This is a genomic window from Spirosoma sp. KCTC 42546 (assembly GCF_006965485.1).
Taxonomy (GTDB): Bacteria; Bacteroidota; Bacteroidia; order Cytophagales; family Spirosomataceae; genus Spirosoma.
Genome location: NZ_CP041360.1, coordinates 3,055,876 through 3,113,546 on the forward strand (window position 1 = coordinate 3,055,876; position 57,671 = coordinate 3,113,546).

Sequence of the window (57,671 nt, forward strand, 5' to 3'; positions counted from 1 at the left end):
CGATAATAATGAATTTCGGACGCGGGTACCCGTACCCTATAGCCGCAAACCGGGGGTGATCGAATATGTGGGGACCAACTACAACGACCTGCAGAACATCTATCGTGAAACGAACTACCTGGCAACAAACCTCTATGCCGAATATGAGCCTCGGTTCAGCCCTAATCATTACGTAAAAGTATTGGCCGGGTATAACTACGAGCAGTCGACATTTAAGCGGCTCGAAGTGGTTCGAAATGGTTTGATCTATGAAAATGCAACGGATTTAAACCTGGCCCTGGGGCAGTCGATCACAACCAGTGGTGGCTCCGAAAAATGGGCGATTGTTGGCGGGTTTTATCGGCTTAACTACTCGTTCAAAGATCGTTATCTGCTTGAGCTGAATGGCCGCTACGACGGTTCATCAAAATTCCCGACCGATCAACGCTATGCCTTCTTTCCCTCGGTTTCGGCGGGTTGGCGCGTATCGAACGAGTCGTTCTGGAAAGTATCGCCAAAAGCCATTACGGATCTAAAAATCAGAGGTTCCTATGGCTCGTTGGGGAATGGTAGTATTGGCTCGTATGCGTTTCAGGAGCAATTCTCTATTTCGCAGTCGGCTCGGGTGCTCAATGGGGTTAAACCACAGAAAACCGGTCAGCCAACGGTTATTCCCGATGGCCTGACCTGGGAAACGTCCACCACGTCTGACCTTGGTGTTGATCTGGGTATGCTGAACAATCGCTTAACCTTCACGGGCGATGCGTACATCCGTAAAACAACCGGCATGTTTACCGCAGGGATGACCCTACCTGCCGTTTTCGGAACCAGTGTACCCAAAGGTAACTATGCTGACTTAACCACAAAGGGCTGGGAAGCGGTGTTGACCTGGCGGGATAAATTTCAGGTGTCCAGCAAGCCATTTAACTATGAGGTACGCCTGACAATGTCTGATTATCAGGCAACAATTGATAACTATAACAACCCAACCAAGCGCCTGACTACCGACAATTCGACCTATTATGTTGGGCAAAAACTGGGCGAGATCTGGGGCTATGAAACCGCGGGCTATTTCACCTCTACCGATGATGTGGCTAACTCACCCAAACAAAATCTGTATAAGGCGTCTAACACGGGCCAATGGCTACCGGGCGATATTAAGTTTAGAGATATAAACGGCGATGGCGTCATCAATTACGGCGATAACACGGTTGGTAACCCCGGCGACCGTCGCATCATTGGTAACTCGACACCCCGTTATACCTACGGTATTATGCTGGGTGCCGATTATAATAACTTTTTCTTCTCAGCTTTCTTTCAGGGCGTTGCCAAACAGGACTGGTGGCCAGGTTCCGAAGCGGGGATTTTCTGGGGGCAGTATAACCGGCCCTATAACAAAATACCGGAGTGGCAATTAGGCAACATCTGGTCGGCCGATAATCCAAATGCGTACCTGCCTCGTTACCGTGGCTATGTGGCGCAGAACTCTGCGGGTGAGTTAGCACAGGCACAGACGAAATACCTTCAGAATGCGGCTTACCTGCGGATGAAAAATATTCAGGTGGGCTACAATCTACCTCGAAAACTGATCCAGAAAGTAGGTATGAACAGCGCTCGTGTGTTTGTATCAGGCGAAAATCTACTGTCATGGTCACCCCTGTACAAGATCACCCGGGACCTGGATATTGAAAATATTGGCCGGTCCGACACGGTCTTAAACCCTTCGTCAAGTAGTAGCGATCCTAATAATGGCAGCAGTGGAAACGGGAATAACTACCCAATTCTGAAGAGCTTCACCATGGGTTTATCCGCTACCTTCTAACCTAATAACAACGATTATGAACACAAGATATAACTGGGTTTTTCTGATTGCCCTTTTTCTGGTTGGCTGTAGCGAACTGGAACAGGTACCCCAATCAACAGCGTCTAAAGGCGCCGTTTTCAGCAGCACGGGTGGCCTGGATTTATACGTAAACTCATTCTACGATAATTTGCCTTCGGGTGCCGACATCATCCGAAGTGATGAAATGGCCGATTATTCGGTCAGAACGCAGATTCCCGATTTTTTACGAGCGGGTGCGTATGGCCCTCAGCAAAGTACGGGTTGGGATTGGACGCCCCTGCGTAACATTAACTACTTCATTGCCAACTGTAACAGCCCCAGTGTTCCGGCCGATACACGTCGGCACTATATTGGTCTGGCTCGCTTTTTCAGAGCCTATTTCTACTATGAGAAAGTGAAGCGCTTTGGCGATGTTCCCTGGATCGGTAAGGCCATGAATGTGGATGATCCGGATCTATACAAAGGTCGGGACCCTCGGGCTATGGTAATGGATTCGGTACTGGCCGATCTGAACTTTGCCTGCGACAATATTAGAACCACCGGCGATAATACGCGGAGCCTGATTACCAAGTACGTAGCCTATGGCTTAAAATCAAGAGTTTGTTTATTCGAGGGGACTTTCCGCAAATACCACACTAGTTACAATCTGGGCAGCACTGCCGAAAAATGGCTTACCGAAGCCGTCAATGCATCGGACAAAGTCATGAAGGAGGGCGGGTTTAGCCTCAATGAAAGCGGTGGGACCGAAAAATCCTATCGGCAACTGTTTACCAACAACGCGCCCGTTACCAATGAAATCATGCTGGCGGCTGTGGCCGATGCCACGCTGAGCGTGTACAATGATGCTAACTGGTGGTGGACCAGTGCCACCTATGGTGCTCGGGTAAGTTTGAACAGAACCTTCGTCAATACGTACCTGAACATCGACGGGACACCCTTTACCGACAAAGCAGGCTACCAGACACTGACCTTTATGGACGAAGTGAAAGGGCGTGATAAGCGCCTGCAACAGACGATCCGGATGGGCAATTATACTCGTACAAACGCAGGTGCTGTTGAACCCGCTCCGCCCGTTTTTTCCTACACCTATACAGGTTATATGCCCATTAAGTGGTCATTGGATGATACCTATTACGATGGGGGCACGCGTAACATCAACTCCATCTCTATGATGCGGTATGCCGAGATTCTGTTGAACTACGCCGAAGCCAAAACCGAACTGGGTACACTAACCAATGATGACTGGACCAAAACGATTGGCGCGTTACGGAAACGGGCAGGAATTACGACTGGCTTAACTACGAAACCAACCGTTGCGGATTCGTATCTGAAGGCCAACTATTTTCCGGATATTTCAGACCCAGTTCTATTGGAGGTTCGTCGGGAGCGGGGTATCGAGTTGGTGCTGGAAGGCTTCCGGTTTCCCGATATTATCCGCTGGAACCGTGGGCCTTTGATGGAACAGGAGTGGAACGGGTTTTATGTGCCCGCTTTGGATAAGCCCCTGGATTTGAATGAGGATGGTAAGAATGATGTCGTTTTTTATAAAGTGAAACCAGCCACGCAATTACCAGGCGTAACCTATGTTAGTGTAGCGGAAACGGTAAACGGAGTTGTGAATCCACAGCGACTGAAAAACGATACCTATGGGGAGTTAACCTGGCTTAGTAATATTCCCCGAAAATGGGATGAGAAGTTCTATCTCTATCCCATTCCATCCAACGATTTGCAGATCAATCCGAAGATCGGTCAAAACCCAGGTTGGTAGAATTCGATTCGTTTGTGGTTTTGTACTAGCAATTGCCTGCCAAGACCTATTCCAAAACCACAAACAATAACCTTTTAAACTCAAGTTAAATGCGTGTATTGATTTTTATTCTGTTCAGTAGTTTGTTTATCAGCGAATCTTCGTTTGCCCAAAAAGATACCCCGATTACGGTGGCTACTTACAACCTTCGCTACGATAACAAAGGCGATGGGATCAATGCCTGGCCTAATCGGAAAGAGAATGTGAAAGCCCTGGTGAAGTTTCACGAATTTGATCTGTTTGGAACCCAGGAAGCCCTGCGTAATCAGTTAAACGACGTTGCCGAACTCAACGAGTTCGCCTTTTTAGGTGCTGGTCGCGATGATGGCAAAGAAGCGGGAGAACACTCGGCGATATTTTATAAAAAAGATCGGTTTAAACCCCTGCAATCGGGTAATTTCTGGCTGAGCGAAACCCCCGACAAACCCGGCAAAGGCTGGGATGCTACCTGCTGCAACCGCATCTGTTCCTGGGCAAAATTCAACGACCTGAAGACGAAAAAAGAGTTCTACTTTTTCAGCGTTCACTTCGATCACCAGGGCGTTGAAGCGCGTCGGCAATCGGGAAAGCTGATGGTTGAGAAGATTAAGGAAATCGCGAAAAATGTACCCGTAATCCTCGTCGGCGATTTTAACTCAACGCCCGAAACGGAACAGATTAAAATGATACAGACGCTCCTGAGCGATGCGCATAACGTAACGGCTACACCACCGTATGGACCAGAAGGTACCTTTAATAGCTTCAAATTTGATGCGCCGATGCAGAATCGGATTGACTACATTTTTGTCAGTAAGCAATTCGATGTACTGAAATATGGCGTCCTGACTGACGCAAAAGAACAGCGATATCCGTCTGACCATCAGCCTGTTATGGTGAAAGTAATTTTGAAATAAAAGTCTGCTATAGGTTGGTTAACGCAAAAAAGCGGAGTATGTACACTCCGCTTTTTTCTGTTTATGATTGCACTGCCAGGCTGGCTTATTTTTCTACCAAACTCGGAACCCCAATCCAGCGCTGGGCTACGTTCAGCGTATACTCCACAAAAGCCCGTGCGGTTCGTTCGTAGACTTCGTGGCCGTTGAAATGACCATGTTCATCCAGATTTTTATCCGTTTCGTGCGATTCGTAGAGCTTAGGTGAAACGATGGAGTAGCTACTGGTGAAACTGATAATCTTGTTCACCACGGTTGTCATATCCAGAGCCGGTTGCCGACCTCCACGGCCGTTCGAGATTCCCACCATAGCAAACACCTTGTTATCGAAGAGATGTTTAAAGGCGGGCCCACCCAGTTGGTGAATGGCGTTCGTAGCCTGTGGGGGAGCTGTCCAGTTGTACTCCGGCATGGCAAAAATGACGAGATCAGCCGCTTCCCAGGCGCTAATAAGTTCGTCCTGGAAAGGAGTAAGCGAATCTTTTTTGACCGATCCCTGACCGACTAATGGAATATCGTAGTGCTCAAAATTTACAATCGAAACCTCATGCTGACCCTCTTCGGCCAGAATATGCCGGAGGTAGCTGACAAAGCGAAGCGAGTTGCTATTTTTGCGTGATGAGGTGGAAATTAGGGTGATTTTCATTGTGATAGGTCATCAATTCAAGTTAGTTATCAAACCCCAGCCTTACTGCTTTAGTTTCGTAACCGAATGCAACGCTTCCGGACTATATTGGGTCTATTCACCATTGTACTGTCAACCACTACACCTATGAAGCTCTTCCTGTTGCTTATCGTCCTATCTGGTGCTGTATACGCACAGGTTCCCAGCACAGTAGTGCGCCGGGATTCGTTGCCCGACGTTTTCCCGCCAGACCTGATGCCGAATGCACGACCCAACAATTCATTTTATCGAAACCCCACGGATGCCAAAAACGTGATGCGGGCAACGCTGGATAATATGCCGATTAAAGTGCCGGACTCATCTACGAATTATACCATGATGCGCTCATTCCAGCCCTACAGACAACCCCAGGGACCACCGCAGTTTATAAAACCTATGCCGCAGGTCGTGCCGAAGAAGTTTAGATAAGGTTAAGCTAGTTAGCTATTACGCCAAAGCCTGCGCCAAATCAGCAATTAAATCGTCGGCGTATTCCAGACCAACTGACATGCGGAGCAGGTTTTTGGGCGTTATGCTAGTGGGGCCTTCTGCGCTGGCCCGATGTTCAATCAGGCTTTCAACGCCCCCCAGACTCGTAGCTCTGGTAAACAGGTTTAGCTTGCCAATAAATCGGATTGCCTCTTCGGGACCGCCTTTTACCTGAACTGACAGCATAGCTCCGGGACCATTCATTTGCTGCTGAACCAGCGCATGGCTAGCGTGACTGGCCAGTCCTGGATAGTGCACCTTTTCTACTGCTGGGTGACTTTCCAGAAATTCGGCGATAGACTGTGCCGTGAGGCTTTGCGCCCGTACACGAACGCCCAGCGTTTTAATCCCCCGGCTAATCAGCCAGCAATCAAAAGGCGACGGTACTGCTCCCGACAGCCCCTGTAACTGTCGAATCCGTTGCGCAAACTCATTGTCTTCTTTAAAAATCAGGGCACCGCCCAATACGTCACTGTGCCCACTCAGGTATTTGGTGGTCGAGTGCATAACTACATCGCAGTTGAAGTCGAATGGGCGTTGCAGTACGGGCGTAGCCCAGGTATTATCGCACACACAAATGGCCCCCATCTCATGCGCTAATTGGCTGACGGATAGCAAATCAGTGATGTCGAGCATCGGGTTTGATGGCGTTTCGCACCAGACGACACGGGTGTTTTCGTGAATAGAGGCTTTTACTGCATCAAGATCGCTCATGTCTACCCGCGTGTACGTCAGACCCCAGGGATGAAATACCTGTTCGAGCAGGGCAGGGGTGCCGTAATAGGCATCCGTTGACAACAGCACATGATCACCAGGACGTAAAGCCTGAAATAGGGTCATTGTGGCTGCCTGTCCTGACCCGAAGGCCATACCTACAGCTCCCCCTTCGAGGGTCGCGAGTGCCTTCTCCAGCGCTTCCCGGGTTGGGTTGTTCGGGCGGGTGTAGAGGTAGTGGGCCGGCAACTCGTTGGCTTCGTTGCGGGCATAGGTTGTTGACAAATAAATGGGAGGCACTACAACTCCCGTGACTGGGTCGGGCTGGTGCGTAGCGCGGAGGGCGAGCGTATCGAAGTGCATAAGCGGACAGAACCGTAAAACGGCTCATTTTTTGTATGCCGAAGTTCTCGGTTTCCGTTGGTAATTCCGCATCAGCGGGCCCAAATAGTTCTCAACGTTTTTCCCACCTTATTTTTCATTGGAATGAACTGGACAAAATGGTCTCTCTGGATCCATATACAACACTGCTGACGACTAAAACGGCTGCGCACTTACTCCGGCGAGCTACCTTTGGCCCAACGCAAGCCGAAATCGCCAATTTCACGGGTTTAACGGCAGCACAGGCCGTTCAACAACTCATCACGAATGCCAATTATTCGCCAGCGCCACCTGTTGACCTGGACCATGATCAGCCAACCGCCGGGCAGACCTATTTAAATAAGCCATTTAACCATGCCCGAAACTTCGATTTTGGGCATTACCTGCGCTGCTGGTGGCTGGGGCTGATGACCTCGCAGGCAGCTCCTCCCAGCTTACTTGATAAACTGACACTATTCTGGCAAAATCATTTCGTGACAACCCGCGAAACGGTTGGTGATTACCGGTTCCTGAATCAGTATCTGTTACTATTGCGGAATAATTCGCTGGGCAGTTTCCGAACGCTGGTTACCCAAATCACTAAAGAGCCTGCCATGCTTCGCTACCTGAACGGGAATGAAAATGTGGTAGGGCATCCGAATGAGAACTATGCCCGCGAACTACAGGAACTATTTACCGTAGGGGCGTTTGATTTTACGGGGAATAAGAATTACACCGAAGATGACGTGAAAGCGGCTGCTCAGGTGCTGACGGGCTGGGAGTATACCAACCACGAACTTGACGGCTCAACAAGTTTTGCCACTACGTTCACGGATGCAAAGCATGATAGTACGGATAAAACGTTTTCTGCTCATTATAACAATACGGTCATAACTGGGCGTGCTACCTCGTTACCAGGCACAACGTCAGCGGGAGATGCTGAACTGGATGATCTGGTAACCATGCTGTTAAGTCATCCGCATACGTCCCGGTTCATCTGCCGGAAACTGTACCGTTGGTACGTAAATCCAAATGTTACTCAGACCATTGAAGATACCATCATTGGCCCGTTGGCGCAGGTTTTTCAGGAAGGCAACTTCGCTATCCAACCCGTCATAGTCAAGCTATTAACGAGTCAGGTCTTTTTCGATGAGACTACGATCGGTGCCATTGTTAAGTCGCCCGCTGAGCTGGCCATTGGAGCTATGCGGTTTTTTAATCAGCCAGTGCCCGACATCACCACCGAATACGCAGCGTTTAAAACGTACTTCGACTTTGTGTATTACCGTATGCAGGACATGCAATTGGCTGTTTTAGACCAATCTTCGGTATTTGGCTATGAAGCGTATTATCAAACCGGCTACTCGAAAATCTGGATAAATTCAACCACAATCGGCTTTCGATATGACTATACCGACGCCTACGTTCTCCGATATCTACAAGTCAAACCGGATTATCTGATGGGCATTGATGTGCTGACGAAAGCTACCGCTCTCCAGCCCAATTTTTCAGATGTAGCTGGAACACCTGCCATCTCCAGCGTGGATATCCTGAATGGCTTCACTACGAATCTATTTGTTTACGATCTGCTGCCCTCTCAACGGGATTTTCTGATTGATACCATTCTAATGCAGAACCTACCGCGCACGTCCTGGATTTTTCAATGGAATGCGTACCGGACTGATCCAACAGATGGAGGAGCCCGATATGAAGTACGGTCACGCCTGGAGAATTTGATGAAATACATGCTTCGTATGGCCGAATACCATATTTTCTGATCTGTAGCGATACGGGATAGTGTTGTCTAAATTTAATTCTGTGGTTCTAATGATAATCAGATACGATAGAATCAACAGAACCAAGAAAACTGACGATTAACCCCTTCATTAATTAGCTGGTATGCTTTTTGTTTAGCGGATAAAGGAACTTTATATGTAACACTATATATCATATTTAATGCCTTATCTGTCTCCGTATACGCCTTTATTGACAAATAAGACAGCTGCCCATTTACTTCGCCGAGCCACCTTTGGGCCTACGCAGAGCGAAATTGCCAACTTCACGGGCCTAACGGCTACCCAGGCTGTACAACAATTAATTAATAATGCCAATTATTCACCCCCGGCGCCAGTCGATATTGATGGGACGCAGCCGACTGTTGGGCAGACTTACTTCGACCAGCCCTATAACAATGACCGGAACTCTGATTTCAGCCATTATCTGCGCTATTGGTGGCTGGGATTGATGACTTCCCAAACGTCTCCGCCAAGCTTACTGGATAAACTGACGCTGTTCTGGCACAATCACTTTGTAATAACCCGCGAAATTGTTGAAGACTGTCGCTTTATAAACCGGTATTTACTGCTACTCCGCAACAACGCCCTGGGTAACTTCCGTACACTGGTCACCCAGATCACAAAAGACCCCGCCATGCTCCGGTTTCTGAACGGCAATGAAAATGAAGCAGGTAAGCCCAACGAAAATTACGCCCGTGAGCTTCAGGAACTGTTTACAGTAGGTGCCGTGGATTTTGCGGGGAACAAGAATTACACCGAGGATGACGTAAAAGCCGCAGCCAGAGTGCTTACCGGCTGGCAGTATACCAATTATGAGGAGTATGGTACAATAAGTTTTGACACGACCTTCACGCTTTCCAGACATGATTCAACGAACAAAGTGTTCTCGGAGAAATATAACAACACCGTTATCACGGGCCGATCAGTCAATCCATCGGCTATGGTTACGGCAGGGGATGCCGAGCTGGACGATCTGGTAACAATGCTGCTGAATCATCCCCAAACAGCTCGGTTCATTTGCCGAAAACTCTACCGCTGGTATGTGAATCCAAACGTAACCCAAGCCATTGAGGATAACGTAATTGTACCATTGGCTCAATTTTTGTCGAGCCCGAGTAATAACTATGCTATTCAGCCCGTGATCGTTACGTTACTGACGAGTGATATTTTTTTCGATGATTCGAATCGGGGGTCTATGGTTAAGTCACCGGCTGATCTGGCCGTTGGAACAATGCGCTTATTTAATCAACCCGTGCCGGATATGGCAGGCGAATATGCAGCTTTCAAGACGTATTTCGACTTCATGTTCTGGCGCATGCGCGATATGCAAATGACGCTACTGGACCCGCCTTCCGTACTGGGGTATGAACCTTATTATCAAACAGGCTATTCGAAAACCTGGATTAATGTGACTACCCTTGCCATACGAAGCGAGTTTACCGATGCGTTTATATGGGGAGGCTTTCATGTAAGCCCGGTTTATATTCTGGGTATTAATTTGTTAGCCTGGGCCACGTCTCTACAACCCAACTTTGATGATCTGGCTGGCACGCCCGCCATCACTTGCCTGGATGTGCAGAAGGCTTTTTCAACGAATATGTTTGCCACCGACTTGCTTCCGTCGCAGGTTGATTTTCTGATTGATACCATCATGATGCAGGAGCTTCCGCGCACATCCTGGACGTTCGAGTGGAACGCCTACCGGGCGTTGCCCAATGATGTGGGGAAACGAACGGCCGTGTTCTCCCGATTGCAGAACCTGATGAAATACATGCTTCGCATGGCTGAATACCAGCTTTTTTGAACCCCTAACCCGTTAGCTAAAAGGCATTTTTGACATTTAAACTGATTTTAAACCATGATCTTCGCAGCGCTCGTTCTCTGTATATTGTTTATGATTATATTGATGTATAAACTTATTTTTAATTAATACTGGGAGTGGTCAGTAATACTTAGTCTTTATAGCTATTTTGTTGACTAAGCGGTATGCTTTAGTGTAGACAACAATTAGACGCATGGCTGTATTACTAACCTTATCCTTGAATGCCTTATCTGGATCAATACACAGCTTTACTAACGGCTAAGACAGCCGCCCATTTACTTCGCCGAGCCACCTTTGGGCCTACGCAGAGCGAAATTGCCAACTTCACGGGCCTAACGGCTACCCAGGCTGTACAGCAATTAATCAGTAACGCGAATTATTCTCCCTCGCCACCGGTAGACCTGGACAGTACCAAATCAACGGCTGGGCAGACCTACCTTGATAAGCCGTTTAGTGGTGACCGTAATTTCGATTTTGGCCATTATCTACGCTACTGGTGGCTTGGGCTGATGACCTCCCAAACGACCCCGCCAAGCTTACTCGATAAACTGACGCTGTTCTGGCAAAATCACTTTGTGACAACTCGCGAATTAGTGGATGATTACCGATTTGTGAATCAGTATTTGTTGCTGTTGCGCACTAATGCACTGGGCAATTTTCGAACGCTGGTCACCAAAATCAGTAAGGAGCCTGCTATGCTTCGTTACCTGAACGGGAATGAAAATGAAGTTGGGAAGCCCAACGAAAATTACGCCCGTGAGCTTCAGGAGCTGTTTACAGTAGGTGCCGTGGATTTTGCGGGGAACAAGAATTACACCGAGGATGACGTGAAAGTCGCGGCCAGAGTGCTTACTGGCTGGAAATACACAAATTATTGGGTGGTTGGCTCAACGAGTTTTGCCACGACGTTTACACTCTCTAAACACGACAAGGCTGATAAGACATTTTCGGCAAAGTATGGCAGTACCGTCATTCCGGGTCGATCGGCCAATCCATCGGCTACGGTTACGGCAGGGGATGCCGAGCTGGATGATCTGGTGACGATGTTGTTGAATCACTCCCAAACGCCCAGGTTTATTTGTCGGAAACTGTATCGCTGGTATGTGAATCCAAACGTAACTCAGGTTATTGAGGATAATGTAATTATACCTCTGGCCCAATTTTTGTCAAGCCCTGGTAATAACTATGCTATTCAGCCGGTCATTGTCAAACTGCTAACGAGTCAGCTATTTTTCGATGATTCGAATCGGGGAGCTATGGTTAAATCACCGGCTGATCTGGCCGTGGGAGCGATGCGATTTTTTAATCAGCCCGTACCCGACATGACGACTGATTACGCAGCCTTCAAGACGTATTTCGACTTCATGTTCTGGCGTATGCGCGACATGCAAATGGCGCTTGTTGATCAACCGTCGGTATTTGGGTACGACCCTTATTATCAGACGGGGTATTCGAAAATCTGGATGAATACAACCACCATAGCCCTCCGTAGTGATTACACGGATGCCTATATCTGGCGTTGGCTTCAGGTGAAACCGAATTATAAAATGGGGATCGATTTGCTGGCCTGGGCCACTACCCTCCAGCCGAATTTCTCTGATGTAGCGGGAACCGCAGCTATTAGTTGTGTGGATGTGCAGACAGCCTTTTCAAAAAAACCTGTTTGCCAGTGATCTGTTTCCGTCGCAAGTCGATTTTCTGATTGATACCATTATGATGCAGGGCATTCCGCGCTCATCCTGGACCTTTGAGTGGAACGCTTATCGAACCGCTCCAACGAATACGAGTAAAAAGAATGCGGTTTTGTATCGATTGCAGAACCTGATGAAATACATGCTTCGCATGGCTGAGTATCACATTTTTTAGCCTGGTGTGGTGAAGAGGTGGAGTGGGTGTAGTAGGTGGAGTGAGTGGAGTGAGTGCAGTAAGTGGAGTCAGTCAAAAAGTAAAATTGTACTAGACGGACTCCACTCACTCCACTCACTCCACCAATTTTACTCACTCCACTACTACCACCTACTTCACCTACACCACCACTACGCGATGAAACGGAGAGATTTTTTGACGGCGGCTTCGGTGAGTTTGCTGCCTGTTATGCTGGATGGTTTTGGACTAAAGGCCATGTCGCGCCAATCGGCATTGGTGCAGGCATTGTTGGGAACAAGTGCATTAGCCAGCGACAGGGTACTGGTTATTGTTTACCTGAATGGGGGCAACGATGGGCTCAATACCGTGATTCCCCTGGACCAGTATTCCTTGTACAATGGCCTGCGATCTAACATTGCCATTCCGCAAAACGCGGTGCTTCCGTTAGAGGGGAATCTGGCTACGGGTCTGCATCCGGCCATGACGGGTATGCGTAACCTGTATAACGATGGCAAACTCTCGATTGTCCATTCCGTTTCGTATCCCAATCCAGATCAATCTCACTATCGGGCAACGGATATCTGGATGACGGCTGTTGACTCCAGCCAAACCTCCGATTCGGGCTGGGCCGGGCGTTATCTTGAAAATCGGTTTCCGGGTTACCCAGCCGGCTATCCAAATGCGCAGATGGAAGATCCATTGGCTATTCAGATCGGTTACCTGACCTCCACGGCGTTATTGGGAAGCCAGCAATCAATGGGTATTGCGTTGAGTGATCCCAATAGTTTTTACCAATTGGTTGGCTCGGCTAGTGCAACCTCACCCGGCGATTTACCGTGCTGTGACGCGGGGGACTTAATTGCCTTTATCCGTAAGCAACAGGCGCTATCGGTGGGATATGCAGCCCAGATCAAACAAGCCGCCGATGCGGGTCAGAATCTGGCCGTCTACCCTGATTCAACCCAAAATAATTCCCTGGCCGACCAGTTGAAGATTGTAGCTCGGCTGATTCACGGGGGGCTGAAAACGAAAGTATACTTCGTTTCGCTGGGAGGCTTCGATACGCATTCGGGTCAGGTGGACGGTACGGATGTGACAACCGGTAGCCATGCGGTGCTATTAGGGAAACTATCATCGGCTGTTGCTTCCTTTCAGCAGGATTTGAAATTGCAGGGTACTGAAGATAAAGTGGTTGGTATGACGTTCTCGGAATTTGGTCGGCGGGCAAATTCCAATAATTCAAAAGGTACAGATCATGGAATAGCTGCCCCCATGTTTGTGTTCGGAACTAGTGTCAAACACCGCACCATCGGCCACAATCCTGACCTGGCAAACCTGACAGGTCAGGCAGGAAATAAGGACATTAACATGCAGATCGACTTTCGGCGCGTGTATACAGACATCCTGAACGATTGGTTTGGCACTGCACACACCACAACGAACTCCCTGCTTTTTCATGAATTCCCGACTGTTTCGTTGTTTTCAGATACTGTGGAAACTGTAACATCGGGGAACTGGCAAAATCCGAATGTTTGGACCGTAGGTCGAGTGCCATTTGCCAGTGAATATGTTAAAGTAAACGCAGGCCATACCGTAACCCTGGATCAGACTATCAGCGTAAAAAACATCAGACTTGAGGGTAAATTACAGTTCACTGGGCCTTACTCTGTGCAGATGACGGGCTAGTGAAGGCAAACCATTCGTTGCCAGCTTTTAGGGAACGGCTTGCGCTGCAGTTCGGTTTTCTACTACCTTTACGAAAACCGTATGCACGCATACTAGTTGGCAATGGAACAAACCTATCAATCTTTATCATTCGCGCAGGCCGATGGCGTGATGACCGTTTCGCTACTTGGCCCCGGCAAGGGAAATGCCATGGGGCCGGAGTTTTGGGAGGAGCTTCCCAACGCAATGGACGAAATCAATCAGCTTTCCGACATTCGATGCATTGTCTTCCGGGGAAGTGGTGATCATTTTAGCTACGGGCTTAACATCCCGCAGATGATGCCTCGCCTGGGGAAAATGACCACGGGTACTGTGCTGGCACAACAGCGCAGGGAACTAATGGGACAAATTCGGCAGATGCAGTCAGGCTTTCAGAAAATGCACGAATCGCCAAAGCCAGTTATTGCGGCCATACATGGCTGGTGTATTGGCGGTGGCGTAAACATGATTGCTGCTGCCGATATCCGGCTTTGCTCCCGTGAGGCCAGGTTTAGCTTACGGGAAGCTAAACTTGCGATCACCCCCGATATTGGCGGTCTTCAGTTTTTGCCGCATATCATTGGTCAGGGATTTACCCGCGAAATGGCGTTCACTGGCGCTGATTACGATGCTGCTTTTGCTGAGCGAATTGGTCTTGTCAACCACGTTTACAACTCTCCCGACCAATTATTTGATGCCGCAGCAACCCTGGCTCGACAAATTGCCGATAATCCCGCTTCGGCTGTACAGGGTGCCAAGCAAGTACTGAATTACAGCCTGAACAAATCCATCGAGGATGGGCTTCAATACGTAGCCGTCTGGAATTCAAGTCAATTGCAATCCAATGATTTCTCCGAAGCCATGCAGTCGACAATAGAGAAACGTAAAGCAGAGTTTAATAAAAAATCAAATCGAGGATATTAAGTGGAGTGGGTGAAGTAAGTGAAGTAGGTGTAATAAGGTGGCAGTGTTTCCTGACTTACTCCACTCACTTCACTTACTTCACCCACTCCACTTACTCCATTAATTTCTAAACCATGAACGTAACGGGTATGCTGCGCGACGATGCGCTGAAAGGAAAAACGATTATTGTTACTGGGGGTGGCACAGGACTGGGTAAATCCATAAGCCGGTATCTACTGCAACTTGGGGCAAACGTCACGATTTGCAGCCGCCGACAGACTGTTATTGACGACACCGCCAATGAATTAATGGCCGAGACGGGGGGGCAGGTACTGGCCGTAGCCTGCGATGTGCGTAACACCGCAGAGATTGAAAATGTCATGGCCAAAACGATTGAGAAATTCGGGAAGATCGACGGATTGCTCAATAACTCCGCCGGTAATTTCATTAGCCCAACCGAACGGCTATCGTACAAAGCTTTTGATACCATTGTAGACATTGTTCTGCGCGGAACCTATTATTTCACGCTGGCCGTGGGTAAGTACTGGATCGAAAACAAGATTCCCGGTACGGTATTGAATATTTCCACCACCTATGCTACTACGGGCTCTGGCTATGTTGTGCCATCGGCAGTAGCCAAAGGTGGTGCGCTTATCATGACAAAATCTCTGGCGGCCGAATGGGGCAAATATGGCATTCGTCTCAACGCTATTGCGCCGGGCCCATTCCCAACCAAAGGTGCCTGGGATCGACTCTTTCCCGAGCCGCTGGCGAGCATGATGGACCCAACAAGCCGTATACCGCTGCATCGCGTTGGCGAACACGGCGAACTGGCTAATCTGGCGGCTTTTCTACTCTCCGACTATTCCGGTTATATCACTGGAGAAAGCATCACTATTGATGGGGGAGAAGTACTGATGGCGGGCGAATTCAGTCATCTGGAAAAGGTCACTACCGAGCAATGGGATATGATCGAACAAACCATCAAACAAGCCAATCGGGCAAGTAAGAAGGAGTGATAAATGAGGAATGTAAAATGGATAATGTAGAATGAAGTCTGCTAAAATTCTACATTATTCATTCTACATTATCCATTCATTTTCGGCACCTTTGCCCCCCAATTTGTGTTATAAAACTGTACTAAAAATCGTTAAAATGCCTAACTGGTTTCTCGGAAAAATCCGCTATCAGCAACCCATTGACGACTCGAATGTCGGCACCCGGAATGAAGAGTTTATCAAGCAAAAAACAGTGACCGAAGCGTACTTGGTGGATGCCGTCAGCTATACCGAAGCAGAAGGTCGTCTGTACCAGGAGATTGCGACAAACACCCCTGATTTTGAAATTACGAACATCTCGCGAATGAAATTAGCTGATGTGTTTCATAATGAAGATGGGGGCGAAGTCTGGTTCAAGGTAAAAGCCATGTTCATTACAGACGACGAAAAAACGGGCAAGCAGAAGAAAACGCCAAGCATCATGCTGGTGAATGCCGAAACGCCTAAACAAGCCTACGAGCGCGTAGAATTTAGTTTGAAATCGGCGCTTGATCCATTCGAAATTACGGACGTCAACACAACCAAGATTTTAGATATTTTTCCATATAACGAAGAAGAAACCCGTAATCTTCGGCCAATCAGTGAGTTGGTAAGCCCTGAACCGGAAACGGTCTAACCACTTAGCATCCCGAAGGCGTTGAGCTTTCGGGATGTTTGCTTTTATAGAATGCGGCTCTTTTTTTACAAGATTCCCGACTTATAGGTAAAAATACTTGCATTAAATGAGTTAGGTACAGATATTTGCCCTCATTATGAAACGCGCTCTGTTCCAAGTGTTCAACCTACTAATGGTCTGCGTCGTGCTGCTGAGCAGCACAGGCTTTGGGCTGGTGGAACATTCATGCCAGATGCGCGGCAAGAAAAAAACGATGGTTGTCGCGTTTAGCGATACCAAAGCCCAATCCGGTTGCGCCATTGATCAGAAGTCGATGCCAGACCAGCAAACACTCGTTAAAAAGACGCAGTGTTGTCAGGATGACCAACAGTATGAGAATGTCGATATTTCGTCTTCACTGAGCCAGTTGGTTGCGAAGTTTATCAAGACAATCACCGAAACGATTGCCGCTGGTGTTGTTTCCGTATTAACCTGGTTTGTCCACTGGATTTTTGCCGGAAAGTCGTCCTCTGTTTCGATCTTTCCATCCCCGCCTTCTCTATCCGGACGCGACATCCTGACGCTTATCCATAGCCTCCTTATCTGATCCGTTGATTGATGGTTTCTGGCCTTTGTCGTTCCGACGCAGGCTTATGATATACTCTATCTATCAATCAACGAACTCATGAAATCTATTTATGTATGGATTTTTGTGCTGTCGACTGGGCTCCTGGCGAGCCTACCTGGCGCGGCCCAAACAGTCCCAAACAAACTTTTTGCTGCTGATTCTACGCAGCCTGTAGCCATTCGGGGGAGTGTCAGCGAACTCGTCAACGGCAAACAAATTCCCCTTGTCGGCGCAACTGTACAATGGGTTAACACCTCAGTTGGTACGATAACGGATGCGGAGGGACATTTTCAACTGTCACTCCAGCCAGCGTATACGCGTTTGATTGTGAGTTATGTTGGCTACCAAACGGACACATTAACGGTAACAAATCCTACGGGTGCAGTAACGGTAACACTTCGAAGTACCCGAACCCTACAGGAAGTAACAGTATCGGGCGCGCCGGGGCAACTTGACCGGATCAATCCCATTCAGACCGAATTTATCAATCAGCGTACACTGGCCAAAGCTGCCTGCTGCAACCTCTCCGAAAGTTTTGAAACCAACGCTTCCGTAAGTGTGTCGTATAGTGATGCCGTTACGGGTTCGAAGCAGATTCAGTTTCTGGGATTGGGAGGGCAATACGTGCAGACGAACGTTGAGAATATTCCAACCGTTCGCGGATTGGCGACTACGTTTGGCCTAAATTACATTCCTGGAACCTGGATCACGAGTATCGATGTGGGTAAAGGCGCAGGCTCAGTCGTGAATGGGTATGAGTCGATGAGTGGCCAGATGAATGTTGAACTTCAAAAACCTGACGACAAGCAAACGCTCTTTATAAATGCCTATGCTAACAGTTTTGGACGGATTGAGGGCAACGTCAACTGGTCGAAAGCCCTGAGTAAAAAATGGAGCATGGGGGTACTGGGTCATGCCAGTACCCTGCGAACAGAGATCGATCAAAATAACGACGGTTTTCGAGATTTGCCGTTATACACCCAGATTAATGCCATCAATCGGTACAAGTATACCAGTGATCGGTACATGGCCCAGTTTGGCATAAAAGTTCTTTACGAGGACCGGGATGGTGGCCAACTGTCGAAATTCGGGGCATCACGTTACAGTTTTCTGAATACAACAAAGCGATTGGAGTTTTTCTCAAAAACCGCAAAACTGTATCCTGAAAAACCCTATAAAGGATTGGGGCTGATTCTGAACGGGGTGCATCATGAGCAAACAGCGCACTTTGGATTTGCGCCTTACGAGGGTCAGCAGCAAACGTTTTATGCCAACCTGATTTACCAAAGCATTATTGGGACTACCAACAACAGTTTCAAAGCTGGATTGAGTTACCTGTTAGATGATTACCGGGAGCAATACCGGGCCATCGGTACCGCTCGTACAGAATCGGTGCCCGGTGCTTTTGTGGAATACACCTACACCTATCCCGAAAAATTAACCCTTGTATTGGGTGGTCGACTCGATTTTCATAACCTGTTTGGTACTCAATTTACGCCCAGGGCTCACCTGAAATATAACCTCAGTCAGGCTATTACGGTGCGTGCATCGGCAGGGAGAGGGTTTCGGGCAGCTAATCCTTTCGCCGAAAACTTCGGGTATTTAGTCAGTTCGCGGGCCGTGTTTCTGAACAAAGCTTTACAAGCCGAATCATCCTGGAATTACGGACTAAGCATCACAAACGATTTCGAACTGTTGGGTAAAAAAGCGTCGTTTGTGGTGGATTACCATCGGACTGATTTTCAGAACCAGCTCATTGTTGATATTGAACACCCCGGCGAACTGTATTTTTATAACCTGACTGATTCTGGCAATAAAGGACGCTCCTTTGCCAATAGTTTTCAGGCCGAATTGAACGTGCAACCGGCAAAACGCTTTGAAGTGAAAGCCGCCTATCGGTTTTTCGACGTGGAGCAGAGCATGGGCGGGCCATTCGGTGAAGAACGACTATTGCCTAAAATGATGGTTAGCCGGGATCGGATACTGCTCAATGCGGGCTATGCACTGCCTTTTGATAAGTGGAAATTTGATGCTACCCTGCAATGGAACGGTCCCCGGCGGATTCCCTACCTTCGCGAAGGTTACGTCCATTCCAGTTATCAGAATATGCCAACCGAAGAGGCTCCTGGTTTTTATAACCTGAACGCACAGGTCAGCCGGGCGTTCAGGAGTGGGTGGGAGATCTATCTGGGTGGAGAAAACCTGACGGGTTTCCGTCAACTGAACCCGATTGTTGCGGCCAACGATCCATTTGGAGCACGTTTTGATGCTGGATCGCAGGTGTGGGGACCTATCACAGGTCGTATGGTATATGTGGGCTTTCGGTTTAAACCTCTAATCTGAACCTGGATTTAGCTGATTTAAGGATTAAACCTGATTTTGTTTTAATGATTCGCTTCAAAGAAGCGCAGAGCAAAATCCTGTAAATCCTTAAATCAGTGTAATCCCGCCGGGCCGCCGGAGCGGTTCTAACTATTATGACACTATCCATCCGAAATATGGTGTGCGACCGCTGCAAGCGGGTTGTGCGTGAAGAACTCGAAAAGCTTGGCCTGACCGTTGGCCGGGTTGAGCTGGGCGAAGTGGATATAACGAACATACCTTCACCGGCAGAGCTTGCGGTTATTCGGCAGATGCTACAGGCAAATGGATTCGATTTGGTGGACGATAAGAAACAGGCTCTGGTTGAACACATCAAGATTTTGTTGATCAACGAAATTCAACACCTGAAAGGGGAGCGACAAGCGTCTGAAAACTATTCGACCTTTCTTGAACGTAAGTTAGGCTATGAGTACTCATATTTGAGTAATTTGTTCTCGGTGAACGAAGGCCATACGCTTGAAAAGTACACTATTGCCTTAAAAATTGAGAAGGTAAAAGAATGGTTGCGGTATGATGAACTGACGTTGAGTGAAATAGCCTGGCGTTTGAATTACAGTAGTGTTCAACACCTCTCTACTCAATTTAGACAAGTTGTGGGGCTAACGCCGGGGCAATTCCGGAAAGCAACTCAGGTAGATCGGCGAAATCTAGATGCCCTCTTTATCAAGAAATCCGGCCATCCTGACGAGACAGAGTAAGGGCTATGTGAAAATTGAAGCTGGCGGCCAATCTGAAGCGATTTGTGCTGGTGAACCTTTTAAATCGTAGGGACTGATTATGGGACGTTTACGGGATTTAATCAAAACCTTTCTGGGGTCGATACTCAAACGGTTTGGTATTATTCAGTTAACGAAAGAGCAAACAGAGGAGTATCTAAAACCGTACGTATTAAAAGTAAGTCCAGCTACCCGGATTGTGTTGCCCAGCGTACAAAATGAAACTAACTCAGCAGCACTTGTATTTACGCCAACCAAGGCTATTACGCACCCAGGCTACGTTTGGAATGTAACTCCTAGTTCACAGAAAACCACTCAGTTGCCATACGGTGGAATTCTGACAGATACCCGGGTTCTTTGTACGGATTTCGAGCGGTACCATCTCCTGAAAAATTTTTTGACCCGAAGGAAACGAATTCAAACGGTACAGGATATACTAATTGCTCCATGGTCTCACCTTCTGGATGGTATTTCGTTTGGAGGATATTATGATTTTGTGATTCTGGTTGCCGCAAAATTGTGCCGAATTCGAGAGGCACTTCCCGAGGCTGTATTCGCTCAGGCTGTCCTTGCCTATCCACTGTTTAAGACGGCCTATGAGCAGGAGTATTTAGCCTTACTTGGGTTTGAAAAGGAGCGTATTCTGGACAGTACTGTGTACGAGGTTCATTTTAAACAGTGCATTCTGGCCAATAGCGGTCATTGGTTCTACCCCAATCCGGCCGATATTTTTGCCTTGAAAAAGCAGGTAGAAAGTAAACTTAACCTGCAACGAACTGAGTCAAATCGGATCTACATTAGTCGGTCGGGCCGTCGAAAGGTAGCCAACGAGAACGCACTGATTACCCTATTGAAAAAATTTAACTTCACCGTTGTTGAAGACAAGCCCAGGTCGGTTGCTGAGCAGGCAGCTATCTATAAAAATGCGTCTTTTATTTTAGGTCCACATGGAGCTTCCTTCACAAATATAATCTGGTGCGAACCCGGTACGCATCTATTCGAGCTGTTTGCTGCGGATATGGTTGTCGATCATTTTCGGTATTTGTCGCAATTGATGGATATGCATTATTCGGCTTATTATCATGGTATTAAGATGGGAAATAGCCGGATTTCTCTGGAAGAAGATGTTTTTGTATCAATCGCTGATCTTGACCTGAGCCTACGTACGCTGTTTAACCAGGGCTAAGTAACGGTCGATAGCTTTTATAAAGCTCGGCCCTAATTATGTAAAAACCCTATCGGGTGTGGGTAGTTAATTTGTCAGACCAACGGTGGTCGATAAAACAACAACGATTATGGAAACGATGAAACATACGCATACCCACGTAGATACGTGTTTTGAGTGTGCTGAAGCCTGCGAGCGCTGCGCCACCGCCTGCCTGGAAATGGGCGACAAAGACGGAAAAGGTCATGACATGAGTGCCTGCATTAAACTCTGCCGCGACTGCGCCGACATATGTACCCTCTGTGGCCGACTTGATGCCCGTGGTTCGGAGTTCTCGCGTGATTTTATGGTCCTGTGTGCTGAAGTCTGTGAAGCTTGTGCCGAGGAATGCGAAAAACACGCTGACCATTTTGCCCATTGTAAAGCGTGTGCTGAGGCTTGCCGCAAATGCGCTGAAGAGTGTCGGTCAATGTCGGCAAACGCATAAAAAGTTGACGGACTAACTATTGATTCTGTGGATGCTGTAGATTCAAGTGATTCTGTATGTTCTGATTACCAGTATGATCGTGTCCAGAGGATCTACAGCATCTAATTCCTAAAACCTGCTAACCTAAACAATGTATTCTTTACTGACTAGTCTTCTGTTCATAGTTACGCTGCTACTAAGTTCCCCATCTGGTTCGGGAAAATTAGTAGGTACAGGTATACATCCTTCAGTAGCGACTGATCCTACCGGAAAGGTTCATATTGTGTATGGTAAAGGCGGGACTGTTTTCTATACAAGTACGCAGGATGGTGAGCAGTTTGCGGAACCCGTACGGGTTGATAGTTTGCCGGGGCTGCATCTGGGGGCGTCACGAGGGCCACAAATTGCAGCGACCAGGCAATCGGTGGTTATTACCGCTATTGATAAAGCGGGGACTATCTGGTCCTATACGCTCAGCCGGGCTACGGGTCGCTGGCAATCCCGTGTACAGGTAACGGATACCGTAGAGGTAGCGAAAGAAGGTTTCGTGGCCCTGACGGCCGGGCCGGATAACGTGTATAACGCTGTCTGGCTCGATCTGCGGGGAAATAAGCGCAATAAGATTGTTGGTGCCCGTTCAACGGATGGAGGTAAAACATGGTCACCCAATCAGGTGCTTTATCAATCGCCGGATGGTACGGTTTGCGAATGTTGCCAGCTTTCGGAAGTGAGTCAGGGCCAGCATGTGGCTATCATGTTTCGGAATTTTATAGCTGGAGCGCGTGATATGTATATCCTGAAATCCGAAAATGGAGGTCAGACGTTTGGAAAAGCAGAAAAAGTAGGTGAAGGAACCTGGCTGCTAAAAGCCTGTCCAATGGATGGGGGAGGGCTGTTTATGCGTCCCGATGGAAAGCTATCGACCGTTTTTCGACGAAATGATAAACTTTTTGTAGCCCGGCCTGGCCAGCCTGAAACGGAACTTGCTACCGGTAAGAATGCAAAAATTGTAACAACTCCTAAAGGTGATTATATCGTCTTTCAACAGGCTGGACAGATTTTGGCCACTTCGCCCAGTCAGACACAACCAACAGTTATTGGTTCGGGTGGGTATCCGAAATTAGCCTTGCTACCGAATAACAAGGTACTCTGTTTGTGGGAAGAGGAAACTACCGTTCGGGCAGGATTTATTCCCTGAACGACCCCAGAAAATGATCGACAACGTGATGAATAAGTTTCTTTTGATGCTTCTGCTGGGAATGGGTCCTATAGCTGTTGCACAACACCAGCACCATGAGGGTATGCAAATGCCTGCGAATGCCAAGCCGACTGCCGATACAACGAAGCCAATGGATCATTCGATGCATGCTGGTATGAATATGGGCCAAAAAGGTGATATGAACCTAGTGAACTACGGTTTAACAATGGATACAACCATGGGCATGACGCATTCACTATCGCGAAATCTATCTATGAATCGTAACGGGTCGGGTACGTCCTGGCACCCGGATAATACGCCTATGTACGCTTACATGAGCAAGCCATCGGGTAGTAAATGGAGCTACATGCTGCACTATACAATCTACCTGCGCTACACTAGCCAAAATGCTAATCATCCTCAGAAGCGGGGCCATGGACAGCAGCTTGGCGCTCCGAACTGGTTTATGGGCATGGCGCAGCGTAAAGTAGGGAAACGGGGATTAGTTCAGGTGCGGGCTATGCTTTCGCTCGATCCGTTGACCGTGGGTAATGGTGGGTATCCATTACTTTTCCAGACCGGCGAGACCTACAAAGGGCAACCGTTGATTGATAAGCAACACCCACACGACCTCATTTCCGAATTATCGGTCAGTTATAGTCACGCGTTCAGTAAAGACATTGATCTTTATGGTTACGCGGGTTACCCCGGCGAGCCAGCATTGGGTCCGCCCGCGTTTATGCATCGGATTTCATCGTTCAATAATCCCGATGCCCCGCTAAGCCATCACTGGCAGGATGCGTCTCACATTTTGTTTGGCGTAGGTACTGTTGGCTTTCGGTACAAGTGGGTAAAACTGGAGGGATCTACATTCAAAGGCCGTGAGCCCGACGAAAACCGATACAACTTCGACACACCTAAATTTGACAGTTATTCGTATCGGCTGTCTGTAAATCCATCGCCATCGCTGGCGTTGCAGTTCTCGCAGGGATTTTTACACAAACCCGAAGAAGCCCACCCTGACGAAAATATCACGCGCACAACGGCATCCATTTTGCATAGTAAAGGATTCGGGGCTGGTCGTTATGTAACATCGGCGTTGGTTTGGGGGCGAAATAGTCATGATGGACAAGGAGAAAATTCATTTCTGGCCGAAAGTAGTTTTCAAGTAGATAAGCTGGCTTTTTATGGCCGATACGAAAATGTAACAAAATCGGCCGAAGAGTTGGGCCTTTACCAGCCAGCCTCTTCTACTGAAATTGGCCGGATTGCTAAGGATCAACCGTTTATTATTAATAATTTGACACTTGGGATAAACTACCGTGTTGCGCAGACACACAGCACCGACCTAGTCCTAGGTGCACAAATCACCGGAAGTATGCCTGATAATTCATTAGAAACGTTTTACGGCAAAACACCCGTGTCGGGTGAAATTTACCTTCGCCTATCGCCCAGCCTGATGACTATGCGAAGTATGAATCATTGACAGGCCTAGCACTTCCATGCCGGGCACCTCCATGCGGGGCACCATTTAAAGTAAATTTTCGTTATCAATTCACTATAAACCACGTACAACCATGTTGCGTAACCTGTTTCTAACCGCCCTAACCTCACTGATCATTCTGGGCAACTCGTTCGCCGGTGCACCCACCCGTGACGACAAAGACAAGGAAGTAAAAATTAAGACTTCGGCTATTTGCGGCATGTGCAAAGCCCGTATTGAACGGAACCTGGCCTTTGAGAAGGGTGTCAAAGAAGCCGACCTGGATGTGAAATCGAAAGTCGTAACGATCAAATACAACCCTGCTAAAACGGACGTAGCAAAGCTGAAAGCAAACATCAGCAAAACTGGCTATGACGCAGAAGAAGTTGTTGCCGATCCTGTTGGATACAACAAATTACCGAGCTGCTGCAAAAAAGGCAGTGATATGGATCATCAATAACCTGATTGTTGAAACAAAAGCGGGCCGAAATTAGAGAATTTCGGCCCGCTTTTGTTTTGTCGATTCGGCTACTTTTTGGTTGAATAATTTATCCGTATGACCCGTTTACCATCACTTGATAGATTGTCAATCGAAATATCATTGATGTGATTTCCTTCCTGATAGACAAGTTCTTTTGCACGCTTGCTATCTGTTATTTTCTTCCCGTTCAGGAAGTAGATAACGGTGCCCTCTGGGTTATCGAAGAGGTTTAAGACAACTTCCTTCGTATACTCCGATTTTCCCTGCTTAGATACATAGTCAATAATCTCGGAACTAGCCGGTTTAATCTGCTGGTAGGTAGGAAACGGCTCGCCGTCGTTTTTCGATTGTCCGTACAGGCCATAACTGATGGCAAGTAAGGTGAGCGTTGTCAGGATAAATCGCATAGAAGTTGGTGGTTTTTGGTACTAGACTCAAAAATGATCGATTGGGGTGGAAAGATGTTTGTGCAAATTGAATGGAGGAAGTAAAGAGTTCCCAATCTTTGCAGCTTACTACAAACAATAGAACGCAGATTTTTATGATTTTTAAGAATAGAATGATTTTTATGGTTAATCTGTGTAAATCATATTAATCATAAAAATCTGCGTTCTATTAACAACCACAATGCGCTTCTGTATACTCGCTCCTTTACTCTGCTTTTTGACTGGGCTTTTATCTTCAGGTTCTTACGCACAGAGCAACCACAAGAGCTACGAAAAATATCCTTATTTAGTATACTTGCCGAAAGAGTATACTGACAAAAAGGAAAGCTATCCGTTAGTTATTTACCTGCACGGAGGTTCACAGAGAGGAAAAGATCTGACTAAGCTTAAGACCTATGGCCTGCCGCATTTGGTGGATAAAGGCCGTGATTTTCCATTCATTATTGCTTCACCCCAATGCCCGGACGGGAAATTCTGGTCTACGGATAATTGGCTTGACTCCCTGTACAGTGACGTAAAGGCGAAGTATCGGATCGATTCCAAACGGATTTACCTGACCGGGATCAGTATGGGCGGATACGGTGTCTGGCAAACCGCCGTTGCCTATCCTGACAAATTTGCGGCCATTGTGCCCCTTTGTGGTGGTTGTGATGACTCAACGCAAATCTGTCGGATCAAACACATTCCGGTCTGGACATTTCATGGGGTGGCCGATGATGTAATCTCTATTTCTGAAACAGAGCGCTTGGTCAGACGGTTAGAAGAATGCAACGGACAGGTAAAATTTACACGTCTGGAAAAAGAAGGTCATGCTATTCAATACCTGTTTGAGGATCAGACTATTTACGATTGGCTTCTAAAACAACACAAATGAGTACGTACTAGTATTGTTTGATAACTAGCGATCCTCTCCAGCAATGAACTACGAAAATTCCCTCGATTTCGCCCGGCAACTCGACCAAAACGATTCCCTCCGGCACTTCCGCGACCGATTTCATATTCCTCAACGAGATGGCGTACCGTTGACGTATCTATGCGGAAACTCACTCGGATTGCAACCGAAAACGGCTCGTGAGGCACTGGAACAGGAGCTAATAACCTGGCAGAATCTGGGTGTTGAAGGCTGGTTTGATAAAACGGAAGGCGCTGATCAGCCCTGGCTTGGTTACCATACGACCTGCAAAGAAGCATTGTCGCAAATTGTAGGTGCTGAGCCATCGGAAGTTTGTCCAATGAATGCGCTGACGGTAAATCTGCACTTGTTGCTGGCTTCGTTTTATTCGCCCGGCGTGGATTCGCCCGGCGTGGACTCGCCTACCCAGAAAAAGTACAAGATATTAACCATCAAAGGGGATTTTCCATCCGATCAATACGCGCTGGAAACGCACGTAAGGCATCATGGCCTTAAGCCAGCGGAGACGATTATTGAAGTAGCGCCCCGTGCCGACGACGGCTTAATTCATACGACCGACATTCAGCACGCCATTGCCGAGCACGCCGATTCACTGGCTTTGATTTGGATGAGTGGGGTAAACTATTACACGGGTCAAGTGTATAACATGGCAGTTATTGCCGAAACGGCTCAACGCCACTGCATTCCCATTGGCTTCGATCTTGCCCATGCCATTGGAAATGTACCCTTGCGTCTGCACGACTGGGGTGTTGATTTTGCTACCTGGTGTTCGTATAAATACCTGAATGGAGGCCCCGGTGCCATATCGGGCGTGTTTGTTCACGAAAAACATCATCAGCAAAATTTGCCAAGGCTGGCGGGTTGGTGGGGCTATCGGGAAGATCGGCGGTTCGAGATGACGCCCGGATTTTTGCCTGCCCCCGGTGCCGATGGGTGGCAGGTAAGTACACCCAATATCCTGGCATTGGCATTGCACCGAGCGGCCATTTCAATTACAGCCGAAGCAGGGATCGTGGCGCTACGACAAAAAAGTGAACAGTTGACGGGTTTCCTGGAATACGTTCTGACGCCTTTTGATGCGATTCAGATCCTAACCCCCGACGACCCGAACCAACGCGGTTGCCAACTCTCCTTGCTTGTCCGCAAAAATGGTAAAGCGCTATTCAACTACTTAACCGAACAGGGAATTATTGGCGATTGGCGCGAACCTGACTGCATCCGTCTGGCCCCCACACCTTTATACAATACGTTTGAAGAGGTCTGGCGAGTTGGTGAAGCGTTACGTAAATTCTTGTAGTGCCGACCGTCCCTGTCGGCACTACTTTACAAAACCAATTGTACGCTTCAGCCCCTCAAGCTTGGTACGCTTCACCGCCGACCGGCGAAATACCTCCCGGAAAACGTCTTCTGTTATTTCCTCCCAATCACGGTTTGTAAACGCAGTTAAATCGGGATGGGGGTCAAAGGCGGGTGTCTGATGTGGCCTGGCAAACCGATTCCAGGGACAAACATCCTGACAGATATCACAACCAAAGATCCAGTTATCGAACTTTCCCCGAACCTCTTCTGGAATGGCCTCTTTTAATTCAATGGTAAAGTACGAAATACATTTACTGCCATCCACTACGTAAGGCCCAACGATGGCATCGGTGGGGCAGGCATCGATACAACGGGTGCAGGTGCCGCAGTAATCGGTGATGGGACCATCGGGCTCCAGGTCAAGATCGAGGATTAGCTCGCCGATAAAGAAGAACGAACCAATTTCCCGATTGATTAGATTGGTATGCTTGCCAATCCAACCCAGACCAGACCGTTTAGCCCAGGCTTTATCCATAACCGGGGCCGAATCCACAAACGCCCGTCCGCCAACCTCACCGATTTCGTCGTGGATATAGGCCAGCAAGTCTTTGAGCTTGTCTTTGATGACAAAGTGGTAATCGGTCCCATAGGCGTATTTCGATAGCTTTAAGTCATCGTCGCCTTCGGGTAGCTTTTGTTCGGGGTAGTAATTGAGCAACACCGTAATGACCGACTTTGCATCGTCGACTAGTAACCGAGGGTCGAGCCGCTTATCGAAGTGGTTAGCCATGTAGTTCATCTGGCCATGCATCCCGTTTTTGAGCCAGGTTTCCAGTTTTGGCGCTTCATCTTCCAGAAAGTCTGCTTTGGCTACACCACAAAAATCGAAACCCAATTCAGTGGCTTTGGCTTTGATGAGTTGCGTATAGCGATGGGCGGGAGCGTGCATGCGAAATTGCTAATGAACAATGTAGAATGGAAATGAATAATAAAGACTGTCAGTTGGTCAACCAGAGAACGATTTTAGCAATTTATTAAATCCTGAAAATCATTTCAATCCTATAAATCCTGGTTCAGACACCCGCCAAATCTTGTAAATCAATGCTCTGTCATTGTGCCAACTTGTCAGGAAATGCGGTTTTGGCCGGGCTTTTGCCCATCTTTGCCTATGAATTTCTGGAAACGAAATAGAAGCTCATCAATGGAAAATAAAGACATTTTGGACGAACAAGCGTCTATGGATACCCAACAGCCTGACAACCTGACAACCGATACGGACAGCTCTGATGAAGCTGTGACCGCCACCGTTGGCGAGTCAGATGAAACTACGGAACCCGCTTCGGCAGAAAGCTTTGTGGCAGAAACCAACAAAATCGGCAGTGAATTGGCCGAACTTAAAGATAAATACCTCCGTTTATACGCTGATTTTGAGAACTTCCGTCGGCGCACAGCTAAGGAAAAACTTGATCTCATCAGTAATGCCAACGAGGGCGTACTAAAGGCGCTGATTCCCGTTGTCGATGATTTCGAACGGGCTATGCAGTCCATCGAAAGCACCAATGATGTAGCGGCTCTGAAAGAAGGCGTTTCGTTGATTTACACAAAGTTATTTAAAACGCTGGAAGGCAAAGGCCTGAAACCAATGACCTCCAAAGGAGAGCCATTTAATGCCGATTTGCACGAATCGGTTACGCAGTTCCCCGCCCCCAGCGACGACCTGAAAGGGAAAGTCATTGACGAAATTGAAAAAGGATATTACCTGAATGACAAGGTCATTCGATTTGCAAAAGTGATTGTAGGAAGCTAAAACAGTGAAGAATGAAGAGTGTAGAGTGAAGAATATTATTATCAATTGTATTCTTCACTCTACACTCTTCATTCTTTACTATATTAATACATGGCAACGAAGCGCGATTATTACGAAATTCTGGGCGTTGATAAGAACGTCTCGGCCGATGATCTCAAGAAAGCCTATCGTAAGATGGCTATCAAATACCATCCAGACAAAAACCCTGATGACCCCACCGCCGAAGAAAAATTCAAGGAAGCGGCTGAGGCTTATGACGTCCTGAATGACCCCAACAAAAAAGCCCGCTATGACCAGTATGGCCATGCGGGGATGGGTGGTGCAGCCGGCGGTTACGGGGCCGGTGGTCCGACGATGGACGACATTTTTAGCCAGTTTGGTGATGTCTTCGGTGATGATTCCCCATTCGGGAGTTTCTTCCGGGGTGCCCAGGGCGGGGGTGGAGGTCGGCAACGCGTACGGCGGGGTTCTGATCTACGCATTAAGCTGAAGCTTAATTTACAGGAAGTTGCCAACGGCGTTGAGAAGAAAATCAAGGTAAAACGGCATGTAACCTGTAATACCTGCGGAGGAAACGGTTCTAAAAACGGCACTGCGGTACAAACCTGTTCAACCTGTCAGGGTACTGGTCAGACCCGCAAAGTGGTAAATACGATGTTAGGTCAGATGGTATCGACCAGCACCTGCCCGACCTGTAATGGCGAAGGCAAAATCGTAACCGACCGCTGCGATGCCTGTTTTGGAGAAGGCCGTGTTTTGCAGGAAGACGTTATCCCAATCAAAATTCCGGCGGGTGTTGCAGAAGGTATTCAATTATCGGTAGGGAGTAAAGGCAACGTGCCGCCACGCGGTGGTGTTGCGGGCGACCTGCTTATTGTGATTGAAGAGGAAGAAGATGCTGACCTGAAACGTGATGGCAACAACGTTGTGTTCGATTTGTACGTCAGCTTCATTGATGCCGCTATCGGTACAAGTGTTGAAGTGCCAACCATCGACGGTAAGGCTCGCATCACTCTCGATCCTGGAACACAAAGCGGTAAAATGCTACGGTTGAAAGGGAAGGGTATTAAAGAGTTGAACGGCTACGGCCGGGGCGATGAAATCGTTCATGTCAACGTTTGGACGCCCAAAACACTATCGGCGGAAGAGCGTTCCATGTTGGAGAAACTACGCAACTCACCAAACTTTCAGCCCAAGCCGAACAAAAACGAAAAAGGATTCTTTGATAAAATGAAGGACTTTTTTCATGGCTGAGACCTGATATAAACTGCTTTATTTAGCAATAAAAAAGCCCCATAATGGGGCTTTTTTATTGCTAAATAAAGCAGTTTATTACTTCAACGTCGGTAAATGCTAGAGGTGATTTAGGGTCGTAAAATCCGCAGGGTTTTCTTACGTACTCCATCACTAACCTGTAATAGGTACACAGCCGGGACTGATCCCAAGCGGACCCGCACCCGCTGTACTGCATTCTCAACCGCCACCGATTGAACACTCAATTCATGCCCCGACGCATCGTTTAACCGTAACACCAGTTGCTGACCAATGCCGTCCCGCAGCTCGATCTCTGCATACTCATTGACAGGTGGGTTCCCCAATACACGCACCTGCCAGTTCTGGATAGGTTCAGCAGCTGCCAGACGAGGACTAATAGCACTACTACAGAAGGCCAGGCCACCATCGGTAGCAGCATAGATAATGTTATTAGCAACAGAGCTGCCATACACCCCATGTCCATTCAAGTAGTGGTTGGTAAAGCTGCCCCCACCATTGGTGGAAATGCTCAATCCCGTAGCGGTAGAAGCATAGACCGTGTTACCCAGCACATATACTCCCCAAACGATATTACTTCCCAATCCATTATCGGTCGTTTTATGGCTATAGGTAGTACCATTGTTGGTCGAGATGCTCAGCCCACCTCCATACGTACCTGCATAAATGGTACTCCCCACCGCGAATACACTGTTTGCATAATTACTGCCTGTGCCAACGCTTGTATTGGTAAAGCTAGCCCCCCCGTTTGTGGAGATACTTACTCCGCCAGCGGTGGCAGCATAGATAGTGTTACCAATTTCGTAGACACTGTATACCGTATTATGCCCCAAACCGTTGTCAGTCGTCTTGTTACTAAAGCTGGTACCTCCATTGGTAGAGATGCCCAATCCACTAAGAGTAGAAGCAAAAACTGTGCTGCCCACAGCATAGACACCTGTTACAAACGTGCTGCCAAGACCCGTGGTTGTGGTGGTAAAATGGGCACCACCATCAGTTGAAATGCTTAGCCCGTTCGTAGTGGCAGCATAAATCTTATTACTTACTACATAGACACGAAATACTGTGTTACTACCTAAGCCATTAGCAGTTGTATAAGTAGTAAAAGTACTCCCCCCGTTGGTGGAGATACTCAGTCCGCCATCGGTGGCGACATATATAGTATTGCCGACTACATAGACACTCCGCACAAAAATACTACTGCTGTTCAGAGCATCAGTAATGAAGGAGTAGGTATCACAACTAGGGCCGTTGGCTACTGCGCCCGTTACATTTACTACCGCTGTAGCCGTGGCAGTACATCCCCCCGAATTGGTGCCCGTTACCGAGTAAGGCCCAGACTCACTAACCACGATACTGGCACCCGTCGCCCCATTGTTCCACACATAGCTTGTTGCTCCTGAGGCCGTCAGCGTTGCACTGCCACCCGATGCTTTGATGATCAATGACGTAGGGGTGCCCTTGATGACTACTTTGTGCAACGCACTCACCGACACTGTAGCGTTTTTCACGGCCCGACAGCCCGACTCATTAGTCGCTGTCACCGAATAAACGGTACTTACACTGGGACTTACGTCAATGCTGGCCCCACTCTGGCCATCTGACCATTGGTAATCCACTCCCCCTGATGCGGCTAGGGTGGTCGATTCGCCCAGGCAAAGCTTCAGATCGCCGGTGATGGTGGGTTTGGGCAGGGCATTGGCCGTCAGACTGATTGTGGCCGTACTGACCGGAGCTCCGTCGGCGCTGGCTACCCGAATGGTGATGGTCTTAACGCCTGCCGTTAGGGTGGCCGAGGTTGTCTCGGTGTTTTTGGTGCTGAGCGTAACCCCTGACGGGGCTACCCAGGTGTAGCTGTAAGGCGGTACTCCGCCACTTACCGCTACAGCTAAATCGGTGGTTAGTCTACCAGATGTGCTCACACAGCCCACATTGACACTGGCCGAAGGGGAAAGTACTAGGGGTGATACGGTGGCAATTTCCACTAACGTAGTAGCTGAGCAACCGGTTGAAACGCTACCGGTGACCGAGTAGGGACCTGAGTCCGTAACCACAATGGCAGGTGTAGTTTCTCCCGTGCTCCAGCCATAGCTGGAGGCTCCCGAAGCTGTTAGGGTGGCACTACTGCCCGCTGCAATGATCAGAGCTGGTTTGGTTGTAATGACAACCTTTGGCCGGGCATTTACTGATACGGTGGCTTTGGCTACCGCCTGGCAGCCCGATTCATTGATCACCGTCACCGAATAAGCGGTACTAACCAAAGGGCTCACCACAATGCTGGCCCCACTCTGGCCATCTGACCATTGGTAGTTGCTCCCCCCCGAAGCCGTGAGCTGAGTTGACTGGCCTGCGCAGATTTTCAGCGTTCCAGTGATTTTAGGAGTGGGTAGGGCATTGGCTGTCACGCTTAGGGTAGTGGTAGTGACGGGTGTTCCCCCCGCACTGGCCACTCGGACGGTAAATGTTTTGGTTCCCGCTGTAGTGAGGGTGGTGGATACGGTGGGCGTATTGGTGGCACTCAGTTTGGTGCCCGAGGGCGTACTCCAGGTATAGCTGTAGGGAGGAGTTCCGCCTGATACAGCTACCGATAAGTCAGCCGTGCCTCCCACACAGAGTGCCCCCGCCGTGGTGGAGGTGGTGAGGAGGAGCGGTGGAACCGCGACGACCTCCACACTGGCGGTGGCTGGACACCCTCCCGAACTGGTGCCAGTAACGGAATACGATCCGGCTTGGGAGACCACAATGGAGGCTGTCTTAGCCCCATTGCTCCAGACATACGTAGCAGCTCCTGCTGCTTTCAGGGTAGTGGTAGCCCCCTGAACAATAGTGAGCGAAGGGGTAGCCGTAATGGTCAGGCTTGGCGTAGAGGGGCAGGTGGAAGTTGAGAACAGACCGAGTTGATTGCCGTTATCCCCGTAGAAATAGTACGTGTTTCCCACGGATGTACCGTAAACATTATCATTCCAGAGATTACTGATTGGCTGACTCCGCGTTCCTGGATTTAAGTTTTGTACCATCTGAGTGCCATTGGCGGTGCCGTCAGTTTTCCAGAGTTCCAGGCCATTGGTGCCATCATTGGCGAAAAAATAAGTAGTGCCGTTTACTGTTCGAATCTCAAGAGGCCCGCTGGTATTGTTTGGATTGCCAGTACCATTGTAAGCACCAAGACCAGAGCCATTAGGGCCGGGGTTGATGTCTTTGAGTAAATAGGTTCCACCAGGTGTTCCATCACTACGCCAGAGTTCGCCCCCTTCGGCATTGGTATAGATAGGAAAGTAAGCAATGTTGGTAAAGCTATGATCAGAGGTACTCCAACGATCAGAAAACATGGAGCCAAAAGGTCCTTCATTGCTACCTGGGGCAAAATTCGTCAGTTGAATAGTGCCACTAGACGTTCCATCGGTACGCCAAAGGTTGTACGCTACATTTCCACTAACAACTTCCGATTGCCCTATGAAGTATAAATAGTTGCTGGATTTGAGGAATTTACTTGAGTTAAGAAAGGTATCTCCAATAGGGGGTGTTTTTCCGCAGTATTGTACGTTGGAAGGATATTTCAATACACTAGCTACCCCGTTCTCAACGACCATCAAAACCGTTGGGAATTGAGTGACAACCTGAGGGCTGTATGGAAAACAGGGGTAACCATAGGTATCGGTAACAGGATAGTATGCCTGATAAACCAGCCGATTTCCTACAGCATTCATGCTATACGGAAGAAAGCCACTATTAGCGACAAGCGTTGTGCCAGCTGCCGTTCCATTTGTACGATACAAAGTTGGTCTATACCCAAAGCCGGGATCACCCGTATAAATGGATGGTCCCTGAAAGTAGAAGTAGCCACCCACCACAGCTGATTGGGGTGAGTCGTAAATTATTCCATCAGCAGAGCCTGGTGCTAAATCTTTAACTAAATAAGTTCCTGCATCAGTCCCATCACTACGCCATACTTCGGTGCCTTCAGCATTTGTTTTAAAGCTAAATACCAATAGGCCATTTAAATTCACCATTGGGGAGTGAGGACTTCCCGACAATGATTTTACTAGAACTGTGCCAGTCGTTGTTCCATCGGTTTTCCAGAGTTCTGAACCATTTGCCCAGAAATAAATAATGTTTCCTACCCGGCATCTTGAGTTCGTCTCATTTGCGAATTTAGCGCTCGACGTTAATGGAGTAGTACCGCTATCTGTGCCATCAGTACGCCAAAGTTGCTCCCTTGAATTGAAAATAACGAGGTTATTGAGCGGCTCGAAAGGACCTACCCGGCAGCATCGTTCAAGGTCTTTAACTAACGAAATCTGAGCGTTTGCGATAGTGAATTGTAAAAAGATAACTAAGTGTAGATAGAGTTTTTTCATAGGTAATTTTCGTGGATTGATAAGAATGAGCTTGCTTTTTGCCAACCAAACTAGTTGTATGACAGTTAATTGTAATGTGTTCGCTTTTGTGTAATTGGCTTACATGTTTTAGGTAAAAACTGCACAAAGTTAAACTAAGAGTTATATGAAAAAAGGGTGTTTTTCTCGTATTTTAATAGTTTGTTTCAAGAGTTGATTGGATACCGGTATTGATGTTTTTTTGATGCTTCAGTAGTGGTATAGCTAGTTGCTGTGAACAATCGCAATAGGGAAGCCTAATCACGTTTATTCACCTAAAACGATCGTATTTGGCCGCTGGGCGACCAAAATAGCGTCCGGGAGTTGAGGTGGACTTTATTATATTTTACGTAGTTTAGTACGCGAAGAATTGACAAACAATTGAAACCCAATACCGGAACTTTTCAGGAATAGCGCAGGAATAAATACATTTATTATCTTACATGCTTGCTTAACAGATTATACAGAGTCTTCCCAATAAAGTGACTATTAGTAGAATTCAATAGCTGACCATGATAAGCCTCTAGAATGTATTCTTCAAACCCTGCAATGGTATAGGGCTGCCAGTTGAAATCAGGGCGAATACTATGCTGAAAATGGGAGGAATCATTCGCTTTGAACAGCATGATAGGACACCCAAGGGTTAGGTGTACATGCATAGTACGGGTGTATTGATGTACAGCTACTAAGCATGAATCTCTCCAATTGATCGACTGATTATCAATAACTGATTGTGACGATTGATTCGTGAACCGGTTTCTATACCGACTGATAACTCTAAACCAGCTAGCCTGCCAGTTGGCAGGTTTAACTGACTTTACAAAGACTTTTTTCTTTAGCCGATAGAGATCTTTTTGTACAGATTCAAAAAATGTCATCTTCCGATATAAGGGTGTGTCCAGCAAGACAAGTTGATGGAGTGACGATTTTTGCATCTGTTCTATACTCAAAGCGACTTGGTAGGCCATCATTCCGCCAAATGAGAATCCAACCAGAATACTTTCGGCTGGATTAGAAATAGCCTGGGCAATTTGTTGGGCAAGATTTGAAAACGGAATTAATTCGCCTTTATAATTAAAGGGTTCATAATGAATGTAGTATAAATTAAAATCCTTATTTAAATTATGCTCAATCCATCTATACATTCGTCGATTACCTGGTAAGGAAGGTATAAAATAAGCTTGCTTACGATTTGAAATAATCTGATTTAAGGGTATGCACTGTACTTGAAACTGGCTCATGTAGCCAGTGATATAATAAGCTAATGACTTTGGGGTAGTATAAGAATAAGGGGCATGAATGGGGAGTTTCCTGTCAATTTGTTTTTCCAGTTCGACTAAACAGCTTTGGGCTAGTAGTGAATCGCCACCCAGGTCATGAAAAAAATCATCGTAATCTGATATGTCCGTCGTTAGGCTAAGTTCCTGTTGCCATACGGATTTGATAAGTTGAACAAAGTCCGGGGAACCTTTTTCAAAGGTAAATACAGGATCAATTATAAAATCGCTTTCTTGATTAGCAGCCAGTTGCATTCGGTCTATCTTGCCCGTCTTTGTAAGCGGTAGCGACTCAACTAAATAGTAACGGTCGGGAAGCATAATTTCTGGCAGACGTTGCGCCAACGATTGCTTCAGAGTAGGTAAATCAAAGCTGGAGTCGACACTAACATAGGCTTTTAATAGAGATCGTTTAGGATTAGTTGTATCATAAAATACTGCTGCATGTAGCACGCTGTTTTCCTGTTTTAATTCATATTCTACTTGAATCAGGCTTACTTTTTGCCCGTTGATCTTGACAACGAAATCTTTTCTACCGCTCCAGTATAGATTCCCCTCCGTATCTAAAAATCCAAGGTCTCCGGTTGCATACTGAATCTTTTTGTCAGGTAATAACTCAAACGCTTGCTGAGTAGCTGCTGGCTGATTTTGATAAATTGAAGGAATGTAATGGGCCTGAATAATGATTTCACCCACCTGATTTGCTGGCAGCAATCTCCCGGTTTCATCTTGAATTAAAACCGTGCGTCCCGGTACGGGTTTGCCTACCGAATATAGGGAATCAGATACAGGGGTGTCAATTCGGATTTTATGTTCCGAAATAGTGCGTGTTTCGGTAGTCGCGTAAGCCACTTGCAACACCGTATTTACTGGGAACCGCTCTTGAAAGCTAATAATATCCGTTGGTAGCACGGGCTCAGCCCCAATAGAGACAAGGCGTAAATTAGCGAGGTCTTTAAAATTGGTATTGCTTTTTAATACTAGTCTAAATGTGCTGACTGACAGGCTACTAAACGTAATGCTGTTCTGCTCCCAGAAGGTAGGTAATGACAAAATCCCTTCCTTTTTTAAATCATACACTACAAGTGTGGCCCCACTAAGCAAAGCGGGGAAAATGCAGGCTAGCGACGCACTGAATTCAAGCGAGAATAGCAAGTCGATTCGGTCGTCAGCATTGATATTATTAGCTGTTAGTTGGCGGTAAGTATCGGTTAAAACACTCTGATGAGAGTGAATGATTTGCTTTGGCTGACCTGTAGTTCCTGAGGTCGTAAACAGGCAAAAACTGGTTGTAGGGAGGATGGTGGGATAATTGATTTTAGGCAAACGGGATGATTGAAGCGATTTAGGGTTGAGTAGTTGAATGGATAGTCGCTCCGAAATGCTCGATGACGAATCACTTATGAGACAAGAACAATTGAATGAATCCAGAAATGTATTTAATGAGTCGACGGATTGCAGGGAAATAGAATGATAATAATTTCCAGACAGTAAAATGCCCAATAAAGCCGCTATATGTTCAATGGGGTCTTCTACCTGAACGGCTATGCACTGCTGGTTGAATGTACGGATAAGTAACCCGTTCGTATATTCAACAGCCCTTCGGAATAATGATTCATAGGTGATTTTGCGGTGCCCGGCACAAATTGCGTTTTTAGCTGAATACTGTTGAGCAATTTCTGTCCACCGAAGCCGAAAATTATCGTTCATATACGCGATAGGTTTTATACGGCGTTAAGCCCACTTTCAACATATTTCGATAACTAACGCTGTTGTGGTAAGCCCAGGCTATAATACTACGAGCCTTTTGGCTATTTGACCAATTGAGTCTGGTCACTAAAGCTGCTGTATGATAGCCTTTGTGTCGAAAAGTAGGTAGAATAGCTCCCCCTGCCAGAACAAAATCGTTCTGAACTCTATACAAAACGGCAATTCCTACTGCCTCTTTATGGTCTGTCACGCGGAACAATGTAATATTTTGGTTGCGCAGCAACTGGCTGAAGTTGTTGGATACCAGAGTGCTGTCAGGCTGTTCTGACTCAAATGCAGCTAAATAATCCTTGGTAAAGGCTAACATGGTTGCTTCGCAGACTGGTTCGAGCTGAATACCAGACTGACATGCGTGCTGTCTATAATGAAGCATTGTATCTCGAACTGCCACCAGTCTTTCTTTTAAGCAGTATCCATTTTGTACTAAATACTGATAATGATACTCCTGGCAATGTGCTTCTTCAATAAGTAACTTGTGATGCTCGATTTGTCGATGGGTGTAAAACACATTTGCCTGTTTGACAAGTATCGGCAGGTTAGCAGGCTCATGGCAAACGCAATAATTAAAATAACCCACATCTGTAAAGCAAAGAAGAAGATGGCTTGCCGTTGATTCAATGGAGATTTTTCTGGTATTTACTGAAATGTTGGCATAATGCCGGAGCCGCTCAATGTCGTATTGGTAAAATAAATCCATACAAAAAAATGTTACTTACTGAAATTAACTACGCACTGTACGTTGAAAGTCAACTGTTTACTATAGGTATGACTCCACAATTCAAACGTGTGGAGAGGCATGATAATCTTATTATGAGCAGTATGAGAACGAGGTTAGAGGTTACTATTGACCGGTCACTGAATGGTTTTCAGGTTGGGAGTAGGCATTTTTTCGTACCATGTTGTACCTGTTTCAACTCATTGGGAATACTAGTTTCTGAGATTACTACCAGACCTCGATTTTGAATGAGCTGTTGAGCTATGCTACTTCCACCCTTATATGTATGGGCCTTTAAGGCGATTTCTCGCTGACTTCCAAAATAAAGCCGCTTAAATGGATATCGACCATACTGGCCGCCAACTATCCCAAGGCTTTCCGCTCCTGACTTATCAGTAAGTGTCCAATAAGTGTATTTAAGGCGAAATTGAGTAACTTGATTTCTTAAATTTGAATATAAACGCATTAAGCGTGCCATCGTATTTAGTTAGCTTTTTGCCTACTCACTAATAAAGTTTATATGGGTTGACGTATATAGTAGCAGTATGTTAGTACTTAGCTGGCACCATCTTTTGTAGTTTAATAGACATTAGAAAATTTCCCAATACTATTTATGATGGTATCCGCAGGCCAGCTCAATGTGTTGGGTTATTCGTTTACAGGAGCTGGTTTGTATAAGTGCCAGGGTTTATATATTAATTTGCAAGATATAATATACTTGTAGTTTTTTTAATTATAATAACGGTAAAATTTTAATTAAAAAATTAGGGTTATTCTGATTTTTGGTGTTACAAATGGCCTACTGTTTTATAGTTGACTGATAGTTAATTATTTAAATAGTTTTCTGAATATATTGCGGGTGATGGAATCTAGCTAAGTCTCTAATTAAGCCAGACTTACCACCTTGATACTAGCGTTTTTGGACTTATGTTGCTCACCGGGAAAAGAGCCTATGCTAACACTTTCTAATACTATACTAGCCTGTGCTGCTATAACAACGGCCCTGATGGCGGGCCTTTTCTACGCCTATTCCTGCTCGGTAAACCCAGGGCTGAATCGGCTAGCCGACACCGAATACCTAATGGCGATGCAGTCGATCAACAGAGCTATCCAGAATCCCATCTTTTTTGTAAGCTTCATGGGGGCACCGATTCTGCTGATCTGGAGCACCTGGCTTCAGTATGGACAGCCTCTTTCCACTCGTTTCTGGCTGCTGCTAGCTGCCACGATCGTGTACTTGATTGGTGCACTTGCCGTAACTGCTTTGGGGAATATTCCACTGAATGAAGCACTGGATAAGTTTCCGATACAAACTGCTTCGGCGGATGAAATCGCAGCCCAACGAGTAAGGTTTGAAATTCCCTGGAATAATTGGCATACGTTACGAACGGTAGCATCCATGGTAGCGCTCGTATTCGTACTCATGGCTTGCCTTAGTCCGAGAGAATAGGCAAATTAACTTGGGTTATACTATTTTCGTTTCATTGAACATTTCTGAAACGTATGCACCAAACACTTTTACTTTGCCTAGCATTGATGCTGGCTGTCTCGTTACTCGTCATGGTGGGACAGCGCCTGCGTATTCCAGTGCCTATATTTTTGGTATTGAGCGGTTTGGCGGTCAGCTTAGTGCCGGGTATTCCTCGTATTGAAATCGACCCCGAGCTTATCTTCCTGATATTTTTGCCGCCCTTGCTGTATGAAGCCGCCTGGTTTACATCCTGGAAAGAATTCTGGCGATGGCGACGAATCATCCTTGTTCTGGCCTTTGGCCTGGTCATTTTCACTGCGTTTGCCGTAGCCTATGTATCAAGTGCTGTAATGCCTGGGTTTACATTGGCGTTGGGATTTCTACTGGGTGGTATCATTTCACCGCCCGATGCGGTTGCGGCTACGTCGGTGTTGAAGGAAGTGAACATCTCCAAAACCGCCGTTAGTATTCTGGAAGGAGAAAGCTTAGTGAATGATGCCGCGAGTTTGATTGTATTCCGGTTTGCCCTGGCCGCTATTTTATCGGGATCGTTTGTCTGGCAGGAAGCCTCCGTCAATTTTTTGATGGTCACGTTGCTGGGTGTATTTATTGGGTTAGCTGTCGCGTGTGTGTTTTACGCGATTCATCGGTGGTTGCCTACCTCAACCCGGATTAGTATTCTACTGACGTTCCTGGCTCCCTATATTATGTACATGACTGCTGAAGAGTTTCATGTTTCGGGAGTTATGGCTGTTGTGAGCGGAGGCTTGTTTTTGTCAAATCAGAGCCACATAATCCTCAACCACAGTTCCCGGATTCAGGGAACGGGCATGTGGGCTACGGTTGTTTTTGCACTTAATGGATTGGTGTTTATTCTGATCGGACTTGAACTACCGGTCATCATCAACGGATTGGATGGCTATTCAAAAACGGAAGCTGTTTTATATGCCTTACTGATCACGGGAGTTGTCATTGTTACCCGTATGGTATTTACAATATCGGCTTCGTATTTCACACGGTTTATAGGAAAATACATTACAGTTGCCCAGCGAAATCCCGGTTTACGCGGCCCAATCGTTCTTGGTTGGGCAGGTATGCGTGGCGTTGTGTCATTGGCATCAGCCTTGTCTGTTCCACTAGCAATGGGAAATGGAGAGCCGTTTCCGCATCGGAATCTAATTCTATTCATCACGTTTGTGGTCATTCTGGTCACGCTGGTTTTTCAGGGATTAACCTTACCCCTTGTTATTCGATGGGTCCAGCCCAAGGACCTAACCGATCGGATACCGGAGGATGAACAGGAGTCGAAGATCCGGATAAAACTGTTGAAGGTGGCGCTGAAGCATTTACAGGAAAATTATGCTGAGGAATCCAGTAACAACGAATTAGTGGAGAACCTGAAGAACCGGATGGAAAGCGACCTGCACCAGACAAAACGACATCTGGATTCAGTAGAAAGCGATGGTGAAAACATTGCCCAGTATAACGAGATCATTGCTGATATTATCCGCGTTAAACGAGACATGCTGCACCAATTACGGAGTAAGCAGGAATTTGACGATGAAGTAATTCGAAAAGAAGAAGCCCGAATGGATCTGGAAGAAGAGAAAATTGATCACCCAATTCATTGAGTATTCCGTTCCCGGCCATCTCGGTCGGTACTACATTAAAACGGGCCTGCCCACTGTCGACAGTGGGCAGGCCCGTTTTAATTAAACCACGTTTCAATCAACCAAACGCATTGATATGCTTCTGGAAGATGGCTTCGTACTTGTTAGCCGCTGCCGTTTGTTTGGCTTCTTTACAGGCTTCTACAATCGTTTGCAGAATATAGAGGTCCGAATCGGGGCTACCAAAGCGATTTCCATTACCACTCTTGTCGTAAGATAACGCTTGGTCAGCACGATTTGCCATGATATCCGCAATTTCAAGGGCCTTTTTATTGTCGCCAACTTCAAACAGGAACCGCACGTAGTTCGACGAAATCTGGTCGTACGGGATGCTCTTGTCGGGTATTACTTTCAGCGAATAATTGAGTACCTCACGAGCTTTGGCTTTATTACCTTCACGAATAAGCTGATCGGCCAGGCGGAAGAACGCAATGCGAGCCGAAATAACCGGCGGCCCTTTGTAGGTCTCGTCGTAGTACGTATTTGGATTGTCGAAATCACGCCAGAATGTTTTCTTCGTCATGTTGTTGTACATGATATCGGCGTTCACATAGCCGTCCGTAGCACCCGGAACAGCTACTGGCATCAGCCGGTAGGCATAGCCTTCTAACTGCATGTAGTTCTTCAGACTCAGGTAGTTATCACTTGCCAGTGTGCTGGAGAAATAAATCGGCCGTTTCCAGTTATTCGATGCAATGATGTCGAGCATGATGAGGTCAGGCTTGTAAAGATCCTTCTTACCGATGGTCCACTGCAACGTATCTTTCATCAATGGCCGTAATGAGGCCGGAACGAAATTAGCCTGATCCACCGAAGCTTTGTCAATCGGCAGGAACAGCACTGACGAGGGTAAAATGCTCGTCATGTCGCCATTGGTTAGCGGTACCTGAACAGCCGGATTACTGGTCTTAATCAGGCTGATGTACTGCTTGAGGTCGATCCCATTTTTAACACCGGGCACTTCATAGAACGGCACAATGTCGTTTTTGCCCTTGTTGAACTGGTCGAACTCCAGCGAAATCGGCAGCGCTTCGGACTGATACGTTTTGCGTTTCATCTGCTGAATGTACCATTCCGTACCCAGCAAACTCAGGTTACAAACACGAACATCGGTTCGGAAACCTTCAACTTCCTGCACGTACCAGAGTGGGAAGGTATCATTATCGCCACCCGTGAAGAGTACGGCATTCGGAGCACAGGAGTTGAGCAAATTCTTCGCAAAATCGACCGACTGATAGCGGTGGTCACGGTTGTGGTTGTCCCAGCTTTTCGCGCCCATCATAACGGGTACAAGTAACGATAATCCGACAACAAGACCATTGCGCGCCATGTCTGATTTAAGCGTGTTCCGTAACCCCTCTGCTAACGCCATTACGCCCAAACCCAGCCAGATGGCGAAGAAATAAAAGGAGCCTACGTAAATGTAGTCCCGTTCACGCGGCTCCGATGGGGGCGAGTTCAGGAAGATTTGCAAGGCAATACCCGTGAATAAAAACAGCAATCCTACAATCAGGAAATCGCGCCGACGCCGGAAGTACTGGAAGGCAATCCCAAATAGCCCTAAGGCAAAGGGGAGCATATAAAAATTGTCGCGGGCTTTATTCGTCTTGAGCAAGTCCGGCGCGCCATTATCCGACGACCAGGGCAGGAGGTAACCTGCGCCTTCTTCATCGCTCTCACGCCCGGCGAAGTTCCACATCAGATAGCGCCACCACATGTGGCCTAGCTGGTAGCTGAACATATACTTCAGGTTGTCGCCCATGGTTGGTTTCTGCCCTTCGGCAAGACCGAGCATCTGGCGATAGAGCGCCGGGTGATTTTGCTGACTGCTGTACACACGTGGGAACAGCATCTCATCACCAGGTGCATAAATATATTCAGGCTGGTGGTCGAAGACGACGTATTTATTGCCTTCTTTCTTCCACATGGCAGCTCCTTGTTTCTGGTCGATAGGCCGCGCCGTGAAGACCGGTCCATACAGTAGGGAGCGGCTTCCGTACTGTTCCCGACGCAGATACGACAGGAAGTTCAGTTCATCACTGGGATCGTTTTCGTTGATCGGTGGGTTGAATTCGGCCCGTACCAGTACCTGCATATACGATGCGTAGCCGATCAGTACAAACGCCAGTGCCAGTAAAGACGTATTCAGAATAACGCGCTTCTGCCGAGCCGACCAGATGATACCATAAACAATAGCACCAATGAAGACAACGGTGAAGAAAATAGCACCTGACGTGAACGGCAGCCCCAAGGTATTTACAAACAGACGCTCAACTGCGAAGGCCATACCAGGCAAACCCGGAATAATACCTGCGTTGATAATGCCCAGAACGACCAGACCAATTCCACCGGCTATAACGCCACCCCAAAAGGTTGGCTTGGGTTGTTTCTTAAAGTAATAAATCAGCGCAAGAGCGGGCAAGGTAACAAGGTTCAATAAGTGAACACCGATGGATAGGCCCGTCAGATAGGCAATGAAAATAAGCCAGCGGTTGGCGGCTGCTTCATCGTCGATACGCTCCCATTTGAAGGCCGCCCAAACCACGATAGCGGTAAAAAATGACGACATACCGTATACTTCGGCTTCAACGGCTGAAAACCAGAACGTATCGGAGAAGGTATAAGCCAGAGCACCTACAGCACTCGTGCCAATCACCAACAGGGTATCGGCGGTCGAATACTCACTTTCTGGTTTGCCAAGGAGTTTCTGGGCCAGCATGGTAATGGTCCAGAATAGAAACGCGATGGTGAACGCACTGGCCAATACCGATGCCATGTTGACCCAGTAGGCCACATTGGTCAGGTTACCAAACGACATCATCGAAAACAGGCGACCCAGCAGGAGGAAAAATGGGGCGCCAGGAGGGTGTGGTACCTGAAGTTTAAACGAACAAGCAATAAATTCGCCACAGTCCCAGAAACTGGCTGTACGTTCAACGGTCATTGCGTAGGTAACCAGTGCAACAACGAAAACGAGCCAGCCTGTGAGGGTGTTCAGGCGCTTGAATGACTGCATACAAATGAAGATTAACGAATTGCTTTTGTGTAAGTAGCGGCCAATCCAGGCCGGGCCAAAATTACATAAAAAAGCAGCCCAACCGGGTTAGGGCGGGCTGTTAAAGTTTGTTAAGTATAAGATCGTGGTCTTTGTAATTTGTAGTAATATACTATGAACTAACGGCAAATCACTAATAAATCTCACCCCGCGCGGCTTTCAGCGTATTCTGCATGAGCGAGCAGATGGTCATCAGGCCAACGCCACCAGGAACGGGCGTAATGAAACTCGTTTTTGGGGATACTTCATCAAATTTAACGTCGCCTTTTAACGCGAATCCGCTTTTCTTACTGGCATCGGGTACACGTTCCAAACCAACGTCAATCACAACAGCGCCTTCTTTCACCATATCGGCAGTTACAAATTCGGGCTTGCCGAGGGCTGCTACCAAAATGTCAGCCGAGCGGCAGATTTCGGCGAGATTGGTTGTCCGGCTGTGCGTAATGGTAACCGTACAGTTGCCGGGATAGGTATTTCGCTGCATCAGAATCGACATGGGCAGACCAACAATCTGACTGCGACCGACTACAACACAGTGTTTACCAGACGTTTCGATGTTATACCGCTTGATCATTTCCAGCACGCCCTGTGGAGTGGCAGATATGTAAGCTGGCAGCCCTTTGGCCATACGCCCAATATTAATGGGATGAAACCCATCTACGTCTTTGGCGGGATCAATGGTTTCCATAACACGGTCGGGGTTGATATGGTCGGGGAGGGGGAGTTGCACAATTAGCCCATCCATGTCAGGGTTTTCATTCACCTCCCGAACTTTGTCCAGGAGTTCTTCTTCCGTGACCGATGGATCAAACCGGATGAGCGTTGAGTTCATGCCCACCTCTTCGCAGTTTTTCATTTTCGAAGCTACGTAGGTTTCCGAGGCCCCTTTGTTGCCAACCAGAATGGCCACGAGGTGCGGAATCTTACCGCCCTGTTCGCGTATCTGAGCGACTTCTGCCGCTATTTCCTGTTTAATTTGTGCTGAAAGGACTTTACCGTCAAGGAGTTGCATACAAGTGTCTTTGCGTTCTTTGCGAAACCTTTGCGATCCTTGCGTTTAGAAGTTTTAAACCAAGGACAGCAAAGCAGAACCGCAAAGGTCGCAAAGATTAGGAAACTACCCGTACTTCTGTTGCCATTCCTTTTTTAGTTTCTTATAGGTTTCGTCTTCCCGTGCTTCCAGATATTTTCCATAAAAAATACGGGCCGACTCCGCTTTGATGGGATCTTCCTCGCGAGGCAGTTGATCCCGACCATGAGCACCAGACTGGCCTTTCTTGTCATCCGGTACGGGTCCATCGTATTTTTGACCAGTGCGGTGATTGGCATAACGCCTGGCTCGGGTATATCCCATTTGCAGGAACTTCCTGGCCATATCCATGCCGATGAAATCCCCGTTGGCCTTATAGTCCAGAAATAACTGGTAAACTTTCTCGGACGATTCGCGGGCTATGTCTGGGGTCTTAAATCGCCAGTGGGGAAGTATCTCAGATTTGTATGGCTGCACCAAAAGCACACCCATTTCACCTTTTCCGACGCGGTAAAGTTCGGGCTGTTCGCGTAGATTCAGGTTTTTGTAATCGAGATTGTAATTGAATGCGCGGTCGTTTGCAGGCATTGGGTGTCTGTCATTTGTTGTGTATCTATAACACCAAAAAACAGCTGATTGGCTATTAGCGCAACAGACGAGGATCGAACCGATAGGGTTGATTATCCGTAATGAGGATCTCGGTAGCCCGAGGATGTGCTGGATTTATAAGGAAATTATAATCACCAGCAACTACAGCAGAGGGTACCTTCAGCAATAAAAATCGATTGCCAATTATCCAGCTCTCGATAATGTCTTTGATACTTGTTGGAGGAGTGAGGCCATTCCAGCCATCAGGTAATTGATCGAGTGGTACGCTCAATAAAGAATCCTCGGGTACTCGGATTGTGAGCATACGGTAATAATCCGGCACGTACGATAAGGGGCTATGAACCAGAACTTCCAGGGTAGCTAAGGCTTTGGAACTGGCTGTGTACAAAACTGGCGTTCCTATATAATTCCAGCGGCCTCCTGCCAGGCGGGCTCCTGTGCCTGTCAGGTCGTCAGCACGGCGGGCATTCGCTAAGTGATATACATCCATCAGGCTAATACCCCCCAGTCAATTCGAACCAGTTCGTCCTGAACCGCTTGAAATCCAAATTGCGAATCTAGTAATTCAATTGGCTTTTTGCCACCAAAAATGGGGCTGGGATGATTCATCCACCCCCGAAATTTCCAGGCCTCACCAAATATATCTTCTCCCTGCTTGTATAGGCTAGCTAGTTGCAATGCTTTTTCTGTTACGCCCTGAGGAAGTAATTTCTCGTCGGTATAGCGTTGCCAGGTTCGGGCAGAAATATGAAGAATAACAAATAAATCGGCTTGCGTAATACCAAGGTGGCGCGCCATAGTGGTAACAGCTTTTTTGGATAAACCCCGGCGACTAACCTCAATCAGATCAAACACCGATTGAATGAGAGGAGCGTTTTTTGCCCCAAAATAATCAGTAATGGTCGTTGTGTTCATACTATAAGCGTCAATTGTCGTAAATATAACGACAGCTGACGCTAGTCGGTTCAAGCTGTTGTTCGTTTATTTTTTTGAGGCTTGATCAACGCAACGATACCCACTGATTTTTTTATACTTTCGCCCAAAAGAGAAGCGTATGATGTGGTTCAATAAACCGGCAATCTGGTCGGAGGAGAAAGACTGGCTGCATATGCGGGTTGAAGGGGATACGGATTTCTGGCGGGTGACCCACTATGATTTTGTTCGCGATACCGGACATTTCTATTACCGGGAGCTGGCTGGCGATTTTGTGGCGAGTGTGAAAGTGACAGGCCAATACAAAAATCAATATGATCAGGCTGGGCTGATGATCCGACTCGATGACCGGAACTGGATCAAAACGGGAATCGAGTTTGTCGATGAGCAACAGCAGGTTAGTGCGGTGGTTACGCGGGAGTTCTCAGATTGGTCGGTCTGCCCGCAACCTCATAATCCAGAGTCTGTTTACGTTCGGCTCACCCGGCAGTATGACTCGGTTCGTATTGATTATTCGTTCGATGATTTTACGTACCAGATGTTGCGGTTAGCTTACTTTCCAGCAGATGTTCCCGTACAAATTGGCCCCATGGCAGCTGCTCCCGACGGTGGAGGGTTCAATGCGACATTCGAGCAGTTTTCGGTTTTGTCGATCTTATGATTTGGTGGAATAAGCAAAATGCAGTTAGTGCAGTTGTCGATCCTGTGAACCACTTACTCCACCACTACACATACTCCACTTAACTTAAATTTACGGTGCAAGCCACACCATCTTAGACTCGGGTTCGTACTGAAAACAAGCTCGCGTTTGACCAGTTCGGTTTAAGCACAGATATTCCATGGCTAATACCCGACACTCAATCACGGCGAAGTTTTTTCGTCCGGCTTCACTCTCTTCGACTGAAGGCAGATTACCAGCCAGATTTTCGGGAAAACCAGGGTAGGGGTGAGATTGTTCAGTGCCCGGTATTTGCTCGGACAGATAGGATTTACGTCCGCCAGCCCAAAGTTTTTCCCAATGATCATCGGCTACATAATCGTTGGTATGGAGCCGGGTTTCAACAATAAGCCGGAGTTGAATCTGCAGCTTGGAATCCCACAGGAGTAGCGTTGCCGTAGGGAAGGCTTCCAGTTGCAGTACTTTTTCGGACCGCGCATCCGTGTAGAACCAGACATATTTATGCTCTGCATCGGCCCGACGTAGCACCACCATGCGGGCGTCGGCCCCGCGGGATGTTGACGTAGCCACCGTCATGAGTTTGAATCCTGAACCGATCGACTGACCCTGCTCTTGTTCGCAAGCAGCTATAAGTTGGTGCCAACTGGTTTGTTCCAGATCGGCAAGGGTACCGGGAAGACTGGGCTGGGCTTGTTTCTCTGACTGCTTAGGCAACTCACTCATACATGGAATAGGTTTTTACTTTATATACCTGTTGGGGTAACCCTGGGGTGAATTTATTTGTTTAATTGGTATGCTTCGTGGAAGTTAACCCGTAAACTTATCTACCTTATGTGTTTCCATAAATCGCTGGCCGTTACGGCCAGCCAACTTGAAGAGCGCTACGATGCTGCCCTGCCTGCTTCGGCCCATTTTCAACCCGTATACCATGCCAATGCTTATCAGTTCCCTGCCTGGCCAGTTGTAACGCACCAGGAACCCGGTCGATTTCAGATGATGCATTGGGGGCTTATTCCACGATGGACCAAAACGAATGACAATGCGGCTGATATACGGACCAAAACCATTAATGCCCGCTCAGAAACGATTTACGAAAAGCCCTCATTTCGCTCAGCAGCACAGGCCGGAAAACGCTGCCTGATTCCGGTAACGGGGTTTTATGAGTGGTATACGATGGGAAGTAAAAAATTCCCGTTTTATATCACAGCAAGTGACCAGAAAATTGCGTCCATTGCCGGACTTTGGGATGAATGGGCCGATCCGGAAACGGGTGAACTCTCGCAAACCTACACACTCCTCACAACCGAAGCCAATCCGTTGTTGGCGGCTATTCATAATACAAAGAAGCGAATGCCCTGTGTGTTAACGAAGGCTGCTGAACAGGCCTGGCTGCACGATGACCTGAGCGAAGCTGACGCTTTAGCGTTATTGGAAAAGCAATATCCGGCAAGTAAAATGCATAGTTATAGCATCAGCAAGCGCATAACCTCGCGAAGCGAGCCCAGCGATGTTCCGGAGGTAACGGCTCCATCTACTTATCCGGAATTGAGCGATAGTCCTCAATTATTTGCCTGATAAGCAAGGTGCAGGGAGCCTGGTGCGCGGAGCAGGGAAGCTTCAGAATACCTTGCTCCCCGTACCAGGCTCCGCGCCCTACAGCATCGCGGCCCCAAATACACCGGCACTGTCGCCTAGTTTTGGCTTGAGGATGCGTGTGTTTAGTTCGCGGCTATTGAATACGTATTTCCGGGCTCGTTCGAACCCTTCCGTGTATAGAAGGTCAACATTGCCGAGTCCACCGCCCAGCACAATGGCATCTGGATCGAGAATGTTGATAATAACGGATATGCCGCGACCAAAATATTCCAGTAATCGATTAACGGCCTGACTGGCAACCAGATCGTTGCCCTGATGGTACCGCTCCATAATTTCCTGCATCGTCCGTTCTTCCTTACTTACCTGTTGGTAGTAGCGCTGGAGGGCCGGACCGGATATAACCTGCTCCACGCAGCCACGTTTACCACAGTAGCACGGATAACCGTTCTCTTCCAGCGTATTGTGGCCCCATTCGCCCCCAAGCCCCTGAAGACCATTCAGGACAAATGGGCGACCATAGGGTTGAGACTGCATACTCCGTACAACAATGCCGCCACCTACACCCGTACCCATGATAACCCCAAAGACCGTCTGGTAATCAGGTACTACGTCGGGTACGATGCCCATAGTTGCTTCGGCAAGAGCCAGACAGTTGGCATCGTTGGCTATTTCAACGGGTAAACCTAACAAACGACCTAAATCCTGTTTCATCGGTTTTCCATTCAAAACGGTTGTGTTACAGTTTTTCATGGCTTGCCGGGCGGGATCGAATGTGCCGGGTGTAGCAAAACCAACTCGCTCAGGTTGAAGTCCTGTTTCGGCTTTGAGCATATCAATGAGCCGGACAATCTGACTTAGAATGTGTTCATAGCCGTTGTGGGCTTCAGTATCAATTCGCTTGCGGATAACGACGGCGTCGGGAGAGGGAGCTGACAGGACAACGCCTTCAATTTTGGTGCCTCCCAGATCAATACCCCAATAAGATTTCATACACGACTGAGTGACCGGATCGCCGGTCCGATTAGAAAATACGATTTACAATTTAATTCGTTTCCCCGTGTAGCTTTACGGTTAAAATCTTATTAAGCGTCATTTCAACGATCTATTTCTATGCTTTCTATCGGTCAAACAGCCCCTGATTTTACCCTGTTTAATACGGCTCGGAACGAAGTTTCACTGCATGATTTTCAGGGTAAGAACCTGATCATACTATTTTTTCCTATGGCCTTCACCAGTGTGTGTACGGCTGAACTTTGCGAAATGCGCGACAACATCAGCACGTATGCAGACCTGAACGCAGAAGTAGTTGGTATTTCCGTCGATTCGCCCTTTACGCTGGCTAAATTTAAAGAAGACCAAAAACTGCCGTTCGACCTACTCTCTGATTTCAACAAAGAGGTATCACAAGCCTATGATACCTATTACGAAACGTTTACCATGAATCTGAAAGGCGTTAGTAAGCGGTCGGCTTTCGTCGTTGATTCAACAGGCGTCATTCAATATGCCGAAGTGCTCGAAAGTGCGGGCGATGTCCCCAACTTTAAGGCTGTACAGGAAACGTTAATTTCACTAAAGTAATGAAGAGTGAAGAATGAAAAGTGAAGAACAATCTGACGCTATAAGTCTATTCTTCACTTTTCACTCTTCATTCTTCACTTAAGAAATGGCCTGGTATCATAACTTTTTTCATGGGCTGCCGCAGGATGCCTGGAAAGCGGCCCAAACGGAGGAACAGACCCATCTCGACCTCGAATTATTGGTTGAAACGCTTGAGTTTGGCCCGGACGATCGATTGCTGGATGTATTCTGTGGCTATGGTCGTCATGCACTGCCACTTGCCCGAATGGGTGCCCGCGTAACCGGTATCGATATTTCGTCCGATTATATTGCGGAACTTGATGCTGTAGCCACTGCTGAGAAACTGCCCATAACGGCAATCGCCAGCGATTTTCTGACGATGCCTGAAAATAGCCTGGGGAATGTTGCTTCGTTCGATGCCGCCTATTGTCTGGGCAACAGCTTTAGTTTCTTTCCCCGTCCGGATATGCTGGTTTTCCTGACCCGTATTGCTACGTTGCTGAAACCGGGTGGCCGTTTTTTGGTACATACAGAAATGGTGGCAGAGTCTGTTCTACCCGATTATCAGGCCCGTAACTGGCAACCCGTTGAGGATGCTGCTGGTGAATCGATCCTGTTTTTGGTAGAAAATGAATACAGCCCCTTACACAGCCGGATTGACTCGCATCTGACCTATGTAAAAGGTGGAGAAATACAGACACGTACCGCCCAGCATTATGTGTATACGTTGGCTGAACTCGGGCAATTGTTTTCTGAGGCAGGTTTTCGCGTAATTGATTGTTATGGAACCGTAGACGGCGATACGTACGAACTTGGTGATGACGCTGTCTGGTTACTTGTGGAGCGTGTATGATTACCGAATTGAAAATAATTTGACAAATAGTTAAAAAGGATGGTCTTTAATCTATAGGGTTGAGCGATATACTAACCGTATAAGAGATAATTGGAGTTTTTTTAGGAAATTCACATCAACTGTAGATAATGCAATCATAAATATGTAGTTTTCAGCCAGTTTAACACCGTTAACTGAAGCGTAATAACCTACCTATGGAAACTATTGAACGCAAACCTCGTAGTCGGGAGCAAACTCGCTCCGGCATCGTAAAAACGGCAAAGTCCATTGCCCGCCGGGAAGGATGGCAAGCTGTTTCAATTCGTAAAATAGCTGATGCAATTGAATATAGTGCCCCAATAGTGTATGAATACTTCGACAGCAAAGATGTGCTGTTAGATGAAATTCGGAATGAGGGTTTCAGCCACTTATATCGGGAATATGATCGTATTTTAAGCCTTTACCGCGATCCCGAAAAACGCCTGTACGAAATCTCACTTGTGCAATGGGAGTTTGCCCGTGAGAATCCGGAAATTTATCAGGTAATGTATAATTTAGACGGTGCTTTTTGTACAATCCCTGTTTATCAATCCGAAACAATGCAGGCGGTTAGCCGAATTGTTTGCAAGACGATTTTCTCCTTTATTCCTAAAGCGGAGGAGAGCATTAAGCGGTTGTATTTTCAGTGGTGGTCCGTGTCTCACGGTATGATTACATTGTCGATGCTGCTTAAAGATGAGCAGCCACTCGATCAGTCGGAGCAAGTCTATCGCGAAACGATGCGTCGGTTCGTGCGTGATTTGCGCTAATGCGAATTGCTATAATTGGCGCAACGGGCATGCTTGGGCAACCCGTTGCGCACGAACTGATCGAAGCCGGTTTTTCTGTTCGGATTATAGTGCGTGATGTTGCCAAAACGAAAGCACTATTTCCTGCCGCTGAGGTCGTCTCTGGCGACCTTCGTAACACCACAGGCTTAGTCGATGCCCTACGTGGTATAGATGTTGTCTACCTGAATTTATCAATCAGACAAGACGAAAAGCAAGCCGATTTTCATACAGAAGGAGAAGGAGTAACTAATCTGATTCAGTCAGCCCAACGTGCCGGTGTCCGACGGATTGGCTATCTGTCGTCCATCATCATGCGCTATCAGGGCATGCATGGCTTCAACTGGTGGGTATTTGATGTGAAACAGGAAGCTGTACAACGCATTAAAGCATCTGGAATTTCCTTCAGTATTTTTTACCCATCCTGTTTCATGGAATCGCTAAACGGCACGCAACGCATGGGCCGTTTTATCCTGCTGGTTGGCCGTTCTGCCGTGCGCCCAATGTACATAGCGGCTCAGGACTACGGGAAACAGGTGGTTCGGGCGTTCCAGCTTGCGCAGAATGGCCAAAATCAGGAATATGTGATTCAGGGGCCAGAAGCCATGACACAACATGAAGCGGCCGAGCGATTTGCGACTGCTTATCGAAACGAAAAACTACGGATTGTAACGACTCCGCCGTTCCTGATGCAGCTAGGCCGACCATTTTCCGCCCAGGCCGACTATGGCTGGCACATTACCGAAGCACTGAATAACTACCCCGAAACCTTCGAAGCCCAAACTACCTGGGACGACTTGGGCAAACCCACCATAACACTGGAACAGTTTGCTGGAAATAGTTAAGCATTCATCACACGAACTGTAATTAGTTTTACGACGCTCCACCTGCCCGGCGTTTTTCGTCTTCGGCACCGCCCGTCCGTCGACGTGATTGTGGAACGGTATCGCTGCCAAACCGATAGGTGAGCGAAGCCGTAGCGATTCGTGTATCCTGCCGTTGATTGAACTGTTCAACGTAGTTGGCGTAAGTAGACGTAGCATGCAACGGGCTGCTATAAAATATATCGGTCATATTCAGCTTTAATGTACCTTTCTTGCCCCACATCGTTTTTTGCAGCCCAATATTGAGTTGGCCTAGGGGCTTAATGTCCAGGAAGCCATACAGTTGTCGGGATTGGTAGTTTCCAGTCAGGTCGGCTGCCCAGCCCCGACCCAGTGTGAACGTGTTGGTTGTGTTGATGGTAAAAGCAGGCAAGCCCTGGTTTAGAGAAGTGCCCGCCAGCTCACCAACAAATTGGTTGTAAAAGGCCACCAGATTATTGTCCATTGTCCACCAGGTAGCAGGTTGAACGGGAACAGTCAACGTTAAACCAAAGTAATCTGAACGGGTTAGGTTCTGGAAAGTAGAAACTGCCTGTCGATTCCCCTCCGGTGCTGGTTGAACGACACTGATAATGGGTTGATCGGTACGGCTGTAACTGATTGATGTCATGAACTTCTGCTTAAAGGTGTGCGTCAGTTCGATGTTATAACTCAACTGCGGAAAGAGCGATGGGTTACCCGAAAAATAGGTGGTGGCGTCGATATAGGCCCGAAACGGATTAAGCTGGTTATAGGTCGGGCGGTCGATCCGGCGGCTAAGCGATAAACTGATGTCCTGCGTTTTGGACAGCGTCTGCTTGACGAATACACTAGGGAAAAGCTGGAAATAATGTCGCTCGAAACCACTGTTGCCAATCACCTGTAAACCTGTAGCGTTCGTTTGCTCGCCACGCAGTCCTAGTTGAACCGAGGTTTTTTTAAAGGACTTAGTTAGATTCAGATAGGCCGCGTTAATGTTTTCGTCGTACCGAAATTGATTACTTTTTCCGGTGTCGACCACCGCCAGGCCGTCATTGATAGTGGTAAATAACACGTCGTTATCGGAATGAACCCAACTGACCTTTACTCCTCCTTCAAGTCGTGTTTTATTTTGAAACGTGTGCACATAATCGGCTTTGAAGGAGCTAATATTCAGGCCGCCCTTCACTTTACCTTCCAATACCGTCGGCGCTTGAACGGGAATAATAAACGTGGTAGCTAAGTTTTGGCTTCTATGGATTTCATAATGAGCAAAATCGGCATCGACAGTCAGTTCGCTACGACCTGTTGAGTCAAAGCTATGTTTAAGATTCAGATTGGCCGCTACGTTCGGGGTGGCCAGGGTCCGATGGTTTGCGGACTGATAATTGACTTGCAGTTTTCCTAACTCATTAAATGTCTGGGTCGTGTTTGGTATCGACGCTTCGGCATGGTTAGCTAGCCCATTAACAACCGCCCCCAGTGTTGTGCGTTTTGATAACGTATAGTCCAGGCCAGCGCGGTAGGTATTGGAGGCCCAATGGGTTTTGCCCTGATTGTCCTGGTTGCTGCTGCCGGTAAGTTGATTGTTCTGGTAGAAATCCCGGTGGAAAGCTAGTTGGCTGTATTGATTACGGTCACTATACGTATAGTTGCCGAAAACGTTCAGCTTTTTGTGACGGTGATTCAACGAAATACCACTCGTGAATTTGCCGTATTTGCCGTATCCATAGCTCGCATTAACACTCCCATTTGTACCCTGGCGACCGTCTTTTTTGAGTTTAATGGCAATAATACCCGCACTGCCAGCCGCGTCGTATTTGGCCGGTGGGTTGGTAATAAGTTCAATTTTCTCAATAGAATTGGCTGGCAGCGACCGTAGCATCTCACCCAATTCAGCACCGGTCATGGGCACTCGTTTGCCGTCGATCAGTACCAGTACGCCTTGTTTGCCCCGGAGCGCCAGGTTGTCATTTTGGTCAACCGTAACTCCCGGCGAACGACTAAGAACTTCCAGTGAGGTTGCCCCGGCACTGAGTGGACTACCATCTACATTCACCACAATGCGGTCGGCTTCACGTTCGAAAAGAGGTTTGCGTGCCTGTACGGTTACTTCCTTTAACTGAGTTTTGTTACTAGACTTTAGCTGGATAGGAGCCAACGTTTGGTCGGTTGAAGAAATGGCAAAGGGAGCCGTTTGAACCCGTTCGAAACCTACCTGTGATGCAGACACGAAATAGTCTCCAGCCGATAGCTGCTCAAATCGAAATTTCCCAGTGGCATCACTAAACTCTGTTTTTACGACGACCGAATCAGCAGCCCGGTGCAAGGCAACGGTGGCAAATTCAACGGTTGTCCCTGCTGGATCACGTATAATTCCAGATAGAATGGGTCCGGATTTCGCAACGGCTGAAACACTTATAAAAACGAATATAATGCAGAGAAGACTGGCGCGTAAAGAGTACGTCATGTCGAATTACGTTTAGGTTGCTGAGGAAATTAATGTCAGACCAAAGACACTAAAAGCTAATCCAGCACGGCAATTCTCCATAAACGGGCAAAAATGAGTATCAGCGGGGAGTTATGAGTCGGATCAACTACTGTCTTTAACTGTCAAGGGTTGCCTTGGATGGTCAGCTATTGAAGATCAATAACTTGACTACCCCTGACAACCCTTGTTAACTAATCACAATGAACTTAATGCATAGGCAGGCTCTTTACTTTTCCACCGGCTACGTCATCAACACTGTGCTGAATAATGAATGCGTTTGGGTCGATTTCCAAAACTATAGTGCGCAGTCGGCTGATTTCTAAGCGGGTGATTACCGTATACAAAACGGTGGCAATATCCTGATGACTGCCATGTTTCCCATAGCCGCCCTGCCCTTTTAGAATCGTAATTCCCCAGCCTTTTGCTATAATCTGTTCCCGGATGGGCTCAGGGTTTTTGGAGATGATAAGAATAGCCGTGTATTCTTCAATACCGTGAATGACAAAGTCGACGGTTTTAGATGCCGCGAAGTACGTGATCATCGAATAAAGAGCAGGGTTAATGCCCAGAAAGAAGGCCGCAGCCCCGAAGATGAGCACATTAAGTACCAAAATAACATCGCTCACTTTTAAAATAGGACTACTCCGGCTAATGAGCAAAGCAGCAATTTCAGTGCCGTCCAGCACGGCACCACCCCGCATAGCCAGTCCAATTCCGGCACCGATAAAGAAACCTCCAAAAACAGCTGTCAATAGAAAATCGGGCGTAACGTCGGGATAGGGAATTACGGCCAGACTGAGCGAAAGCCCGGCAATCGCTACGGTACTTTTTACGGCGAACTGACGGCCAAATTGCCGATACCCTAAGCCAATAAACGGAAGATTGATCAGCAGGAGCCAAATGGGCAGAGGCACCTTAACCAGTGTGGCCAATAACATAGAGACACCTGTAACACCCCCGTCGATAAAATGGCTTGATGTTAGGAACCCTTTGATACCCATGCCTGCACTGAGTACCCCAGCAATAATGAAACTTGTATCTTTAATAGTTCTGAAAGCAGCGGTTTGTCGAATCATAGTGAACGTTGAGTGTAGTGAAGTAGTGGAGTGAGTGAAGTAGGTGGAGTAGGTAC

The 57,671-nt window shown here is 47.4% G+C and carries 46 protein-coding genes and 1 pseudogene (1 of these 47 running past the window's edge); 31 read left to right on the plus strand and 16 right to left on the minus strand.

The window, feature by feature from the left end; translation table 11 throughout:
* The 3 genes from EXU85_RS12330 to EXU85_RS12340 all read left to right on the plus strand — a co-directional run.
* Positions 1-1,801, plus strand: the 3' end of a protein-coding gene (locus EXU85_RS12330) for a TonB-dependent receptor (protein WP_246859538.1). 1,814 nt of this gene lie to the left of the window's left edge; only the last 1,801 of its 3,615 coding nucleotides appear in the window; the start codon falls outside the window, past its left edge; it ends in the stop codon at positions 1,799-1,801.
* 16 nt (positions 1,802-1,817) lie between these two features.
* Positions 1,818-3,590, plus strand: coding sequence for a RagB/SusD family nutrient uptake outer membrane protein (locus EXU85_RS12335; RefSeq protein WP_142772368.1), 1,773 nt, complete (start codon positions 1,818-1,820; stop codon positions 3,588-3,590).
* 89 nt (positions 3,591-3,679) lie between these two features.
* On the plus strand, positions 3,680-4,522 hold the full coding sequence (locus tag EXU85_RS12340; protein WP_142772369.1) for an endonuclease/exonuclease/phosphatase family protein: 843 nt from the start codon (positions 3,680-3,682) through the stop codon (positions 4,520-4,522).
* Between the two features lie 85 nt (positions 4,523-4,607).
* Here EXU85_RS12340 and EXU85_RS12345 read toward each other — a convergent pair whose 3' ends face one another.
* Entirely contained in the window at positions 4,608-5,207 is a 600-nt protein-coding gene (locus EXU85_RS12345) for an NAD(P)H-dependent oxidoreductase (RefSeq protein WP_142772370.1), read from the minus strand.
* 66 nt (positions 5,208-5,273) lie between these two features.
* Here EXU85_RS12345 and EXU85_RS12350 point away from each other — a divergent pair, with 66 nt between their 5' ends.
* The gene (locus EXU85_RS12350) at positions 5,274-5,654 is read left to right on the plus strand and encodes a hypothetical protein (RefSeq protein WP_168207779.1); all 381 of its coding nucleotides are present in this window, start codon (positions 5,274-5,276) and stop codon (positions 5,652-5,654) included.
* Positions 5,655-5,672: 18 nt separating this feature from the next.
* On the opposite strand, the gene EXU85_RS12355 is transcribed toward EXU85_RS12350, so the two are convergent.
* A complete protein-coding gene (locus EXU85_RS12355; RefSeq protein ID WP_142772372.1) occupies positions 5,673-6,791 on the minus strand; it encodes a PLP-dependent aspartate aminotransferase family protein in 1,119 nt (372 codons plus the stop codon).
* A gap of 137 nt (positions 6,792-6,928) precedes the next feature.
* On the opposite strand from EXU85_RS12355, the gene EXU85_RS12360 reads away from it, so the two are divergent.
* The 15 genes and pseudogenes from EXU85_RS12360 to EXU85_RS12430 all read left to right on the plus strand — a co-directional run bounded on the left by EXU85_RS12360 (position 6,929) and on the right by EXU85_RS12430 (position 25,030).
* Positions 6,929-8,566: a DUF1800 family protein gene (locus EXU85_RS12360; protein WP_142772373.1), complete on the plus strand. Its 1,638-nt coding sequence runs from the start codon at positions 6,929-6,931 to the stop codon at positions 8,564-8,566.
* Between the two features lie 178 nt (positions 8,567-8,744).
* Positions 8,745-10,388, plus strand: a complete 1,644-nt coding sequence (locus EXU85_RS12365) for a DUF1800 family protein (RefSeq protein WP_142772374.1) — start codon at positions 8,745-8,747, stop codon at positions 10,386-10,388.
* Between the two features lie 239 nt (positions 10,389-10,627).
* Positions 10,628-12,272 (plus strand): annotated as a pseudogene (locus EXU85_RS12370) (DUF1800 family protein).
* Between the two features lie 177 nt (positions 12,273-12,449).
* Entirely contained in the window at positions 12,450-13,958 is a 1,509-nt protein-coding gene (locus EXU85_RS12375) for a DUF1501 domain-containing protein (protein ID WP_142772375.1), read from the plus strand.
* Positions 13,959-14,060: 102 nt separating this feature from the next.
* Positions 14,061-14,900, plus strand: coding sequence for a crotonase/enoyl-CoA hydratase family protein (locus tag EXU85_RS12380; protein WP_142772376.1), 840 nt, complete (start codon positions 14,061-14,063; stop codon positions 14,898-14,900).
* A gap of 113 nt (positions 14,901-15,013) precedes the next feature.
* Positions 15,014-15,898 carry an SDR family oxidoreductase gene (locus tag EXU85_RS12385; protein WP_246859539.1) on the plus strand — a complete coding sequence of 295 codons (885 nt, stop codon included), beginning with the start codon at positions 15,014-15,016 and terminating at the stop codon, positions 15,896-15,898.
* Positions 15,899-16,034: 136 nt separating this feature from the next.
* Positions 16,035-16,553: a DUF4494 domain-containing protein gene (locus EXU85_RS12390; protein WP_142772377.1), complete on the plus strand. Its 519-nt coding sequence runs from the start codon at positions 16,035-16,037 to the stop codon at positions 16,551-16,553.
* A 136-nt stretch (positions 16,554-16,689) separates the two neighbouring features.
* The gene (locus EXU85_RS12395; RefSeq protein WP_142772378.1) at positions 16,690-17,139 is read left to right on the plus strand and encodes a hypothetical protein; all 450 of its coding nucleotides are present in this window, start codon (positions 16,690-16,692) and stop codon (positions 17,137-17,139) included.
* Positions 17,140-17,217: 78 nt separating this feature from the next.
* Entirely contained in the window at positions 17,218-19,503 is a 2,286-nt protein-coding gene (locus EXU85_RS12400; protein ID WP_142772379.1) for a TonB-dependent receptor, read from the plus strand.
* 134 nt (positions 19,504-19,637) lie between these two features.
* A complete protein-coding gene (locus EXU85_RS12405) occupies positions 19,638-20,240 on the plus strand; it encodes an AraC family transcriptional regulator (RefSeq protein ID WP_142772380.1) in 603 nt (200 codons plus the stop codon).
* 79 nt (positions 20,241-20,319) lie between these two features.
* Positions 20,320-21,444, plus strand: a complete 1,125-nt coding sequence (locus EXU85_RS12410) for a DUF563 domain-containing protein (RefSeq protein WP_142772381.1) — start codon at positions 20,320-20,322, stop codon at positions 21,442-21,444.
* A 109-nt stretch (positions 21,445-21,553) separates the two neighbouring features.
* On the plus strand, positions 21,554-21,910 hold the full coding sequence (locus tag EXU85_RS12415; RefSeq protein WP_142772382.1) for a four-helix bundle copper-binding protein: 357 nt from the start codon (positions 21,554-21,556) through the stop codon (positions 21,908-21,910).
* Between the two features lie 130 nt (positions 21,911-22,040).
* Positions 22,041-23,087: a sialidase family protein gene (locus tag EXU85_RS12420; RefSeq protein ID WP_142772383.1), complete on the plus strand. Its 1,047-nt coding sequence runs from the start codon at positions 22,041-22,043 to the stop codon at positions 23,085-23,087.
* A 28-nt stretch (positions 23,088-23,115) separates the two neighbouring features.
* On the plus strand, positions 23,116-24,573 hold the full coding sequence (locus EXU85_RS12425; RefSeq protein WP_142772384.1) for a hypothetical protein: 1,458 nt from the start codon (positions 23,116-23,118) through the stop codon (positions 24,571-24,573).
* Between the two features lie 91 nt (positions 24,574-24,664).
* Positions 24,665-25,030, plus strand: coding sequence for a heavy-metal-associated domain-containing protein (locus EXU85_RS12430; protein ID WP_142772385.1), 366 nt, complete (start codon positions 24,665-24,667; stop codon positions 25,028-25,030).
* A gap of 68 nt (positions 25,031-25,098) precedes the next feature.
* Here the strand turns inward: EXU85_RS12430 and EXU85_RS12435 are convergent, their stop codons facing one another.
* Entirely contained in the window at positions 25,099-25,458 is a 360-nt protein-coding gene (locus EXU85_RS12435) for a hypothetical protein (protein ID WP_142772386.1), read from the minus strand.
* A 220-nt stretch (positions 25,459-25,678) separates the two neighbouring features.
* Here EXU85_RS12435 and EXU85_RS12440 point away from each other — a divergent pair, with 220 nt between their 5' ends.
* Both EXU85_RS12440 and kynU read left to right on the plus strand, forming a co-directional pair.
* Positions 25,679-26,371: an alpha/beta hydrolase-fold protein gene (locus tag EXU85_RS12440; protein ID WP_142772387.1), complete on the plus strand. Its 693-nt coding sequence runs from the start codon at positions 25,679-25,681 to the stop codon at positions 26,369-26,371.
* 43 nt (positions 26,372-26,414) lie between these two features.
* Complete coding sequence (gene kynU / locus EXU85_RS12445) at positions 26,415-27,707, plus strand: kynureninase (RefSeq protein WP_142772388.1); 1,293 nt, start codon at positions 26,415-26,417, stop codon at positions 27,705-27,707.
* A 21-nt stretch (positions 27,708-27,728) separates the two neighbouring features.
* Here kynU and queG read toward each other — a convergent pair whose 3' ends face one another.
* Positions 27,729-28,658, minus strand: coding sequence for a tRNA epoxyqueuosine(34) reductase QueG (gene queG / locus EXU85_RS12450; RefSeq protein WP_142772389.1), 930 nt, complete (start codon positions 28,656-28,658; stop codon positions 27,729-27,731).
* A gap of 252 nt (positions 28,659-28,910) precedes the next feature.
* On the opposite strand from queG, the gene EXU85_RS12455 reads away from it, so the two are divergent.
* Together EXU85_RS12455 and dnaJ are read left to right on the plus strand one after the other, a co-directional pair.
* On the plus strand, positions 28,911-29,516 hold the full coding sequence (locus EXU85_RS12455; protein WP_142776700.1) for a nucleotide exchange factor GrpE: 606 nt from the start codon (positions 28,911-28,913) through the stop codon (positions 29,514-29,516).
* Between the two features lie 90 nt (positions 29,517-29,606).
* Positions 29,607-30,770 carry a molecular chaperone DnaJ gene (gene dnaJ / locus EXU85_RS12460; protein WP_142772390.1) on the plus strand — a complete coding sequence of 388 codons (1,164 nt, stop codon included), beginning with the start codon at positions 29,607-29,609 and terminating at the stop codon, positions 30,768-30,770.
* 110 nt (positions 30,771-30,880) lie between these two features.
* On the opposite strand, the gene EXU85_RS12465 is transcribed toward dnaJ, so the two are convergent.
* The 3 genes from EXU85_RS12465 to EXU85_RS12475 all read right to left on the minus strand — a co-directional run bounded on the left by EXU85_RS12465 (position 30,881) and on the right by EXU85_RS12475 (position 38,908).
* Positions 30,881-35,146, minus strand: a complete 4,266-nt coding sequence (locus EXU85_RS12465; RefSeq protein WP_142772391.1) for a hypothetical protein — start codon at positions 35,144-35,146, stop codon at positions 30,881-30,883.
* Between the two features lie 452 nt (positions 35,147-35,598).
* Complete coding sequence (locus EXU85_RS12470) at positions 35,599-38,151, minus strand: AMP-binding protein (RefSeq protein ID WP_142772392.1); 2,553 nt, start codon at positions 38,149-38,151, stop codon at positions 35,599-35,601.
* A complete protein-coding gene (locus EXU85_RS12475; protein WP_142772393.1) occupies positions 38,141-38,908 on the minus strand; it encodes a hypothetical protein in 768 nt (255 codons plus the stop codon). Before EXU85_RS12475 ends, EXU85_RS12470 begins: the two co-directional genes overlap by 11 nt.
* 970 nt (positions 38,909-39,878) lie before the next feature.
* Between EXU85_RS12475 and EXU85_RS12480 the strand changes: the two genes are divergently transcribed.
* Together EXU85_RS12480 and EXU85_RS12485 are read left to right on the plus strand one after the other, a co-directional pair.
* Positions 39,879-40,376, plus strand: a complete 498-nt coding sequence (locus EXU85_RS12480) for a DUF1772 domain-containing protein (protein WP_142772394.1) — start codon at positions 39,879-39,881, stop codon at positions 40,374-40,376.
* A 53-nt stretch (positions 40,377-40,429) separates the two neighbouring features.
* Complete coding sequence (locus EXU85_RS12485) at positions 40,430-42,028, plus strand: Na+/H+ antiporter (protein ID WP_142772395.1); 1,599 nt, start codon at positions 40,430-40,432, stop codon at positions 42,026-42,028.
* Between the two features lie 97 nt (positions 42,029-42,125).
* On the opposite strand, the gene EXU85_RS12490 is transcribed toward EXU85_RS12485, so the two are convergent.
* The 5 genes from EXU85_RS12490 to EXU85_RS12510 all read right to left on the minus strand — a co-directional run bounded on the left by EXU85_RS12490 (position 42,126) and on the right by EXU85_RS12510 (position 47,676).
* The gene (locus tag EXU85_RS12490) at positions 42,126-45,083 is read right to left on the minus strand and encodes a DUF2723 domain-containing protein (RefSeq protein WP_142772396.1); all 2,958 of its coding nucleotides are present in this window, start codon (positions 45,081-45,083) and stop codon (positions 42,126-42,128) included.
* A gap of 172 nt (positions 45,084-45,255) precedes the next feature.
* A complete protein-coding gene (locus tag EXU85_RS12495) occupies positions 45,256-46,134 on the minus strand; it encodes a bifunctional 5,10-methylenetetrahydrofolate dehydrogenase/5,10-methenyltetrahydrofolate cyclohydrolase (protein WP_142772397.1) in 879 nt (292 codons plus the stop codon).
* Positions 46,135-46,239: 105 nt separating this feature from the next.
* Positions 46,240-46,740: a DUF4385 domain-containing protein gene (locus tag EXU85_RS12500; RefSeq protein WP_142772398.1), complete on the minus strand. Its 501-nt coding sequence runs from the start codon at positions 46,738-46,740 to the stop codon at positions 46,240-46,242.
* A 55-nt stretch (positions 46,741-46,795) separates the two neighbouring features.
* Positions 46,796-47,251, minus strand: coding sequence for an RES family NAD+ phosphorylase (locus EXU85_RS12505; protein ID WP_142772399.1), 456 nt, complete (start codon positions 47,249-47,251; stop codon positions 46,796-46,798).
* Entirely contained in the window at positions 47,251-47,676 is a 426-nt protein-coding gene (locus EXU85_RS12510; protein ID WP_142772400.1) for an antitoxin Xre/MbcA/ParS toxin-binding domain-containing protein, read from the minus strand. Before EXU85_RS12510 ends, EXU85_RS12505 begins: the two co-directional genes overlap by 1 nt.
* A 139-nt stretch (positions 47,677-47,815) precedes the next feature.
* Between EXU85_RS12510 and EXU85_RS12515 the strand changes: the two genes are divergently transcribed.
* On the plus strand, positions 47,816-48,355 hold the full coding sequence (locus EXU85_RS12515; RefSeq protein ID WP_142772401.1) for a DUF1349 domain-containing protein: 540 nt from the start codon (positions 47,816-47,818) through the stop codon (positions 48,353-48,355).
* Positions 48,356-48,445: 90 nt separating this feature from the next.
* Here the strand turns inward: EXU85_RS12515 and EXU85_RS12520 are convergent, their stop codons facing one another.
* Positions 48,446-49,096: a pyridoxamine 5'-phosphate oxidase family protein gene (locus tag EXU85_RS12520; protein ID WP_142772402.1), complete on the minus strand. Its 651-nt coding sequence runs from the start codon at positions 49,094-49,096 to the stop codon at positions 48,446-48,448.
* A 108-nt stretch (positions 49,097-49,204) separates the two neighbouring features.
* On the opposite strand from EXU85_RS12520, the gene EXU85_RS12525 reads away from it, so the two are divergent.
* On the plus strand, positions 49,205-49,948 hold the full coding sequence (locus EXU85_RS12525; protein ID WP_142772403.1) for an SOS response-associated peptidase: 744 nt from the start codon (positions 49,205-49,207) through the stop codon (positions 49,946-49,948).
* A gap of 78 nt (positions 49,949-50,026) precedes the next feature.
* Here the strand turns inward: EXU85_RS12525 and EXU85_RS12530 are convergent, their stop codons facing one another.
* Positions 50,027-50,959: an ROK family protein gene (locus EXU85_RS12530; RefSeq protein WP_142772404.1), complete on the minus strand. Its 933-nt coding sequence runs from the start codon at positions 50,957-50,959 to the stop codon at positions 50,027-50,029.
* 120 nt (positions 50,960-51,079) lie between these two features.
* Here EXU85_RS12530 and EXU85_RS12535 point away from each other — a divergent pair, with 120 nt between their 5' ends.
* The 4 genes from EXU85_RS12535 (at position 51,080) to EXU85_RS12550 (ending at position 54,051) form a co-directional block, all read left to right on the plus strand.
* Positions 51,080-51,547, plus strand: coding sequence for a redoxin domain-containing protein (locus EXU85_RS12535; protein ID WP_142772405.1), 468 nt, complete (start codon positions 51,080-51,082; stop codon positions 51,545-51,547).
* A gap of 85 nt (positions 51,548-51,632) precedes the next feature.
* Positions 51,633-52,400, plus strand: a complete 768-nt coding sequence (locus EXU85_RS12540) for a bifunctional 2-polyprenyl-6-hydroxyphenol methylase/3-demethylubiquinol 3-O-methyltransferase UbiG (RefSeq protein ID WP_142772406.1) — start codon at positions 51,633-51,635, stop codon at positions 52,398-52,400.
* A gap of 194 nt (positions 52,401-52,594) precedes the next feature.
* Positions 52,595-53,188, plus strand: coding sequence for a TetR/AcrR family transcriptional regulator (locus EXU85_RS12545; RefSeq protein ID WP_142772407.1), 594 nt, complete (start codon positions 52,595-52,597; stop codon positions 53,186-53,188).
* Positions 53,188-54,051: an SDR family oxidoreductase gene (locus EXU85_RS12550; RefSeq protein ID WP_142772408.1), complete on the plus strand. Its 864-nt coding sequence runs from the start codon at positions 53,188-53,190 to the stop codon at positions 54,049-54,051. Before EXU85_RS12545 ends, EXU85_RS12550 begins: the two co-directional genes overlap by 1 nt.
* Before the next feature lie 28 nt (positions 54,052-54,079).
* Here the strand turns inward: EXU85_RS12550 and EXU85_RS12555 are convergent, their stop codons facing one another.
* Both EXU85_RS12555 and EXU85_RS12560 read right to left on the minus strand, forming a co-directional pair.
* On the minus strand, positions 54,080-56,518 hold the full coding sequence (locus tag EXU85_RS12555; protein WP_142772409.1) for an outer membrane beta-barrel protein: 2,439 nt from the start codon (positions 56,516-56,518) through the stop codon (positions 54,080-54,082).
* A 227-nt stretch (positions 56,519-56,745) separates the two neighbouring features.
* Complete coding sequence (locus EXU85_RS12560) at positions 56,746-57,615, minus strand: YitT family protein (RefSeq protein ID WP_142772410.1); 870 nt, start codon at positions 57,613-57,615, stop codon at positions 56,746-56,748.
* Positions 57,616-57,671: the final 56 nt, after the last annotated feature.

What these genes read in the sequence shown, in the direction of transcription:
- EXU85_RS12335 (WP_142772368.1), top strand. Translation starts at nt 1,818, where the DNA reads ATGAACACAAGATATAACTGGGTTTTTCTGATTGCCCTTTTTCTGGTT.
- EXU85_RS12340 (WP_142772369.1), top strand. Translation starts at nt 3,680, where the DNA reads ATGCGTGTATTGATTTTTATTCTGTTCAGTAGTTTGTTTATCAGCGAA.
- EXU85_RS12345 (WP_142772370.1), bottom strand. Translation starts at nt 5,207, where the DNA reads ATGAAAATCACCCTAATTTCCACCTCATCACGCAAAAATAGCAACTCG.
- EXU85_RS12350 (WP_168207779.1), top strand. Translation starts at nt 5,274, where the DNA reads ATGCAACGCTTCCGGACTATATTGGGTCTATTCACCATTGTACTGTCA.
- EXU85_RS12355 (WP_142772372.1), bottom strand. Translation starts at nt 6,791, where the DNA reads ATGCACTTCGATACGCTCGCCCTCCGCGCTACGCACCAGCCCGACCCA.
- EXU85_RS12360 (WP_142772373.1), top strand. Translation starts at nt 6,929, where the DNA reads ATGGTCTCTCTGGATCCATATACAACACTGCTGACGACTAAAACGGCT.
- EXU85_RS12365 (WP_142772374.1), top strand. Translation starts at nt 8,745, where the DNA reads ATGCCTTATCTGTCTCCGTATACGCCTTTATTGACAAATAAGACAGCT.
- EXU85_RS12375 (WP_142772375.1), top strand. Translation starts at nt 12,450, where the DNA reads ATGAAACGGAGAGATTTTTTGACGGCGGCTTCGGTGAGTTTGCTGCCT.
- EXU85_RS12380 (WP_142772376.1), top strand. Translation starts at nt 14,061, where the DNA reads ATGGAACAAACCTATCAATCTTTATCATTCGCGCAGGCCGATGGCGTG.
- EXU85_RS12385 (WP_246859539.1), top strand. Translation starts at nt 15,014, where the DNA reads ATGAACGTAACGGGTATGCTGCGCGACGATGCGCTGAAAGGAAAAACG.
- EXU85_RS12390 (WP_142772377.1), top strand. Translation starts at nt 16,035, where the DNA reads ATGCCTAACTGGTTTCTCGGAAAAATCCGCTATCAGCAACCCATTGAC.
- EXU85_RS12395 (WP_142772378.1), top strand. Translation starts at nt 16,690, where the DNA reads ATGAAACGCGCTCTGTTCCAAGTGTTCAACCTACTAATGGTCTGCGTC.
- EXU85_RS12400 (WP_142772379.1), top strand. Translation starts at nt 17,218, where the DNA reads ATGAAATCTATTTATGTATGGATTTTTGTGCTGTCGACTGGGCTCCTG.
- EXU85_RS12405 (WP_142772380.1), top strand. Translation starts at nt 19,638, where the DNA reads ATGACACTATCCATCCGAAATATGGTGTGCGACCGCTGCAAGCGGGTT.
- EXU85_RS12410 (WP_142772381.1), top strand. Translation starts at nt 20,320, where the DNA reads ATGGGACGTTTACGGGATTTAATCAAAACCTTTCTGGGGTCGATACTC.
- EXU85_RS12415 (WP_142772382.1), top strand. Translation starts at nt 21,554, where the DNA reads ATGGAAACGATGAAACATACGCATACCCACGTAGATACGTGTTTTGAG.
- EXU85_RS12420 (WP_142772383.1), top strand. Translation starts at nt 22,041, where the DNA reads ATGTATTCTTTACTGACTAGTCTTCTGTTCATAGTTACGCTGCTACTA.
- EXU85_RS12425 (WP_142772384.1), top strand. Translation starts at nt 23,116, where the DNA reads ATGAATAAGTTTCTTTTGATGCTTCTGCTGGGAATGGGTCCTATAGCT.
- EXU85_RS12430 (WP_142772385.1), top strand. Translation starts at nt 24,665, where the DNA reads ATGTTGCGTAACCTGTTTCTAACCGCCCTAACCTCACTGATCATTCTG.
- EXU85_RS12435 (WP_142772386.1), bottom strand. Translation starts at nt 25,458, where the DNA reads ATGCGATTTATCCTGACAACGCTCACCTTACTTGCCATCAGTTATGGC.
- EXU85_RS12440 (WP_142772387.1), top strand. Translation starts at nt 25,679, where the DNA reads ATGCGCTTCTGTATACTCGCTCCTTTACTCTGCTTTTTGACTGGGCTT.
- kynU (WP_142772388.1), top strand. Translation starts at nt 26,415, where the DNA reads ATGAACTACGAAAATTCCCTCGATTTCGCCCGGCAACTCGACCAAAAC.
- queG (WP_142772389.1), bottom strand. Translation starts at nt 28,658, where the DNA reads ATGCACGCTCCCGCCCATCGCTATACGCAACTCATCAAAGCCAAAGCC.
- EXU85_RS12455 (WP_142776700.1), top strand. Translation starts at nt 28,911, where the DNA reads ATGGAAAATAAAGACATTTTGGACGAACAAGCGTCTATGGATACCCAA.
- dnaJ (WP_142772390.1), top strand. Translation starts at nt 29,607, where the DNA reads ATGGCAACGAAGCGCGATTATTACGAAATTCTGGGCGTTGATAAGAAC.
- EXU85_RS12465 (WP_142772391.1), bottom strand. Translation starts at nt 35,146, where the DNA reads ATGAAAAAACTCTATCTACACTTAGTTATCTTTTTACAATTCACTATC.
- EXU85_RS12470 (WP_142772392.1), bottom strand. Translation starts at nt 38,151, where the DNA reads ATGAACGATAATTTTCGGCTTCGGTGGACAGAAATTGCTCAACAGTAT.
- EXU85_RS12475 (WP_142772393.1), bottom strand. Translation starts at nt 38,908, where the DNA reads ATGGATTTATTTTACCAATACGACATTGAGCGGCTCCGGCATTATGCC.
- EXU85_RS12480 (WP_142772394.1), top strand. Translation starts at nt 39,879, where the DNA reads ATGCTAACACTTTCTAATACTATACTAGCCTGTGCTGCTATAACAACG.
- EXU85_RS12485 (WP_142772395.1), top strand. Translation starts at nt 40,430, where the DNA reads ATGCACCAAACACTTTTACTTTGCCTAGCATTGATGCTGGCTGTCTCG.
- EXU85_RS12490 (WP_142772396.1), bottom strand. Translation starts at nt 45,083, where the DNA reads ATGCAGTCATTCAAGCGCCTGAACACCCTCACAGGCTGGCTCGTTTTC.
- EXU85_RS12495 (WP_142772397.1), bottom strand. Translation starts at nt 46,134, where the DNA reads ATGCAACTCCTTGACGGTAAAGTCCTTTCAGCACAAATTAAACAGGAA.
- EXU85_RS12500 (WP_142772398.1), bottom strand. Translation starts at nt 46,740, where the DNA reads ATGCCTGCAAACGACCGCGCATTCAATTACAATCTCGATTACAAAAAC.
- EXU85_RS12505 (WP_142772399.1), bottom strand. Translation starts at nt 47,251, where the DNA reads ATGGATGTATATCACTTAGCGAATGCCCGCCGTGCTGACGACCTGACA.
- EXU85_RS12510 (WP_142772400.1), bottom strand. Translation starts at nt 47,676, where the DNA reads ATGAACACAACGACCATTACTGATTATTTTGGGGCAAAAAACGCTCCT.
- EXU85_RS12515 (WP_142772401.1), top strand. Translation starts at nt 47,816, where the DNA reads ATGATGTGGTTCAATAAACCGGCAATCTGGTCGGAGGAGAAAGACTGG.
- EXU85_RS12520 (WP_142772402.1), bottom strand. Translation starts at nt 49,096, where the DNA reads ATGAGTGAGTTGCCTAAGCAGTCAGAGAAACAAGCCCAGCCCAGTCTT.
- EXU85_RS12525 (WP_142772403.1), top strand. Translation starts at nt 49,205, where the DNA reads ATGTGTTTCCATAAATCGCTGGCCGTTACGGCCAGCCAACTTGAAGAG.
- EXU85_RS12530 (WP_142772404.1), bottom strand. Translation starts at nt 50,959, where the DNA reads ATGAAATCTTATTGGGGTATTGATCTGGGAGGCACCAAAATTGAAGGC.
- EXU85_RS12535 (WP_142772405.1), top strand. Translation starts at nt 51,080, where the DNA reads ATGCTTTCTATCGGTCAAACAGCCCCTGATTTTACCCTGTTTAATACG.
- EXU85_RS12540 (WP_142772406.1), top strand. Translation starts at nt 51,633, where the DNA reads ATGGCCTGGTATCATAACTTTTTTCATGGGCTGCCGCAGGATGCCTGG.
- EXU85_RS12545 (WP_142772407.1), top strand. Translation starts at nt 52,595, where the DNA reads ATGGAAACTATTGAACGCAAACCTCGTAGTCGGGAGCAAACTCGCTCC.
- EXU85_RS12550 (WP_142772408.1), top strand. Translation starts at nt 53,188, where the DNA reads ATGCGAATTGCTATAATTGGCGCAACGGGCATGCTTGGGCAACCCGTT.
- EXU85_RS12555 (WP_142772409.1), bottom strand. Translation starts at nt 56,518, where the DNA reads ATGACGTACTCTTTACGCGCCAGTCTTCTCTGCATTATATTCGTTTTT.
- EXU85_RS12560 (WP_142772410.1), bottom strand. Translation starts at nt 57,615, where the DNA reads ATGATTCGACAAACCGCTGCTTTCAGAACTATTAAAGATACAAGTTTC.